The sequence below is a fragment of the Desulfobacter curvatus DSM 3379 genome (assembly GCF_000373985.1).
GTDB classification, from domain to species: domain Bacteria; phylum Desulfobacterota; class Desulfobacteria; order Desulfobacterales; family Desulfobacteraceae; genus Desulfobacter; species Desulfobacter curvatus.
The window spans coordinates 1-57671 of sequence record NZ_KB893001.1; the positions used below are offsets into that span (position 1 = coordinate 1).

The following is a 57671-nucleotide window of genomic DNA, read 5'->3' on the forward strand; positions in this document are numbered from 1 at the left end:
ATTCCACATTGATCAAAATAATGTCTCAAGATTGGTGCAAATCCAACAGGTTGCGTTTGAACATTTTTTATAACTGGCAGTCGCAATGATAGAGCCCTCCTTAACTTAACTGGAAAGACTCTACTTTTTTGTGAAAAAAATCTAGTTTAATTTCAAGTAGTTACGATTGATTATGGTGAATTATATTAAAAAATTGGGTGTATGCTCTAAAAATTAGACTTTTTCGACCGATTTTATTGATTTTTAAATTTATAAAATTCAAAATGGGAACAAGCGAAATCCAAGCTTGAAACCCAGGACATAAAAAATACGGTTGATATAATTCTCCGTCTCCACCCGGATACAAGGGAAATTGTGTGTATCAGCGATACGACGGTCAGCGGCCTTTCTGCACGAAAGGCAATGGAAGCTGTTGTCGCGGAGTACGCCGGCAGGGTGACCTTCCGCTTTCCGCCGCCGGGTACCTTTGAGGAGACGCGGGCATCGGTCGCCGCACTTTCAGGCCATTCAGTCATTCTCTTAAACACGTATACAACTGATAGCTCCGGCAGGGCGCTTCCCACCAAAGACAGTACCCGCCTGATTCTGTCGAGTACGAGGGTTCCGGTCTACGGGGTTCACCAAAATAGGTTCGGAGAGGGCATTGTCGGCGGCTTTCTTCTCAGCGGCCGCGAGCAGGGCAGACAGGCGGCCGAAATGGGCCTTGGTATCCTTGCCGGTGAAAATCCCGACACGATTCCAATTCGGAAAACCGGAACCTCAATACCCATGTTCGATTACAGGCAGATGGAACGTTTCGGCATCCCATTGGCGGAACTTCCAAAGGGAAGCTTTGTAATCCACAAACCGGGATCCGTATTCACGACCCATCGAAACTTCGCCTTCACCATCACAGGGATTCTCATCCTGCTTGTCATTGTCCTCTTGCTGCTCCTGCTATTTACGACCAGGCTGATCAGGGCAAAAACGGCGCTGCAGAAGAGCGAAGCCAAAACGCGAAGTATTTTGGATAACATCGGCATTGGTGTGAGCCTGATCAGCCCGGAGATGAGTATTCTGGAACTTAACAAGCAAATGCGGCAATGGTTCCCGGATGTCGATCCCGTACAGTATCCCGCCTGTTTCAGGTCCTTCAATTATCCGCCCCGGGAAGAGGCATGCGATGGGTGTCCGGTGGTCAAGTCGTTTCGGGACGGCAAGGTCCACCAGGCCACAACCCAAACCTCCAGGCCCGAAGGCATACGCAACTTTCGAATCGTATCGTCTCCCGTATTTAGCCGGTCCGGCGAGATCTGGGCCGTCATTGAACTGGTCGATGATATCACGGAACAACTCTCCCTGGAGGCCCAGTTGCGCCAGGCCCAGAAAATGGAATCAGTGGGCCGGCTGGCCGGGGGGGGGCGGCCCACGATTTTAACAACATGATCGGCGTGATTCTGGGATATGGAGAGCTGGCTCTGGCAAAAATAGGACAGGATCATGGGGCACATGCCTATATTGAACAGATCATAAAGGCTGCCCGCCGCTCCACCACCATCATCCGTCAACTTCTGGCCTTTGCTATAAAACAAACCATTTCCCCGGCTTTCTACCCGGGGAATATGTGCGCCTGGCAGTCAGCGATACGGGATGCGGCATGGATGCCGAAATCCTGAACAATATTTTTGAACCCTTTTTTACCACCAAAGACGCAGGCAAAGGGACCGGCCTGGGTCTGGCCACGGTGTACGGGATCATCAAGCAGAACAACGGATTTATCAATGTGTACAGCGAATCGGGACGGGGAACCACATTTAAGATCTACCTGCCCAGGCAAAAGAGCGTACCTGATGCCCTTCCCAAAATAAAAAAGGACGCCCCTGCCCAACACGGACAGGAAACCATCCTGCTGGTGGAGGATAACCCGTCCTTTCTTGAACTGACCAAACTTATGCTCCAAGAACTTGGATACCGCGTGCTGGAGTCCAGAACTCCGGGCGAAGCCCTTGATCTGGCCCGGGACCATCAACAAGAGATCCACCTGCTTTTAACGGATGTGATTATGCCGGAAATGAACGGGCGGGAACTTCTCAACAGTCTCCAGGCTGTTTATCCTAAACTCCGCCATCTATTCATGTCCGGATACACCGCCAACATCATCGCCCATCACGGGGTCCTGGATGAAAGCGTAAATTTTGTTGCAAAACCATTTTCGAAAAAAAAACTTGCGGCCAAAGTGCGGGAAGCCCTGGACAAGGAGATGGTATAGGAATGTCCGGGTATGGAATGTCATCAGCCCGTTGATCTGCTTACGGGAAAAACCTGCAAGCACCAGGCAAAGAATGGGTTTGGCCCTTGCAGGTTTTCCGGTTGACCGCTTCAAAACGTCGTGGCGGGCTGAAGGGTTACTTCAGCATTCGGATGAATTCACAGCTTTTGGGCGGTCCACCCAAAGGGATGATTTGACCACCACGTGAGGCCTGAAAGCCGGTTGAGTGTCCAGGTATGCACGTAGCCGACAAATTTCTGATTGTTTGACGTGCCGAAATTAATTTTAAATTCCACTTTATGGTCGCTTCGTTTCGACCCTGTGCCCAATTGATTCGGATCGAAACCACCCAGCGTTCCTGAAAAAGGATAGCTTTTGTTGGCGCTCGACACATAAGTCCCCGAAATGTTCCACACCGGCGCTTTATAACCGTTGGATGTCTCAATGTGATAGTTCCAGATTCGGGTAACTTTAAGTGTTCCCTTCCATCCGTCATGATCCATTGCCCAGTCGCCTCGCAGCCATTCTGCATTGCTTGCAACATCCGCGGTGGGGTCACCGAACAAGTTGTACATGACGGTGTTGTCCAGATGATAGCTCGAGGTCCCATGATTTTGTACCATCTTGGTTTTGGCGTAACGGATGATCGCTGCAGGCGTCTGGCATTTGCCGCTCATTACGGCATCGAACATGTATTTGGCGAAATCGTTGTTGGGATATGTCCACGAGTTTCGCGACGAAGCAAAGACGGCAACGGCTTTGCGTTTACGAACAAATGCCTCGACAATCGTCTCCAGGCTGTTATCGTCCACCCAGCCATTCTGGCAGCAGATATTCAGAACAAAGGGCGGCCGGGAGCCGTTGGTCAGACCGGCGACATCGGTGCTGTTAATCCCATTGCTGGCTGACCAGGCTGTCTTTGACCCATGTCCGCGGTAGAGGGCCATCACGACGCCGTCATTTATCGTCTTTACAACGTCGCTTTTGGATGTGTTTTTTGCGTATCGTTTGACTGTCGAATATCGATTTTTGATTTGGTTATATATCTGATCACAAGTGGTTTCATACGTAGAGGACTGGTAAGCGGACAGCATGACGCGGTTTTGCCATCCGCCCCAATCTCCGCGCCTCACGCTCTCGTAGCGCACCAAATGCTCGCATACGCTTTTCATTTCTGTGGCATTAGAGGTGGGGATGCGGGAAACTGTCAGCTCGGGAATGAGATTCCCGGCAATGTCGGCGTAAAAATGATCCGAAGCGTATGTTCTTCCTCCCCGGCTGTAAGTATGCATAGGGATGATGTCACTGTCGCCGGCGAGTACGATAAATCGTGGCGGAACACGCCAATTGTCGGTCGCCCAGGTAATGAAGGCTTTGATCGACGTTTTCAGGTTGGCACTTGGAAACTCGGTTTGGATATCCTCGGTTAAAGCCACCTTGGCATAAAACGGCCAGCCTGTCTTTGCATTCAGCAACGGTTCAACCGCGTCTTTAAGTGCCCGGGGCGTAACGATCACATATTCCGCAATAAGACCGGATACCTTCAGCGTGGGGCGCAAAAGGACGGGAACCGTTATCGGAGAAATGGAGATTGGTGTTGATGTCCTGGGCACGAGAGTAGCGGCCGGGTCGGAGACGTCATCTTCATTCTGCTCTAACAATGAAATTCCCCGGGGGGCCGACAGTGATGATTCCGCATCCACCTCCAACTCTTCGACGAGTTCACGATCCAGCCCGGCAAAATCCTCAATTATTGAGGAGTAATCAGTTTGATCGTCAAGCAGGTCCAGCCCGAGGATCAGGTCCGCCTCGGGCATCTCACGCGGTTTACGGCCGGGTTTACGGTCAGCAGCCGGAGGCGTTTGGTAGGATACTTCAATGACCATTGACTCGATGAGTTCCATCTGCTTTGATACGGGACGATACTGTCCTAAATAGGCGAGGATATGGGCCACCTTCACACCGGAGATGGTTTTGAGCCCTAGAAAGTCAACATCGAGACCGGGATAAAATTCATCCGATCCATAGATCTTTGGGTCTGCATCATATACTTCCTGAAATTCTTCTTCTATGAACTGCTTTGGAGCCGGTGCAATACTGAGTTCATGCTCTACGGTCATGGAAGATTTATCAACCACACGAACCTCCACCGCATCAGCGTCCATTGGGACGGCAACAAAGATACCGGCCTTGGGCACCGCCGGCGCACCTTCTGTTTCAAGCAGTGTCGTTTCGGGAATTTCAATCTGCTGAAATTCATTGACCGTGCCTTCCCATGCACCGGATGTCGAGTACCGGACCGTCAGCACCGTCCGGGTACCCGCGTCACACATGTCCCTTGTTACAATATTTTTGGACGACTTACTGACCTCAACTTTCGGAGGTACATTTTCTTCCGGGGCATCTGTAAAACTGATCCATTTGTTTTCGTTCATGGCTTGCTCTCCTTTTTCGTTTATAATTTGGATTCAATTTTGATGGTTCTACTGTTTTAGTCTGCTAAATCCTCTCTCAATATCATCGACTCAAATTGAAGGTATTCCTCTTCAGAGATTCCCCCTTGAATCACCGCTGGTATGGGATCCGCTTGCGAACGCGGTATTGGCTGGGGTATCGGCTCAGGAATAATTTGAGGTATCGGAGGTCTTAAAATACAACGAAACCGAGCGATTAACGTTGCTCTATATGCATCCGCCAACCCATACCCGGTTGCCAGATCAGGCCCGGAAGTCGCAGGATTTGCTCCTGTGCTTGGACTACAATTACCGACGGTAACATCTCTGGCTGTTCGTTTAAGAATGCTTCGTACTTGTGACGGTGACAACCTCTTGCATACCTGTTTAATTAATGCGCAAATGCCTGCAACCTGTGGTGCGGCTGCTGAAGTCCCGCTAAAAGCGGCCCAACCGTCATTCCTTGCGGTCTCATCGCCATTTGGATGATTTCCTCCGCAAAGACTGGTATCTATATTATCTCCAGGTTCCACCGGCAACATAATAGACTGTGCTCCAGGACGCATGCCAACCAACCCTGAGACATCGGGTACATTCCGTCCTTTGTAGATCTTGCTTGCAAATCCACTGGCATAATTACTTGCACGCATACTTCCGTCCGGTTCCATATGCACACCACCAGCAGAAATAACATCAGGGTGTTGACCCGGAAATCCCCAATGGCCATTGCCGGCAGAGAAAATGACCACGATACCTCTGCGCACGGCATTTGCTATAGCCGCCGCGAGCGCTTGATTGCTGGCGGATAAAGGAGGGTCAGGTTGAGAAGACCCCCAGCTGCATGAAATAATATCGGGGTTCAAAGCAACGGCTGCGTTAAAAGCGCCTACGGAGTTGACAAAGTTAATCTTTACCATCTGGAAATCAACATCCGGCGCAACGGCAAATATATTTGCTGATTCTCCTGTGCCATGGCCACTTTCATCCCGGGTAGGATTTGCAGCAGCTGGGCCGAGAACAACAGATCCGGCGCGATAACCTCTTTGCGTGAAAAAGGAGTGACGATACCATCCGGAATCAACCATTACCACCTTAATCCCTTTTCCTGTATAACCTAGGCGATGGGCCTTATCTGCATTCATCCCAAGAGATATTCCTGAGGGAACATCCATATGCCAGTACTCTTTCGTCGGTGCAAAAGCATTTGCGAAAAAATAAACCGGTTCGCTTATTGCGACGCCCTCAAGAAGGTCGGAAAATATAGTATTTTTTGTTTCAATAAGACCTGGGACATCAGTATCCGGACACTCAATAAAGGTGGCCGTGTCTTCTACGCCTAATTCCTTGATAGCAGGCCTTTCCTCGGCAACAAGTTTCGTATTAAAGGCTTTTTCGTATACTGCTTGCGGGGCGGAAATAGTAATGGTTGTTTCACCCACACTTAATATGTTAAAGCCTTCTGTTTTTAATTTGTCTATTGCGGCCTGAACCAATTGAGATTCTGAAGCGTATTGATCTACAGAGCCACTGGTGACAATAAGATCTTTGTCAAAAAGCGATTTTCCGCCTATTGAACGAACTGATGCCTCAGCAAAAATCAATTCAGGCATCTGTGGTTGGTTTGATTTTGAGGATTTTGTAGTCATTTTTCTTTCTTCTCCCTAAAACGTATGAATTAATAATTTAATGACATATTGCCGTGTTTCTTGATCCACAAACCACCTCCTTCTGAGGGGCAATAAATAGGCATTCAAATGCCTAACCTTAAATTCTCACGCCGAGTATACGAGGCTGGGAGAAATACTTTTTGTATCTTCCCTTTTTTTCGAACTCTTAAATAAGACGTCTTTCGTGCAATAATATATGCTTGACCCGGCAGGTTCTTACATAAAAAAATATTGGCCGAAATTTGGGAAACCTGAATTGAATCTATAGCTGTAAAGCCCTTTGTTATTAAACTGTTGGGCCTGTAGTGAACCCAATAGCCCTTTGATTTTTTCGGATTGACTTGACAAAGAACAAATGCCTATTTTATTCATGTAAAATGAAGAAAAAGAAATCATATCGGCTTGTCATTCGGAGCGTTACAACCATGACATCCTTTGTGCTTTTACTTTGGGGGTGCACAGGCCCTTCACCTTGCCCAACCTTTAAAAAGAATCATGTTTCCTATGGATGGCGGGGGGGCAACTTTCTGGGTGAATGGGATGATTATTATGCCTGCGCGCTTTCCTATATTGACGGCGAGTTTTATTTAAAAGCATTGGATTGCCTTGATCAGGCAATAAAGCAAAGATCTGCGGATCAACGAATGGCCCGAACCTACGGTATGCATTTCATAGATGATTATTTCCCAAACCGGGAAATCGGCATCATCCATTTTCTCATGGGTCAGTACAGGTTTGCTGAAAAAAGTCTTTTACTGTCCCTGGAACAGGAACCATCGGCAAAAGCCTATTATTACCTGGACGAAGTTAGAAAAGCGCTGATGGAAGAAAATCAATCAGCCGCTTCAAGACCCGACATATCAATCACTTCACCGTCAGAATTTAACGATGAGGATGGTTTCTACAAAAGCAACCGGTTCCCGATGCTGATGACAGGGGCCGTGAGTGACAGCCGATATGTCTCCTGGATAACCATTGATGGTAAAACCGTATTCATGGAGGGCTCCCGGAAAAAAATGCAATTCAGCGAAGCGCTTTATTTTGAGGAAGGTGCCCACACCATTGAGATCGCAGCCGGCAATCTCATGGGAGGAACCTCCCGAAAAAGAATAAAGTTTCTGATGGACAAATCCGGGCCTTTTATCAGCATTACCCGGATAAGACCAGGACAAGATATCTTTGGGTATCTTCATGACGCGTCCGGCATTGCCCGCTTCACCATGAACGGAAGGGACATCGCCGTTTCAAACCATGACGGCAGTTTTCATGCAGAGCTTTACCCTGGGGAGCACAGTGTAACCTTTCTGGCAGAAGACACACTTGGCAACAGAACCCAAAAAGAGATGAACAGCGCCGGCCGAAAAATCGAACTGGCGGCATTGAACCTTTCGGGCATAACAGAGGCCGGCGCTGTGCTCTCTTTAAAAAACAGTGATCAACCCGAAATCAGGCTGTCAAAACCTCTTTCAAATGAAATTTTTACGAATGCCACGCCCTTGGAATTTACCATTGCATCCGAAAGCACCATTCTTGCTTTAGACATCAATGGGAAATCTCTGCTGAAAACCCCCGGCCTTTGGATAACCTGCAGTATTTTTGTCCCCTTGGAACAAGGCTTGAATCGATTTACCATAAAAGCGGCCACCGAAACGGGCAAGGCCGTTGAAAAAACGATTGTGTTAAACAGAAAAATTCCTGAGCATCTTAAATTAGCCCACCGCTACGGCATCAGCATGTATACGTTTGATAACAATGAAAAGGCTGATAACTGGAAAAATTTTTTGCGCAGTTTTGAAAATGATTTTGCCGCCAACAGGCGTTTCCGCTTAATATCAAAAGGCTTAAACAATGTCATGGCCGAATCACCCGGCGCATCATGCGCATCTGCTTTGTTTGGAAGCGTCTATAAAACCGGACATGGAACTGAAGTCGTCGCCCGCCTTATCGATAAAAAAACATCCGAAATCATTACTGTCCAGGATGCCTTCAGCCTGGTGTCCGACATGACCTATATCGGCAATAGGCTATCGGAAAAATTTCATAGAAAATTTCCCCTGACAACAGGTACCATTACAACGGCAGGTGGTTTTTTCTCCTTCGGCGGTTTCAAGGTCTCCATGGATAGAAATATTTCCCGGGAGAACCCGGAGACGAGAATAAAGTCAGGCTGGCCCCTTCTTGTCTATCGCGGAACGCGTGGGGGGCCTACAGAAATCATTGCTGCCAACTGCATTAAAGGTAAATGTGCTGAATTTTATAATAAAGGCAATAAACCCGGCATCGGAGACAAAGTAATTACCCAATGAAACGATTAAGTAGGGATGAAGAGCGTATACTGTTGTATGACTGCCTTTTTTGCTGTCAAAGGGAAGCGTTGATCATGCATTACTGGCGACTGGTGGAATCTGCGGTCATCAAAGTGTTTGCCTTGAAGGGAATACCTTATACCCAGGATGGTATAGAAGATATGCGCAATGAAATCTTTTTAAAGCTGCTGGAAAAAAATTGTAAAAAACTCTGGCAATACCAAGACGGCCGGGGACGCAGCCTTGCCGGATGGATCATCATGATCGCCAACCAAACCGTGCTGGCGGATTTCCGAAGCAAAGGCATTCTGAATATTGCAAATTGCTATAAACTGATCCCTCTGGATGAAACGTTCGGTCTGGCAGCACCGGAGAATCACCTATATGACCGGAAGGAGCAGGAGCATATCCTGCGCTCCGCCATGGATGAACTGCCGGCAAAAAGCCGTCTCATCCTTAAAATGCATTACGACCACGGACTCTCTTTTGAGACCATAGCCAGGTATCTGAAAATGAAAAAAGGTGCCGTTTATACCGCAAAATCAAGAGCGTTAGATCAATTAAGGGATAAAGTTCAACAAAAAAGCGCCAGTCGTTAATATATTGTAAGATAGGCGTATTTCTTTCATACTTATATTAGAAATAGAAGTTTTTATCAGGAAATAGGCTATGAACCCAGGATGTATTGAAACCGTAAAACTGTATGACTATATAACCGGTCAGCTTTCGGAACAGGAAGCCCGCAATGTGGAAGATCACCTGGCAGACTGCGACACCTGTCTTGAGCAATTTGTCACGGCCCAAGCCCTGCTGGAAGACACGGACCTCATGGAAAACAGCGTTCGGACTAAAGAGGTTGGGGCACCGATCATCAAAGCGTTGCTCGCCGGGGCAAAACGGTTTCTGGAATGGACGGTTGAGCCGTTGGCACAGCCTGCTTTTGCCATAAGAGACAGCGCCGCTGAAAGCACCTTTGAAGGAAATCCCCCATCAAATTATTTAAAGATCGTCAAGCGCTTTGGCCGGCTGTCAGGAGAAATGGCTTTTAAAAAAATAAAACAGAACGCTTTTGATCTGCAATTTAAACTCGTTGGAACTTTTGAGAAGAATGAACGATTCTGCCTGATCCTTGAAAGGGAGAACGATAAATTCGATGCGCGGATTCTGGAGGACACAAGGGCTGAATTCACCAATCTTTCTTTTGACCGCTATCATCTTGTTTTGGAACAGAATGAGAAACCCTGTGGGAAATTTTTCTTTGAAATAACCCGGGATGGCATTTATGAACAGCCGGACGATTCATCTTGAAATAACAAAAAGCACCGGATCATTACAGGACAATACCATAAAGCTTCAAATAAGCTTGCGGGAGCCCCCTGTCTGGAAATCCTTGCACGAGGAGACAACCGTATCCCTTGGCTGCATTGACCGCTTTTGCTCACAAGCCTCCAGGGCCATTAATCAAAGCCTTCCTACGGGTAAGCTCGGCCGGACCGAAAGCGGTCTTTTAAAAGACCTGGGCGTCCTCATGTGCAACGAGTTGCTTCCCCCCACCATCAAAAAACGGTTGAGGGAAACTGAGAAAAAAACCTTAATCCTGACCCTTGACGAGAATCTGGTCCACATACCTTGGGAGCTGATCTATCTGAATAAACAGTTCCTTTGCCTCAAATTCTGTATGGGGCGCTGGGTAAAGACCCAGTGGGATCTGAACAGGATCGCAAGACAGGTCCCGACGGATGATTGTAAACTGTGGATCATTGCCAATCCTGATGGGGATCTGCCCCGTGCCGGAAAAGAGGGATTGAACATTTTTCGGAAATGTTCTTGTCTGGAAAATTGTGTTAAAACAGCACCCTTGTCCTCTGAAATCAGCCGGGACGAGTTGTTTTTAAAGCTGACGGATTTCGACATCATTCATTTTGCGGGCCATGTCCACTATGATCATGAGCATCCGTCTTCCAGCGCAATCAAGCTCAAAGACAGTGTGTTTAAGGCAGAGGAATTTGCAAAACTGGAGGGCGGGTCTGCCATGCCGTCCCTGGTTTTTCTCAATGCTTGCCAGTCAGCTTACAACAAGAATACGGACACCCGGAACAAAGATGCAGCATTCGGCCTGACCGATGCTTTGATACGATCCGGGGTACAGCACTATATCGGTACGTTATGGAAAGTGTCAGATATCCACAGCAGTAATTTTGCTTTGAATTTTTATGACTATTTTTTCAACGGCTATAGCGTGGGAGAAGCCGTAAACCTTGCCCGGAAAAAATCGGCTGAAACTAAGAATGATCTTTCCTGGGCAAGCTATGTGCTCTATGGCGATCCCCAGGCAACCTATTTTTCTCAAACCGCTTTTTCGCCCCGGTCAACGAATGAAGAAAACAGCCCGTTACCCGGGGAAAAAGAAAAAATCAGAAACCGGTCCGATGAGGAGCCTTCTATCTCTGCAACCGCCGGCAAACCCTCGGCAAAAAACAAAAAGCGCCGTATGGCGATTGTTGCTCTGGTATGCATCATCACAGCCGGACTTTTAACCGTGGGCCGAAGTTATCTTCAAAAAGCCCCGGACCATTGGAGCATGCCTGTGACGATGTCCGTGTCCGTCATGGAACCCTCTGATGAAACGGCTAAATTTGCGGCCCATGTCCTGGAAAGTCAATTGCATGAAAAATGCCCCCATATACAGCTTTTAGAACGAACCGACTGGCAGGTGCTGAAACAGGAATATGACATCATGTCGTCACGGCTGGTTCCCCGGCGTAATAAAATTACCCCCGAGCTTTTAACTGCAGAACTTTTTCTAATCATTGATGTCAACAATGCATCAAATCCGCCGACACTTCTCATGCGCCTGGCAGAGACCAGAACAGGCAGCATCAAACACAATTTCAATGAACCCCTGTACGACACGCTTTTCACGGAACAAAAAAAGCGCCTTTGTGAAACGGTTATAAAGACCCTTGAAAAAGAATATCCCCTGAAAGGCCGCATTGTAAAGCTTGATGGCGGTAACATCATCTTAAACATCGGCCATGATCAAGGTGTCCGGCCGGGGCAGCGTTTTGAAGTGGTTGAAAATGGAACGATTCTAAAAATAGAGAAAAGCGATGATATAAAGGCCCGTACAAGCCTTGCCAGGCAGGAACAGGCAGGCAATGCCCCATTAACAGATGGCCGGCGTGTCCGCAGGGTATACCCCTGACCCCTTTTTTCTATTCTATTTCTTTTAGAAATGTCTTGAAATATTATTATCGGCATTTTATATTGCGGCAGCATATGATCGCTACGCACATGATATAACTTATTGATTTTGTAGTCTGTTTTTCTATTATCAACTTCATGTTCTGATTGTGGACAGAACATGGGAGGTTACCCCTCAGGAGCCAAATGATTTTTAGAACACAGGTTTTTTTCTTACTTTCCCTGGTTTGGGGATTAATGATTTTTAGACCTGTGTCTGCCAACTCCCAAAATGCCACACCGGCTGACAGCAATATTAACTTTGCATTTTCACCTAATCCTGTGGGATCAGGAGCAAGGGCGTTGGGTTTTGGAGCTTTTATCGCAGTGGCGGATGATGCCACGGCAGCCTCGTGGAACCCCGGGGGACTTATCCAGCTGAAAACAGCGGAGATATCCCTGGTGGGAAACTATAGCTGCCAAAAGGAAGATTACACCTTTTTAGATCATCCTGAAGCAAACGGTTCGCATTCTACGTCTTCAACAGACCTTAATTATCTGAGTTTTACTTATCCTTTCACGCTTTGGAACCGCAACATGGTCGTATCAATCAATTACCAGCGACTTTATGATTTTACGCTCGAAGAACGTTATCAATATAAATCCCAGGGCCTTGATCCGGACACTTTGACACCCATTGATGGCTTATATCTTGATAATCAGGGACGTTATCATCAATCAGGCAGTCTTTCAGCCGTAGGCATTGCCTTCGGGTTTGAAATCATTCCCCGGCATCTTTCTGTTGGCATTACGGTCAATATCTGGGATGATGATCTCTGTGACAATAGCTGGGAACAAACCGAAGTAGAGTCATCTGTGGTTTCCTATTCCTATTTTAATTATGTTTCTATGCTTGACACTGTGATACGTCATAATTTTGTTTTTCAAGGATTAAACTATAATTTAGGGTTGCTGTGGCGCAGCAGGAGTAGAAAATTTTCCCTGGGTGCCGTCTATAAATCGCCGTTTACGGCCGACCTGAAACATACATTTGATAGCCAAGTGACTACTACAGACAACGGCCAAGTTGCCCGTGAGTCTACGCATATAGTCTTGGAAGAAAAGCTGGAGATGCCCATGTCTTATGGCCTAGGCGCAGCCTACCGTTTTTCCGACAGATTCACGATTTCAGCAGATGTTTACAGGACCCATTGGGAAAAATTTCTTTTAAATCAGGAAGACGGAACAAAGATTTCAGCCGTAACTGCCAAGCCCGAGGGGCAATCTGATGTTGATCCCACCTGCCAGGTCAGATTAGGCGCTGAATATCTTTGGATCAACAGGAATAAACATTTTGTAATTCCATTAAGAATGGGGCTTTTTTATGATCCCTCTCCTGCAGATAAAAAACCGGATGATTATTACGGATTCAGCCTGGGGACAGGATTTGCCAAGGGAAGATTTGTTTTTGACATTGCTGCGCAATATCGTTTTGGCAGGAATGTGGGTGACTCGGTTTTTCCAGACCACAACTTTTCCCAGGATGTGGATGAATTAAACGTTTATTCATCCATTATCGTCCATTGGGATTAACAAAAAATTGTGTAAGAAGCACCGGGATTACGCATATATTTTCATATCACCGTAATTTAACCGCATAAAGGAGGATGAAAGAAAATGAGAAAACATGATTCTGCAAGCAAATTTTTGTCAACACTGCTATGCCTGATTGCCTGCATCGTTTTTATTCTGCAGGGATGTGGAAAAGTTCCTGACCCCGGTAGTAAACCAACCATTGAAGAGATGGCTTCTGCCATTCACAGTAAAACCCAGGCCAATTTGATGCAAGCAGCAGACAAGATGGGCCAGACTATTGAAGAGAGAATTAACAAAATTAAAATCGGGGCAGACAAGGACACCTTTATCAGTTTTGTGCTCTCCGACTCCTTCCCTGGTAAATCCATGGATGGACAAATCGTTGGTTTTGTTGATGCGTCAGGATATGGTGAAAGATTGCCTGACGGGCAATACGGTATTAGAATTTCTTTTGGTGAAAAGAATTTCAATAGGCAAAGTGAATTCATCAAAAAGCAAAGTGAATTCATTAACGTAAAAAATGGAGAAAGCTATTTTTTTGACACGAAGATTGAAATAATAGAAGATCCTGATGGAGGATATGTCAGTGAATTCAGTGTAGAAAAAGGCTGCACAAAGCTTTCGTTTATTAAGAAAACCTTTCATGGTGACCTTGTGAGGTGTACGATCTGTCTGGATTGCCCGTCGTGTTAAAATTAATCTTGTAAATTGTCTAATCAAATGTAATCGGTTTTAGATTGATGATTCTTGGATTAATGAATAAAACCAACAGCGGCTGCAAGGAGATTTCCATGCAGCCGCCAACGGTTAAAGCGTTTTATTGATTAATAATCGCAAATGGACTGGTCAACACTGGTGGGGACACCTTCATACGGGGTCCATTTGTTGACGTTGAAACTTGACGAATCCCTCATATTTTTTAATACTTCTATGCTGGTTTTGTACCCTTTGTACATCCGGCACATATCCATGGCCATACCACAGATCAGTGCAACCGCCTGGGTCACGGTGACATCCTCCTGGGAAAATTCCCATGGCTCGGCTGTGTAAACCCGTAATGCACCGATAATTTTGTTATGGCTGATAATGGGTACACCCAGCAACGAGGCGATCCCTTCTTTTTTCGCTGCTTCAGGATACTCAATCCGGGGATCATCCATGACATCGTAAATGGCAATGGGAACTGCATCCTTGGCTTCTTTGATTGCCTGTTTAAAATGGGTCGGCCCTTTTTCAAGATATTCCTGGCTCAGACCGGAAGATCCTACCAGGCCCAACTCTCCGGTATCCCTGTTGACCAGAAAGACACAGCAGCCCTTGGCATTGAACACGCTTTTCACACTTTCGGCGGTAATCATGGCAACTTCTTCCTGATCTTTGCACTGGGAAATCGCCGTGGTCAAACGGGTAAGGGTTTCGTAATGAAGTTCGTGGGTCTCCATAGCTTTCTCCTTTTCTTTTAAAGTTAAAAGGTTGCACTATAATCAACTGGTTTCAGAGCGTTTTAAAATGATTTCAGCGGTACCTGATGATCACACGAAATGCGGTGCAAGAGAAATGAAATGACCAAAAAAACCAGTAGTGTAGCAATAAGCAGGATAACGATCAAAGTAGAACTTAGTATGGATCTAATATATCTGATTCATTCAAGAAGGTCAAAGGGAATCTTGTCTTGTTTGCCCAACCCGAATACCTAAAAAGAGATAGTTGATATGGAATAATAAAATAACCGGTGTCCAAAAGCAGATCGCCCCGCCTACTGAATAGGGCGATCTGTTTTTTTAAGAGTTATCTTACGGGGATTATCTGAATTTTGATCGTGCCGTCTTTATCTTTAAGCTCTGCCCCTGGCTTGAGTATCCGGCTTTCAATCCTTTCGGCCAGAGCCTGAACCATGAGCCAATCCTTGTGGGCGGCAAAGCTGTCGCTGTAATCTCCACCCACTTCGATGCAAAGAACGATTCTTTGGTCATAGGGCAGGCCCATCTGCTTTCTTAAATCCTGGATGATCCTATTGAGATTACGGGCCAGCCCTTCCAATTTCATCTCCCTGGAAATTTCCAGATTAAGGGATAATACAAGCCCCTGGCCGGACCAGACCGTTTCCTTTTTATCCAGCGCCGAGAATTCCTCAACATAATCCGCCCGGTCAATCCTGTGGCCGTCCACCATGAGGCCGTCTTCACCGTCTTTGGTAAACTCTCCACGGTCAACCCGAAGCATCACTGTTTTGAAGTTTGCCCTGAATACCGGTCCGAGCGTCTTGGTGTTTAGACGGATCTTTTTTTGAGCAAAACTTCCAATATCCTGTTCAAACCGGATGGCTTTTACGTTAAGCTGGTGCTTGATCAAGGATGAAAAACGCTCAAGATCATCGTGTGCCAATCCTGCCACCCGAATGAAGGGCAGGGGCTGTCTCAGATTGATCCGGGCTTTTTCCCTGAGGCTTCTGCCGCCTTCGATCAGCGCTCTGACCTGACCCACGGCCTGGTTTAGTTTCGTATCCAGCCGCCCGGTAACAGGCGTTGGCCAGTCCGCCAAATGGACGGATTCCCCGGTCAAATGACGATGGATGTACTCAGTGGTAAAGGGAATAAAAGGTGCACAAATGCAAGCGGCCTCCACCAACACAGTGTAAAGGGTGTTAAAGGCTGCGGCCGAGTCCGGGTTAATTTCGTCCACCCAGAACCGTTCCCGGTTATTGCGGATGTACCACCCGGACAAAGTTTCAATGAAATCCAGAATCGTTGCATAGCACCGGGGAAGCGCATATGCCTCTGTTGCCCGGGCCACTTCCTGCTTCAGGGTCTCAAGCACACTCAGAATATGGCGGTCTGCCATATTGGCGTCCGGGTCGTCGGGCAATTGAATCTTCTCCGGTGCATATCCTTTGGCCAGATCCGCATAGGAGGTGAAAAAATGGAAGCTGTTCCACAGCGGAATCAAGTATCGCCGCACCGCGTCCTTTACCCCTTTTTCCGAAAACCGGATATCCGCCCCTTTGACAACCGCCGAAGAGAGTAGATAGATCCTCAGACCGTCACTGCCATGGGCCTCAACCACCTTCATGGGATCGGGGAAATTTTTCAGGCTCTTGGACATCTTTCTGCCGTCGTCGGCCAGGATAACCCCATGGCAGATGGCGTTTTCAAAGGGATGCTTTTCCATGATTGCGGCGGACTCCACCATGAGGGTGTAAAACCATCCCCGTGTCTGAGCCACGTACTCCACGATGAAGGACGCCGGAAAGTTTTGTTCGAATCCCTTGCGGTTCTCAAAGGGGAAATGCACCTGGGCATAGGGCATGGCTCCGGACTCAAACCAGCAGTCCAGCACCTCGGGCACCCGGGTCATCAGGCCTTCACAGCCCGATTTCGTGCAGCCAAAACGGATATTGTCGCAGTTAGGGCGGTGCAGGTCCGTAACATTTTGGCCTGATACCCTTGAAAGTTCTCCAAGACTTCCCGGCACAAATTCGGCCTTGCAGATATCACACTGCCATACCGGGATGGGGCTGCCCCAGAACCTGTTCCGGCTGATGGCCCAGTCCCTGGCCCCTTCCAGCCATCTGCCGAACCGCCCCTCTTTGATATGGCCGGGAATCCAATTAATATTCAGGTTCTGTTCAGACATGATCTTTTTGAATGCCGTGACCTTTACATACCAGGAGCTGATGGTCCTGTAGATCAATGGATGGTCGCAGCGCCAGCAATGGGGATAGGAATGGCGATAGCTTTCATGTGAGAACACCTGCCCCTTCTCCTTGAGATGCTTGATGATCAGGGCGTTGGACTGGAACACATCTGTCCCGGCCAACTCTCCGGCAGCCCGGGTAAAGCATCCGTCCGGTCCCACAGGGTCAAAGCTTTCGATTCCTGCACCCCGGCAGAGGTTAAAGTCCTCTTCCCCAAAGGCCGGGGCTGTATGGACGATGCCTGTGCCGGAGCCTGCTTCCACGTATTCTGCAGCCAGGATGGAGAACCTCTTTTCCTCCCCGGATGGGTTCTCAGGCGCTTTATCTGCAAAATCAAAGAGCGGGACGTAGGATCGGCTCACAAGCTCCTTGCCCTTGAAGCGTTTGACGATTTCTGCGCCTTTGAGATGCCGGGCATAGCTGTCAAGCCGTGCCTCGGCCAGGACAAGCTTACCCAAATTTTCTTTTTCCACCAGGCAGTAATCAAGGTCCGGGTTCACGGCCAGCGCCAGGTTGGCCGGCAGGGTCCAGGGCGTGGTGGTCCAGGCCAGATAAAAAAGTTCAGGATCTTTGCTGTCCCTAAAGGCCACTGTCACCGCAGGGGCATCTCGCAGACGGAAAGAGTCATCCAGGCCGGTCTCAAAGTTGGACAGAGGGGTCTGACACCGGTTGCAATAAGGAACCACTTTGAGACTCTCATAGATCAGTCCCTTGTCGTAAAGGCGTTTGAAGACCCACATCACGCTTTCCATATAGGGGAGATCCATGGTCCGGTACTGGCGGCCAAAATCCACCCACCGGCCGATCCGGTCTATAACGGCCTCCCAACTGTCGGCGTATTTCAGAACAATATCTGCGCAGGCCTGGTTGAACCGGTCAATGCCGTAGTCTTCAATGGCCTGTTTTCCGCTGATGCCCAATTTTTTTTCAATTTCGTATTCAATGGGCAGCCCGTGGCAGTCCCAGCCCCACCTTCGATCCACAAAGCGTCCCTGCATGGTGAAAAATCTTGGAATGGTGTCCTTGATATAGGAGGTCAGGATATGGCCATAGTGGGGCATGCCCGTGGCAAACGGTGGACCGTCGTAAAAGATATAAGGCGTTTTGTCTTTGTTTTTCTCAAGGGATTTTTTAAAAATCCCTTGTTTTTTCCAAAAATCGAGGATTTCTTCCTCCATCTTTGGAAAAGAGATGGATGAGGGTACGGGTACCATCTATTATTGCTCCTTTTCAGTTTTACGGACGAAGCAAAAAAAACCTTTTGTTCTTCGTCCTTTCATCAATTCAATGTAAGGACGAAAAACAAAAGGCTTTCCGCGGTACCACCTTACTTCGGTCATGGAAGATCAGATTCCATGCCGCACTCATCAGGGGACCATCATCCCCCTTACCCTTTACGCAGGCAACACGGCCCGGATTACTTTTGCCCTCTGCACAGACAGGTTCATCCAAGCTGCTCAGGAGTGATTTTCAAACAGACTTATGTCAGCCGCCTTCCAGCCCATGGGCAGCTTTCTCTGTTGACACAGCCCCTGTTTTACTCTTCTCCGTCATCGCAATTAAATTTATAATGGGGAACAAATTGGGGGTTGTCAATAATTTTTAAAGGCCGTCAGCGTGAAAAGGATGTCAAGGCGAGGAAGGCACGGCAGCACCGGAACAGTGCGCCGTGCAAAAAGAAAAAAACAAGGAAGGGTCAGGGCAAGGAGAGAAAGTAAGGAAGGATTAAGTCAACTGCCGGGCGCTTAATTGGTGGCGAAGATCCGTGTCCGGAGTGACCTTCGGACAACCTCGTGTCAGCCAGCTGGAGTGGTGAGGGGTAATCAAAGCATAGGGTTTGATCCAGGTCAGGGCGATGAAAAAGAAAAACCCGTAGACAAATGCGAGCATTGAGGAAATCTTGCCGAATTTCCACGCATATATTGTTCCGGACAGACTGGAACCTAACACAATGCCGATAATGGTCTTGCTTCCGAAGATGGCCGGATGCCACAGAATCAGCCCCCAGGAAATCAAAAAAACAATCTGGGCCACGGTCAGTTTAAGCACGTCGGAAACCAGGTTGATCCGCGCCCCAAGCATTGAGCCTTGGCGAAACCGCGTAAAGATAAAGGTCGTCATGGCAATGGTCTCACGCACATTGCTTCTGGCCCATCTTAAATACATTTTGCATAGCTGGTTATAACCCACCGGGACTTCGGTAAAGACCCTGGCGTTCTGCTGAAATACCACATCATATCCCTGGCGAAGAATCATGTTTGTCATTGCGCGGTCTTCACCGATATTGGCGGGCCGCCCAAGGAAAGTCTGATTCCGCCACTTATCAAGCACTTTCATGACAACGGATTTACGGTATGAAGACAGGGCACCGGGCGTACAGGTCACTGTGCGGACCATGCTCTGGCTGGCACGCATGAAATCAAAGCTGAACACAAAAGCAATGTCCACCATCCGGGGGATAATGCCCTGGGCCTGGTTGAGCACCCGGACATTGCCGGCAACAGCGCCGACGCGGGGGTTTAATGCAAAAGGCGTCACCAGATTTCTAAGGGTGTCGGGTTCCACCATGGAGTCGCTGTCCACGGTTACCAGGACCGTGCCTGTACTTTTCTTAAACCCGTCATAAAGGGCTTGGCGCTTGCCCTGGTTCTGGGGCTGGCGTATGGTCAGGACCGGTATTGTAAGCGTTCTTTTGGCCCGTTTAATCCATTTCCAGGTATCATCCGCGCTGCCGTCATCCACGGCAATCAGCTGAATTTTTTTTCTGGGATAATTGCTGCCGGCAAGGCTTTTAAGGGTATCAAATACCTGACGGCCTTCATTGTAGGCCGGCACTACGATTGTACAGGTCGGCAGTTGATCATCGGACACGCTTGGAATGGGCCTGTATCTTAGTACCAGGATGATTCTCCATATCAGCTCTGCCAGGGCCAGGGAGCCAAGAACGGAGAATGACATAATCAACGCATTGCCCCAAGGCATCCCTCTAAGAAATTGAGAGCCGGATAAACCGCCGGCGCCATATCGGCAGACCACTGCCACAACCGTCAGAATGCAGGCAAGGGCTGCAAATTTCTTTTTATTTTCGATTATTTTTTTGGACGGTACCATAAATTTACATCTCCTTTTACTTAAAAATTCATCAGCAGCAGAGCAAAATTCATGCTGTGATGTAGCCCACAATAGAGCAAAGGGTGTGCCAAGGTGTAACTATTTGAAATTAAGTATGATTTATAATAAAATGGGAAATTAGATACAATCGGGTTACTAAAATTTCACCCCCGGGAACGAAATTTTCATTCTGGAGCCTTCTAAAATAGACGTGTAAACATCCTGCCTGAGCAGGAGAACTCAAATGTCCGAAGAGAACTCAAATGCCCGGTGAATTCTTAATTCACCGGGCATTTGAGTTTGAATCGGTCTGGCAAACAGGATATGAAGCCTGCCTGATCACAATTCTTTTCCTTTTTTAAATCACCATTTATTTAATGGTGAGGCCCTGTGTCGGAATGTGTTGCACCGACACAGGGAGGTGATGATGGTGGTGGTGAGACAAGGACAGGTGGAGTATGCAGTGGTTTCAGGGGTGATTATACCCTTTGTTGTCATACGTGTCCTTAATATTTATCTATAGCAAAGGGTGTACCATGTATATAACGTTTTGTTTTTAAAGGCTTTTTAAAAGCAGCGGCATTTTGATAATAAAAATGAGTTACAAAATTTTCATTTCTATCCCCTAAAAAGGTGCAAAATGCGTAATTTGTTAAGCCGGATTGTAACCTCCGGGGGTAAGGATGGGGATTAAATACCTGCCGGTGTAGCTGCCGGGGTCTTTAATCACATCTTCCGGCGGACCGGATGCCACAATCCGGCCCCCGCCGCTGCCTCCTTCGGGACCAATGTCCATAATCCAGTCTGCCGTCTTAATCACATCCAGGTTATGTTCAATGATCACTACGGTGTTGCCGGCATGGGTGAGGCGCTGGAGCACCTGCAGCAGCATGCGGATATCCTGGAAGTGCAGTCCGGTGGTGGGCTCGTCCAGGATATAAAGTGTGTCGCCGGTGTCTTTTCTGGCAAGCTCCCGGGCCAGTTTAATCCGCTGGGCCTCACCGCCGGACAGGGTGGTGGCGGCCTGGCCCAGTTTGATATAAGAGAGCCCCACATCCACCAGCGTATCCAGGATTCGGGTGATCTTGGGATGTGCGTCAAACAGCTCCCGGGCCTGCACTACGGAAAGATCCAGCACATCGGCAATGGAGTGATCCTTGTACTTGATTTCCAGGGTGGATTTATTGAACCGTTTGCCGTGGCATACGTCACAGGGCACAAACACGTCGGCCAGAAAGTGCATTTCCACCTTAATGTATCCGTCCCCATGGCAGGCCTCGCACCGGCCGCCCTTAACATTAAAAGAGTACCGCCCTTTTTTATACCCCCGGGACTGGGATTCGGGCAGCATGGCAAACAGGTCCCGGATGGGGTCAAACAGTTTGGTATATGTGGCCGGATTACTGCGTGGCGTCCGCCCGATGGGTTTCTGGTCGATGTTGATGACCTTATTGATGTGGGACAGACCGGTAATTTTTTTATGTTTTCCCACGCTCATCTGGGAATTGTGCAGTTTTACCGCCAAGGCCGGGTAGAGAATCTGGTTGATCAGGGTGGATTTACCCGCCCCGGACACCCCGGTAACAGCTGTTAACAGCCCCACAGGAATTTTGGCCGTGATGTCGGCCAGGTTGTTTTCACACGCCCCGTGGATGGTGAGCCATTTATTGCCCATGGATTGGGGTGTTCTGCGCTCTTCAGGTATGGCAATGGTCTCACGTCCGCTTAAAAATTGGCCGGTGAGGGAGACCGGGTTTTCCCGGATCTGTTCGGGGGTGCCCTGGGCCACAATTTCTCCGCCCAGATGGCCTGCACCCGGTCCGATGTCCACAATCCAGTCCGAGGCCTCCATGGTCTCCTGGTCATGCTCCACGATGAGCAGGGTGTTTCCGATGTCCCGCAGATGTTTCAAGGTGGAGAGCAACTTGATGTTGTCCCGCTGGTGAAGGCCGATGGAAGGCTCGTCCAGAATATAAAGCACCCCGGTCAGTTCAGACCCCACCTGGGAGGCCAGGCGGATGCGCTGGGACTCCCCGCCGGACAGGGTGGGGCCGGACCGGTCCAGGGAGAGATAATCCAGGCCGACATTTACCAAAAACCCCAGACGATCCCGGATCTCCTTGAGCAGTTCGGCGGCAATAAGCTTTTTGCTGCCGGTCAGCTCAAGGGAAGAGATAAAATTATAGGCCTCTTTTACTGTCATCTCAGTGACATCTATAATGGATTTTTCATTAATCCTGACATGCAAAATCTCATCCCGAAGCCGCCGCCCCTTACATGCCGGACAAATAGCCGCGGTCATAAAATTGGTATAATACTTTTTCTGGTGTTCGGACTGGGTGTTCCTGTACCGGCGCATCAGGGTGTGGATCAGGCCTTCATGGGTGCGGGAAAAACTGCCCTGGATCTTTGACGAGTTCCAGTTCACGGTCATCTGTTTACTGTCGGAGCCGTAGAGCAGCAGGTCCCGGTCTTTTTTAGGCAGCTTTTTCCAGGGGATATCGAAATCAATACCCCACTGCGCCTCCATGGCCAGAAGCTGGCCCTTGCCCCAGGAATTTTCGTTGTTGAACCGTGGGCTCTTGATGAAATAATTCTTCCAGGGGACCACCGCACCCTCACGGATGGAGAGATTGGGATCCGGCACCACCTTATCCGGATCAATGGCCAAAAGGGTGCCGATGCCGTTGCAGTCTGGACACATGCCCAAAGGCGAGTTAAAAGAGAAAATCTGGGGCGTCAGTTCAGGATAGGCAATGCCGCAACAGGAACGGGCCTCGCTCATTTTCAGATCTTCTCTGCCGACCATGTGGACAATGAGCTGGCCTGCCCCTAGTTTCAGGGCCGCTTCCACGGAGTCGGTGAGGCGTTTTTCAAATACACTGTCCGACTTCACCACCAGCCGGTCAATGACCACCTCAATGTGGTGTTTTTTGTTGCGGGCCAGGGTCTGGACATTTTCAAGATCCTGGACCACCCCATCCACCCGGACCCTTGCATAGCCTTCGCGTTTGAGCTCTTCGAGGCGATCCCGGTGTTCCCCTTTCCGGTTTTCCACAATGGGCGCCAGAATCAAGATCTTAGATCCGTCAGGCAGATCCATAATCTGGGAGACCATGGCCTGGGCATGGCCCCGGCCTACCTTTTTTCCGCATTTATAGCAGTACTGGGTCCCCACCCGGGCAAAGAGCACCCGCAGGTAGTCGTAAATTTCGGTGATGGTCCCCACGGTGGACCTTGGATTTTTAGATGCGGCTTTCTGTTCAATGGCAATGGTGGGGGAGAGCCCCCGGATGGTCTCGTAGCGCGGTTTTTCCATCTGCCCGATGAACTGCCGGGCATAGGAGGACAAGGATTCCACATACCGGCGCTGCCCTTCGGCAAAAATGGTATCAAAGGCCAGACTGGACTTGCCCGACCCGGAAACCCCCGTCACCACCACCAGCTTTTTTTTGGGGATCTCTACATCAATATTTTTAAGATTGTGTTCCTTGGCCCCCCGGACAATGATCCGGTCCAGTTCCTTGGACCGGGAATCATCTTCCGGGGAGGGCAGGGGTGTCAGATTGTCAGCCGTATAGTTATCAGCTTTCTGGGTCACAGCGGCAGCAATATTCTTTTTCATAGGTCACCAGGTTTGTTTTTGGTTACCTTGGAAACGATAATCACCCGCAACGAAAAGTAAAGTCCGGGGAACAGGATCTTAACAACAGCCATGGGCTGATCCGGTCTATCGACATCCAGACTCAACCCACAACAAAAGTTGAAAGATCTGTATAGCTTACACAGACTTGTTTATAAAAATGGCGGAACGTTTTATTTCTGCGTTAAATTCAACAACCTGGACAACTTTCCTCTGTCCTGGAACATTTTGTTAAAAATTGAAATGTGAAGTTTCGCAAAAATAAAACCAACCAAGGCACCGAGAATTTTTAAAATAATACTGCGGGCAGCTTTTTCAGGACGAAGCCATTTGATCATAGGGAAAAAAATCGATCCCAGTAACAGAGAAAAAACGATTGTAAAAGATCCCACACTCAATGACACGTAAATAAAATCGTCTCCCCAATGGGACTTAAGGTAAAAGAACAAACCTGCTGCAATGACTAAAGCAGCCGCTAAAGCTGATATCTTCAGGGGTTGATTGAGTTTCCATATTTTGAAAAATTTTGAACTGCCGGTTTCAATTTGTTTTTGTAGATCTTTACCAGCTTTGCCTGAATTTTTTGATGTCTGAAGCAGTGATTCAAATTGCTTGTCAAGAAATTCCCAGTTGCCCCTTGGCGCATTCACCTGGAATCCGCCCCATGTCCCTTTTTGGCCATCTTTTAGGTGTTGTTCCTGAAGGGTTTTGAATTGTTGTTCGGTCATCACATAGCCTGAATACATCAGCGCATAGGCCTCCACTTCACTGAAAGAGTCCAAGTCTGTACGGATCCCGGCGATCAGCCTTTGAAGTTTCGGGTCAATACCGTACGGAAGGGGCGTGTCGGTATCTTTTGATTCAGGGGTCGGATCTTGACATTTTATCCAGTCCTGGGGACAGACGTGAAGATCTTTTTGCAAGTGAATAAAAAATAATCCCTGGAGAGCCCGGTTGTCCAGCCTTGCCCTCAGATCCTGGTATTGTGCCTCCCGGATTCGGTCCATCATTATTGAATTTGTACGGAGTAAAACAGATGGAAGGCCGTCTGAAGGTTTGTTTATATCCTGCATCTGTCCGGAAGCATCACTGCATAAAATAAACGAGCAATTTTCATCCAGTAATCCTTGAACCCCCTGGTTGTCATGCACGCCGCCGTCAACCAAGCGTACCACACGGTCAGGATAAAGATCTTTAAGCATCAGGGGGGCGAACAACCCCGGCACACAAGCCGATGCAGCCACTGCATAGCCAAGCGGGTAATCTCTGAGTTCTTCGTCCGGCGCCTGCCCATACCAGAGACGCCGGTAACGTGAGTTCTTATCCACTTCATTGCCTAACAGTCCCGGAGGCTCACCCATGGAACGGGCAGTAAAATGCCAGCTGTGACCCGTGTTCAAGCAAGTGGCATTCAGCAGCATGGTCGGCACTTTGGCCCGACGCTTCCAGTTGGAGAATCTTGGGTGAAAGCTCTTTTTTTCCTTTTCACAGGGCTGGATTAACAAGTCCGCCATAGTGATCGGGTTGTCTTTGGTTACGCCGGGTTTGAATTCTGAGTAGAAGTTCTGGTCGAAGAGCTCTCCCAACCGATGGGACCGGCTGTATTTTTTTGTAAAAATCATTTTCAGATTTTTTTTAAAATCCGCTAAAGCAAGAGTTCGGATATTATTTTTTACCCCGTTAAAGAAATTCTCCTGAACATTACGAACAATTTCAATATAATCTTCCCGGGTGATATCGTTGTCTTCTTTGGTCTCCAGGTGATGTTTTACGGCCAGATAATATTGGGCGCCGACAATACTTCCGCCGGAAACCGTGGAAAGTGTTTCCACACTGCGCAAGACATCCATTTCTGCAAGGCGGGCCAAAACACCCAGGTGATAGAAAGATGCCCGGAAGCCCCCTCCCGACAATGCAAGGCCGACTTTTCCCCGGTAACAGGAAAGCGCTGCTTCCGTATCCGTTTCCAGTAAATTGGAGAGCGCCTGCCAGGCACCATGCCATGTTGCCTGGTTTGATCCCTCTTCAGGCAGTTCGATACCCTGGTACCTGGCAATGGATACAAGCTGACGAAAAGTGGTTTGCTGCTTCCATTCTGATATTTCCAAATTTTTTGATCTGGCAAGCCATTTTCCGGCCTGTTCATAATTTTTCAGGCCATACAGGGCTTCTGCCAGAGTAACAACCAGCCAGTTGTTTTTTGTCAGAGATTCATCATTTTGAAAAAGAGATTCAAGTTGAGCGGCAATTTTTTTTCTCAGATCATCCGCGTCAGTTTCAAATTTTTCACATTCTTTTGCACGGGTACCGCTTCGATTCTGTGCAGCTCTTGCCCTTGAGGCTAAAATTTGGAGAATAAAGGCCGCATTAATACCGCCATAACCCTGATCCTCGTCAGGGGCACGTTCATAAGCTGCACGGTACATAAACAGAGCATCATAAAGATGTTCGAGTTGTCCGTTGTATTCCCACATGCGTTTGAAGACAGCTCCACCTAAGGACAGCGTTTCCGGGTCCTTGGTCTCTATATTTCTCAGGCCGATACTTTCTAAAATCTTCAAAGCTTGTGCAAATCTTTTAGCCGGTACAAGTTCTTCGTCTTTGTAAGTGCAAAGCGATAGCTGTTGTAAAGACCATGTATGAAAAGGATCTTTTTTCTTCGACTCATTACTGATTTTGGTCAGCAGCTTGCGGCAAAGACCGAAATTGAAATTTTCTTTCAGTTTTTTGACGATCTCTTTTATCTCATCAGGTTTGGCTGCTGAGCCTGCCACGATCTGTTTTGCCCGTTTATTGACATCATTTTGCATTTCTATCTCCTCAAAATCAGAATTCATGTGTTATCTTTTAAGCGGAAAATCCGCTCTAAAGCGTGTCTGAAATTAAATACGACGGAGCCAGAGAGCTTACTGATTGTTTTTTTGCTGCCCATTCAGAACGGTTCTTTTGTTTCAAAAATATTTTGTAAAGACGAATATTATGGTAATCAACTGTCGATATAAGGTCAAGTAAATGTCCATTTCAAAAAACGATTAAGTCAGGTTCAACAAGGCGCGCAGTTTTTGAACCTGCTTATCCATTGATCCCTTCATCCATGACTCTTTGGAGGCTTTTTCAGCTTCAGCATACCACTTAGCCGCTTCATCATTTTCGCCTGTTCCGACACAGGCTTCGTAAAGGGTGGCCAGAATCCAGAATTCCTCATTGTCCCTAACATGTTCATCAGCAATTGCCTGTTTGCATATTTGTTTGACTTTACGGCGTATATAGCGCGCCATACAATGCAGTTCTCCTTTTTCAGGTTCCTGGCTTTTAGATGCTTTAACATCCATCATATAGGCGAGGTTGATACCGTTATAATAATCCTTTTTGATAAAAAAGCCGCGCTCAAGAGCAAAAACAGCTTCTCTGAGATTTTCGTGATATTCGTTAATCTCGAACAAGCGTTTATGCACGGCAGCCCATAATCCCAATGTCTCAGGATCGAAGCTGCCATGTGGTTTTAAGTACCCTAAAATTGATTTTGCTTTATTGAGCGCAGTTTCTTCGTCTGGCTGCTTACTTTTGTAGGTGGATAGTGCAAGTTGCTGAACGATATAATCGTCTTTTCCCGATATGCTGCGGGCCTGCATCCAATAGTCAGCGGCACTGGCAAATTTTTCATTCCGCATGGCACTTTTTGCCTTGTCAGTCAAATAACGTAGCGGAGCGGATTCTGCGTGAGCCGATCGCTGGACCTGTTCCGCTTTTGTTTTCTTGGTCACCTCCACATAGCCTTTAGAAGGCAGTTGCGGCAGAAACTTATATACCGGGCTGTCTACCTCTTCTTGTTCAACAACCTTTTCAGCAAGTTCTTTCAACGCTTCCTGGAATCTTTTTGCTTCCTTGAATCCAATATCTTCGCCCAGATGCTTATAAGTATGGATGCAGATATGGTTGATATCAAATGGAAAATTCATTCCCTCTTCACCCACCACAATTGTTGCATATGGCCGCAGGGCATACCGCACACCAAGCTCAAAGGCTGCGTTGAAATTAAGTGTTGTAATGTCAGCAACGACCAGGTCTGCATCCAGCAGTTGATCATACATCACTTGGTCAATGATCTTACTTGTCAGCAGTTCGTCCGCTCTATGACATTCCAGACCAGCACCTTGAACAGCCTCTTTAATCACATCATAGGAGGCATCCAGGTCAAACAGTTTTCCTTGTTCATAATCCTGTTTTTTTCCGAACCCCTGTATGACAAAACAGTTTTTAGGCATATCCATATCCTCTTTATTTTTTTCATATGAAAGTCTGTGTAACCCACACAGATATTTCAACATTCGTTGTGGGCTGGGCCTGGGTGCTGATAGACCAGGTCAGCCCATGGCCGTTATTGAGCCATTTCAGTCATGAATCATTCCGATTTGTTTTCAAATAAATGATTTTAAATGAGATCTGCACAAGTTTAAAGCCTTGTCGGCAAAAAGCTATCAGGACCTCTATTGTTTTTACCCATTTGCTACAGCATTCCATCGCCATGGGTTGACTTCCGGAACATGATTAACATTCTATAATAGACGACAATAAAAATGAGGATGTAATGATGAGCCGAGACTATCCATTTGAAACCGGTATATACCGCCCCCCCAGTGAAGGGGGCAGCGCCTCCCTGCTGGTTCGCTTTACCCGGAACTGCCCATGGAATCACTGCACCTTTTGTACGATGTATAAGGGAAAAAAATTTAACCTGAGAACCCTGGCGGAAATTAAAGCCGACATTAATGCCATGGCAAACCTTGTGGTTGATCTTCAGGCCGAATCAAAAGCTCTGGGGCACGGCGGCCGGGTTACCCGGGAGGCCATTCTGGCATTGCTTGAGAAAGCCCCGAGCTTAAACCACCATCCGGGTGCGGACATGCTGATCCAATGGATGGCAATGGGCGGGAAAACCGCATTCATACAGGACGGCAACTCGATGATTATGCCGCCCCAGGATCTGATTGCAGCATTGACTCATCTTAAAGAAACCTTTCCTTCCATTGAGAGAATCACCACCTATGCCAGGGCCCGGACCCTGGCCCAGCGCTCCCTTGAGGATTTAAAGGCCATACGCGAAGCGGGTCTTGACCGCCTCCACCTGGGCCTTGAAACCGGGGATGATGCCCTGCTCAAGCAGATCAAAAAAGGGGTAACGGCTGACGGACATATTGAGGGGGGTAAAAAGGCCATGGCAGCCGGCTTTCAGGTCTCGGAATACTGGATGCCCGGCCTAGGCGGTAAGGAGATGACAGACCAGCACGCCGAAAATACCGCCCGGGTGCTCAGTGAGGTCAATCCCCACTATATCCGGTCCCGGCCCTTCAGGCCCGCCCCCGGCTCCCCGATGTTTGACCAGGTCGACCAGGGGAAGATCACCCTGCTGGATCCCAGAGAACAGTTACTTGAACTACGGCGGATGATCCGGAACCTGGATGTAACATCCAAGGTTTGCTTTGACCATATGGGCAACTACTGGCGAACAGCATCAGGAGATTTGGTCCTCCACCATGAATATGAAGGGTACCAGTTTCCAAATGAAAAACAGACCGTCCTGGACCGCATTGAACTGGGTCTTGCCTTTAAGCAGAAACCTGCCCGGTTTTTTCTATAGTACTTGATGGTAAATTTGAACTGGGCCTTGCCTTATTTTTCGGGTTCAGGGCCAGCCATTCAAATGCCGGAAAGTTGCCAGATGCAAATTTTTATGCAATCTTAGATCTTCGCGTAAAATAAGTCGATGGTATTTATCATGAGCTTGCTTTTCAAATTAAGAACCCAAATTTGCCTGGTGAACAGCCATATCAAAAAAGGCGGATTTACCCTCATCGAATTAATGATTGTCGTTGCCATTATCGGAACACTGGCCGCCATTGCCACACCAATATATCTTAACCTTAAAGACAAGGTCCGTGTGACCATTGCCATTTCAGATATTAAAGCCATTGAAAAAAATATACTGGTTTATTACGTTGAATTTGACGTTTTTCCCCCTGACCTTGCGGCAATCGGCATGGCGAATTTGACGGATCCCTGGGGTAACCCATATCGATACCTTCCCGTGGCCGGGACCCCCAGCGGCCAATTGCGAAAGGATCATTTCATGGTGCCTGTAAATTCAGATTATGACCTGTACAGCATGGGGCCGGATGGAAGGAGTACCGGCCCGTTTACTGCCGAAGCCAGCCGGGATGATATTGTCAGAGCCAATGACGGCGGGTTTGTCGGGTTGGTTTCAAATTATTAAAGGAGAACAACGTAGATGCGAATAGGACGATCCCTGTTTCAAAGCAAAGTGGGCAGAAGAATTTTTCTTTTATTTGTGACGTGTGCGCTTATTCCCATTCTGTTTCTTTCCGTGATTTCCTATATCCAGGTGTCAGTCCAACTTGAAAAACAGAACGCCAGACATCTCCAGGATGCGGCCAAATCCCATGGCATGGCCATTTATGAGCGACTGCTGTACCTGGAAAAAAATATGCAGCTAAGTCTGGTAAAATCTGCCCGCTCAGAGGCCGTTACCCAAAAATTTTTTCAACATTTCAATGCCATGGGCCGGATTGACAGTGCAGGCCGAACTGAACCCTTGTTCGGCCGGTTTCAAGCTTTTTCAGATGCGTTTCTCAAGAAAGCCACCCGTGTCTCCCAGGATAAAACCACATTGATTTTTGAAGAAAACGATAAGGAAAAGGCGGCTCCGGCCAAAGCTTATATGATAATGAAGGCTGACAAAACAAGTACCCTGATCGGAGAAATCAATACGCTGTATCTGTGGGGAATCGGACATGAAAATATCCTGCCGCCCATGACAGATCTATGCATAACGGATCAATACCGAAAGGTTTTGGTTTCATCGTTCCCCCTGACCGGAGACCTGCGCCGCCACCTGGCCAGGGATACCGGAAACGCCCAATTCCGGATATTAGAGTACAATGATAAAGGAGAAGATTATTTTGTCAGCTACTGGCCCCTGTTTTTAAAATCAAACTTTGATGCACCGGTATTGAACGTGATTTTAAGAAACCCGCAGAAAGAAGCACTCAGGGCATTGGCCCAATTTGAAATTATTTTTCCCTTGGTCATTCTGCTTACGGTATGGATCGTTCTCCTGTTGAGTATTATCCATATACGCAAGAGTCTGGATCCCCTTGAAAAAATTAAAGAAGGAACTCAGCGGGTGGCCCGGCAGGATTTCAAAACCCCTGTTGAGGTGGCAAGCAATGACGAATTTGAAGAAGTCGCCCAATCGTTTAATACCATGGCAGAACAACTCGAACGGCAATTTGAAGATTTGAATACACGGTCTAAAATTGATCGGGAAATTTTATCTTCACTGAATACCCGGCAGATCATCAACATAGCATTAAAACGAATGTTTCTTTTTTTTGAATGTCATTCCGTAACCCTCTGCCTGGCTGCTGAAAAAAAACCGGAGACTTTTCACGGATTCATCCTCACGGATTTAAAGAGGCGAAAACCACATGAAATATTTTTCGATCTGTCTAAAATTGATCTGGAAAAACTGGCAAGAATAGAGGAGCATTTCATTGTTTCCGATCAGGGTTTAGGCAAGCGAATAGCCGCCAAAGTAGGTATTTCCATTGATGATTGCCTACTAATACTTCCCATGATGATTGACGAAAAGCTCAAGGGGATCATCACACTTGGGTATCAACAACAAAAATTTTTTTTAAACAATGAACTCAAACACGCCCGCCAAATTGCCAATCAGATCACTGTGGCTTTGTCTAATTCGTTCCTGGTGGAAGAAATGGAACGGCTGAATGTGGGGACCCTGGAAGCGTTGGCAAGAACTGTAGACGCGAAATCCGCCTGGACGGCCGGTCACTCGGAACGTGTCACAACCCTTGCCATGAAGATCGCCAATGCCATGAATATGGAACAGCAGGAAATGGACACCCTGCGCCGGGCAGCCTACCTTCATGATATCGGCAAAATAGGCATCCCTTTGTCCATTTTGGATAAACCCGGCCGCCTTACCGACGATGAGTACGATACCATCAAAGATCATCCATCCATAGGGGGAAAAATTTTGGAACCAATTCACGCATATGCCGACGTTGTTCCTATTGTCCACCAGCACCATGAAAAATTCGACGGTACCGGATATCCGCTGATGCTTGCCGGTGAAGAAATCTGTATCGGCGCCAGAATCCTGGCCGTTGCCGACGTATATGACGCAGTCGTCTCCGACCGGCCATATCGAAACGGCTGGCTCAAGGAAAAATCCATAAAAATGATTACAGACAATTCCGGCACCCATTTTGATCCCAAAGTAGTGGATGCCTTTCTGGCAGTCATTTGAAATCTCTTTTTTATAAGAAGGTCTCCAGCAACTAACTGGATTCTTTCTATCTTTGTTGTGGGCCGAAGCCTGGGTGTAGATAGACCAAGGACGGCCAATGGTCGTTATAATAATTTATTCATTTGACTTATTCAATCGATTGAATTAATCTTTAAAAGATGTTGAAACCTAAAATGGGAGATATGGTGGTGAAAAAGGATAACGCACCTGATACCAGAGAGCGGTTGCTTGAAGCCGCCATAGACGTATTCGGCAGGCATGGTTTTGATTCGGCCACCACCCGGATGATTGCCAAAACGGCCAACGTGAATATTGCTGCCATTCCCTATTATTTCGGGGGCAAAGGCGGACTTTACCAGGCCGTTATCGACTATATTGTTGACCGGATCAAAGAAGAAGCCGGAGGGCTGCTGGGACAAATTAGCGAAGCAAATTTTACCGGAGATACCGGCCGGCAGCAGGCCCGGGAATTGATCCGGGCCGTCATGGAACGATTTATTAATTTCATTGCCGGTTCTGAACAAGGCCCGCGGTTTTCCAGAATCATCTTGCGGGAGCAGATGTTCCCAAGTTCTGCCTATGACTCTATTTTTAGGGGTTTTCTGCAACCTGTGCTCAATGCATTATCCAAATTGATCATGGCGGTATCCGGCGAATCTGATCCCAGGCAGGCAACATTCACAGCCATGACGCTCATGGGCCAGGTGATCATTTTCCGGGTTGCCCGGGAGACCATTGTCCGGGGGCTTGACCTTGAAGGGTATTCCCCTGAAGAAATAGAAGAAATCCGCAGGGTGGTTGTGTCCAATGCCCTGGCAATCACTGAAACACCAAGCGAACAGCTCATAAGGAAATAGTCATGAAAAAAAAAGTATTCCCCGTCATCATACTGATCCTTGCGGCAGCCGGTGCTTACATGTATTGGCAGGATCAGAATAAAAAACAAGATGAAAATGCCGGTATCTTCAAAATTTACGGCACCATCGATATTCGTGACGCATCCCTTGCGTTCGCCGAACAGGAACGGATCGAAGCGGTTTTGGTCGAAGAGGGCATGCGTGTAAAAAAAGGCCAGGTGTTGGCAAAACTTCGCACGGCAAAGCTTGATGCCACCATCAAGGAACTGCAGGCCCGGATCGCGGCCCAACAAGAAACCGTGGCCAAGCTGGAAGCGGGCAGCCGTTTCCAAGAGATAGACCAGGCCCGGGCTGAGGTACTTGCCGCCAAGGCCCGGGTGGCAAATAACTTACGCACCGTAAAGCGACTCAAGGCTACCTCCAGATCCGGGGCCACCAGTATTCAGAACTATGATGATGCAAGAGCACAGCTAAAGGTTGAACAGGCCCAGTTATCGGCCAGCCAAAAAGCCTTGGATCTGCTCATCGAAGGTCCGCGTAAAGAGGATATCGCTGCGGCCCGCTACCAGCTTAATGCCCTTGTGGCAAGCCTTGATCAGCTTCATGTGCGCCTCTCCGACATGACCCTGACCGCCCCTGCCGACGGTACCATCCAGTCCAGAATCCTGGAACAGGGGGAACTTGCCGGGCCTTCCAAGCCCGCTTTTGTCCTGGCGCTTTGTGACCCCAAATGGGTGCGGGCATATATCCCGGAACCCATGCTGGGAAAAATTAATCTGGGCATGACCGCCCAAATTTTTACGGATACATTACCCGGGCAGCCTTTGGACGGATGGGTGGGCTTTATTTCATCCGTGGCGGAATTTACCCCCAGGGCTGTGGCCACTGAAGACCTGCGCACCCAGCTGGTATATGAAACACGGGTGTTTGTAAAAGATCCAAAGGATATTCTGCGTCTGGGCACCCCCGTGACCGTGGCCATTAATGAAAATCAGTCCCCGGCCCGGCCTGCGGACTGATTGGAGAAACGTTGGAATACGGTATGAACAGCCGCGTGGCATTGCCAATAAAGGACACGGGAGTCGAAAACACCCCACTGATGCATGCAGACCGCATATGCAAGGCTTTTGACACTCCAAACGGTAAAAAGATCCAAGCCCTGGATGGGATCAGCCTCAAAATTTTCCAGGGCCGGGTGACCGGCCTTGTGGGCGCGGATGGTGCGGGGAAAACCACCCTTATCCGCATTGCCGCAGGGCTTTTGGTGCCCACGGCCGGCCAGATGACCCTGCTGGGCCTGGACACTGTGGACCACAGTTTGGAAATTCAGAGCCGTGTGGGGTATATGCCCCAGAAATTTGGTTTATACCAGGACCTGACCGTCATCGAAAATTTAAGACTTTATGCGGATCTCCAGGGGGTTGCATTAAAAGCGCGGCACGACCGTTTTGGCAAACTGCTGGCCATGACCGATCTTGCCCCGTATATCAAAAGAAGGGCAGGGGACCTTTCCGGTGGCATGAAGCAGAAATTGGGCCTGGCCTGTGCCTTGGTAAAATCACCTGAATTACTTCTTCTGGACGAACCCACCGTGGGGGTGGACCCGGTGTCCCGGCGGGAGCTTTGGAAGATCGTCTATGAACTGGTGGAAAAGGAACGGATCGGGGTTTTGGTCTCCACAGCGTATCTGGATGAAGCGCAACGTTGTGACCAGGTTAAGGTGCTTCACCAGGGACGGCTTCTGGCCCAGGGCAGTCCGGACAAATTTACAGCCGGCATGCAGGACCGGGTCTTTCTGGCCACCCCGGATGAACAGATGCGGGCCAGACAGATTTATACCCGCCTGGCCGGCCAGGAAGGCATTGCAGACGCCACCATCCGGTCCGGGCGGGTGCGGGTGGTCGTTGACAGCACGTCATCCCCGGAAAACGGCAATACCCAGGACATTGGAACGCAGAAAATTGCAACTCTGCTGAATCGCGCGACAAACACAATAACAGCAGCAGTCCCGTCTTTTGAAGATGCGTTTATGGCCCTGATTCCAAGAGGAGATGCCCAGCTTCACACCCCTTCTACGGATACGACAAAGCCATGGGTGCCAAAAACGTCATCCGGGAATGATGCGGCAGTAATAACAAACAATCTATGTAAAAAATTTGGTGATTTTAAGGCTGTTTCCAATCTCACCCTTGATGTCCGCCGGGGTGAAATTTTCGGATTGCTGGGCCCCAATGGCGCCGGTAAAAGTACCACATTTCGCATGTTGTGCGGGCTGTTACCGGCCACATCCGGGGAGATCCGGGTGGCGGGCCGCAATCTGCGGCGATCCCGTGCCAAAGCCAGGGCCCGCCTGGGATATATGGCCCAGCAGTTTTCACTTTACGGCCAGCTTAGTGTGACGGACAATTTTAAATTTTTCGGCAGGGCATACGGCCTTTCCGGCACACAGCTCAAAGAGAGAATAGCCTGGGCCTTTGACGAATTCGGGTTGGATGACTGGCAGGACAAACCGGCCGGCCAGCTTCCAGGCGGGTACAAACAGCGTCTTTCCATGGCCACGGCCCTGCTCCACGAACCGGACATTCTGTTTCTGGATGAGCCCACTTCCGGTGTGGATCCCTTTGCCCGGCGGGAGTTCTGGCTGCGCATCAACGGATTTGCCGAACAGGGAGTGACCGTCATCGTCACCACCCATTTTATGGAAGAGGCGGAATACTGCGACCGCATGGTGATCATCAGCCGGGGTAAAACCCTGGCCATGGGTACACCGGGGGAGATCCGCAGCCTGGCCCGGACACCGGAAAACCCGGATCCCACCATGGAGGATGCCTTTATCGTTCTTTCCCAAGGAGACCAGCCATGACCCGATTTTTCATGCGCCTTTTCGGTGTGCTGCGCAAGGAGACCCTCCAGATTTTAAGGGACCCCAGCTCCATTATCCTGGCCCTGGTCATGCCCATAGCATTGCTGATCATTTTCGGATATGGCGTGAGCCTGGATGCCGAACATGTGCCCATGGTGCTTGTCAATCATGACAAAGGGCCCATGTCCCGGGAACTTGCGGCACGCTTTGCCAGTTCTGCCAATTTCAAAATAACGGCTGCCGAGAGCATGGCCCAGGCGCAATCCCTTGTTCTGGCACGCAAAGCCGAAGGCATTATTCTTTTGCAGAATAATTTTACATCAATTCTTGAAGGTGCAGCGGCAGGAAGCGAAACAGATTACAGGGCCCCGGTCCAATTGATCATCAACGGCACCGACGCCAACCGTGCCCGGCTCATTGAAGGCTATATGAAAACCATTGGTGCCAAATGGGCATCCATGCGGGTGGCCCGGGGGCAAGCTACCATGGTTCCCCTGGTGTCCATATCCCAGCGCATCTGGTTCAATGAGGCTGCCATCAGCCGGTATTTTCTGATTCCGGGTCTGATTACCTTGATCATGACGCTCATCGGCATCCTGCTCACGGCCCTGGTCATTGCCCGGGAGTGGGAGCGCGGTACCATGGAAGCCATGCTGGTAACCCCCCTGCGCAAGGTCGATATCCTGTTGGGAAAAACCCTGCCTTACTATTTTCTGGGCATGTTAGGCATGGGTCTGTCCGTAGTGGTGGGCACCACCCTGTTCGGGGTGCCGTTCCGGGGGTCTGTGGGCGCGCTCGTCGGCTTGAGTTCCCTGTTCATGTTCACCTGCCTTGGGTTCGGGCTTTTTCTTTCCGCAGCCATCCGCATCCAGTTTGTGGCGGCCCAAACCTCCATTATGGCGGGTTATTTACCGGCATTTTTTCTCTCCGGCCTGATATTTGATCTTGAGTCCACACCGAAATTTATCCAGATCATCAGCTATCTTTTCCCGGCCCGGTATTTTGTCACCATCGCCCATACCCTGTTTGCCGCCGGGGATGTCTGGCCTGTGCTGCTGCCCAATGCCCTGGTGCTGGCATTCATGGCACTTTTGTTCCTGGGACTGGCATTTCGCAAAATGTCAAAACGACTGGAGTAACCATGCAGACCCTAAGACGCCTGACCGCCCTGATATTAAAGGAACTTCTCACCATCATGAAGGACCCCAAAAGCCGGTTTGTGGTGATTGGCCCGCCCATTATTCAATTCTTCGTCTTCAGCTATGCTGCCACCTTTGACCTGGAAAATATCCGGTATGCCGTGTTTGACGAAAGCCGGTCTGTGCTGTCCAGGGTTTTTCTGGCCGATGTTGAAGGCACAGGACGATTCAGGCTCACAGGGTATCTTGAAGATGACGGGCAGGTGAAAGAGAATATTGATCATAAAAAAGCCCGATTGGTGATTCATATCGGGTCTCAATTTGAAGAAAATCTGCGATCCGGCCGGTCTGTAGATATTCAGGTCATTGCCGACGGCACAAGCCCCAATGTGGCCATGATTGCCATTGGATATCTCGGCACCATTGTGGAAAATTTTAATAAAACGCTTTTGGAGCAGGGCATAGCCCAGGAGAACGGGCCTGGCCTGGCCCTGGTGGAACGGGCCTGGTTCAATGAAAACCTGAGCAGCCGGTGGTTTATGGTCTCTGCCCTTGGCGGGGTGATCAGCACGGTGGTGGTGATGATTCTCACCAGCCTCTCCGTTGCCAGGGAGCGAGAGTTCGGCACCTTTGACCAACTTCTGGTGGCCCCGTTCAGTCCGGTGGAAATCCTGGTGGGCAAATCCATACCCGGCATTGTCTTTGGTATGCTGGACGCCCTGATCTTTGCCGGCGGCGCGGTGCACTGGTTTCACATCCCCTTCCGGGGGACGGTTAGTGCTCTTGTGGTTTCCCTGTTGTGCTTTATTTTCACCATTGTGGGCATCGGATTGCTGGTGTCGTCCCTGTCCACCACTATGCAGCAGGGGCTTTTAGGCGCGTTTCTATTCTTGATGCCTGCGATCACGTTGTCAGGGCTTGCCACGCCCGTGGAAAACATGCCCATGTGGCTTCAACAGGCAGACATGCTCAATCCGGTACGTCACATCATCACAGCCCTTCGCAGGATTTTTCTTGAGGGAGCAGATCTTGCCACGATCTGGCCCCAGATCTGGCCGCTGCTGATCATGGCGGGCGTCACCCTGCCCCTGGCCGCCTGGTTGTTCAGGCGTCGGTCGGTGTAAATAGTGCCCGACCGAAAACCGTAAATTTTGCCGATTACGGCGTTGGTCTAAAATTTTAATCCTCGAAATACGCCTTGTATTCCTCCGGTTAAAATTTCAGCCCGCCTTGTACTCAACAAAATTTCCAGGTTTTCGCTCAGACACTAAATAGTATTTGAACGGCTCGCTACTGATGATGAGTAGCGGCTTACACTCCTGAATGCGGCTGTGCTTTTACCCCGGCCAATACAAGAACCGGCGGACGTCTCAAATGATCTAAAAGATCGGGCCGTTCCGCGACGGCATCGGGGGCCGGCCCGGGTTCAAGGAGTCTTTGAATCGAAAAACCGGCGTCGATCAGTGTGTTGATGTACGTTTCAACGGTCCGGTGGTATTTTTTTACACCGTCAACAAACCAGCGGGACACCCGCAGGGTTTCTTTTTTATAGTCATCAACGGGCCAATGCCTCTTGGTCCCGTCATCCAGACTGCACCATCCCTTGAGCAACGAAGTGCAGATCGGGTGCTCCACAGAAAAAATAAAATGTCCGCCTTCTTTGAGAGACAGAGCAACGGTCTCAAATACCGGCCGGATATTTTTTACGTAATGAAAACACATTGAAGAGACTGCCAAATCAAATGATCCCTGGGCCACATCAAGATCCTCGGCGGCAATCTGTACAAAATCAGCCCTTGGGTCCTTTATACGGTTTTTTGCTTCCGAAACCATATTCGCGGATATGTCTGTGCCCAGAATAGATGCGGCGTTTTTTCCAAGACAATAGGAGGCAAACTTTCCGAAACCGCAGCCGATATCCAGGATGCGAAGCCCGTCGAGTGGGGGCAAAAGGCTGTAAATCGCCGGTTCTTCAATTGCGGCATTGAGACCGCTTTCGTTTGCCCGAAGCGCCATGTAATGTTCATAAAACTCCGGATTGTCATAAATGTTTTGTTTCATAGTACGGTTCCTCTTTCAGTAATCCGTAAACCACATGATCCAGGTACTTTCCATATACGTTTTCAGCATTACGGATAATTCCTTCTTTTTGAAAGCCAAGGCTTTCCGGAATGGCGCGGCTTTTATAATTGTCCACCGCACAACGGATTTCGATGCGGTTAAGTGCATAGGATGTAAACCCGATTTTAACGGCCTCCCTGACACTTTTGCGCATCATCCCCCGGCCATTGTATTCCCTGGCCAACCAATATCCGAGATGACCGATACAGTTAACCGGGTCGATCTGATTATAACCCAATACGCCGGCAATTCTGTCTTTGCAGAAGATTGTCATGTGCAATGCCTTGCCCTGCTGAAAATTTAATAACTGCGCGTCTATGAATTTTTTGGTATCCAGGGGCGTTGTAATTGAATCAAGCCATGGCAGCCATTGTTTCAGAAATTCCCTGTTTTTGTCGGTCAGTTCAAACAGTTCATCGGCATACTGGGGTATGGTCAAACCAAGTTTGATGTCTTTATCAAGATATCTGAAAAACATATTTAAACTATCCGCTCCTCTTTATGTGCCTGTTTTATTTTTCCGGTACCTTTTTTGCGCCATCATGTCCGGCCGCCACAGATGATACCAAAATACGTACCTGGGTGGGTAACTTTTTATTCAGATTTGAATAAAGCGTTAACACCACTGTATTATTTCCGGCCCGCACCATTCCACCTGTGTATTTCTTGAACTAAAGACTCGTTTCGATTTTTATGATATTTAATGTAGCGCAGTAAAATTTTATTGTTTATCGATAATTTTTTATTGCTTTTCGGTTTTTAGAGTAGTAGAAAGGAACGACTGCGGACTAAATATAAAAAGGGAGACAATCACCATGAAAACGAATCACACCACCGACACAAATAAGAACATAGACTTAATCCGGAAATCCAGCCGGAGAATTATATGGACCCTTTACATCTGGCGCGGGGTGATTCCCCTGGCCACTTGTTTGATCTGGCTGTTCATAAACAAGCTGCCTTGGATGACTCAGGAGATCTTGCCCGATTTTGTCCAACTTCCTTTGCCGCTTCCCATTCGGCTGGCCGGCCTGGCCGTCACCATGATCCCGGTCAGCATAATGATTTACGGCATTACAACACTGATTCAATTATTCCGGCTGTATCAGTGCGGCAAAATTTTTCAATCTGAAAACGTCGCCTGCCTCAAACGTCTGTCCGGAACGATTCTTGTGCTTGGCGTGACAGGTATCATCACCAATAGCCTCTTAAGTGTTGTCTTGACCCTTCATCATCCCCCAGGGAAACATATGATTACCTTTGGCATAACCGATAAGGATATCACGTTGTTTATCCTGGGATATATTCTGATGACCATCGCCAGGGTGATGCAGGAAGGGTGCCGGTTACAGCAAGAACAAAGTCTTACGGTATAGAGGGGGAATTGATTTGACTATTCGTATCAATTTGGATGTTATGATGGCCCGGCGTAAAATCAACTCCAATACCCTGGCCGAAAAGATAGGCATCACAGCGCAAAATCTGTCCATCCTGAAAACAGGTAAAGCCAAAGCCATTAGATTCTCTACCCTTGACGCAATATGCCGTCATTTGGATTGTCAACCCGGTGACATTCTGGAATATTCTAACGACTCGTAACCAATAATTGATGAACCCGTAAAAAGGCCAACCGATGGCTAAGTAAAAATCTTCGTCTACAAGGCATAGGGTCCGGCCAGGGGCAAAGGCATACATGTAGTATATCGAGCATCTGGTCGGGTACCATAACGCAGTAGACGGAGACTTTTTACGACGCCATCAAATTTAAATAAGACCTTTTTCTTCCAAGAACTTTATTAATCTGGATGATTCTCCTTCAGCCATGGTTCCGCCAAGGCTAACAGCAACCCCTACACATTCCAATATTTCATTTACGGTGGCGCCAAGTCTCAAGGCTTCGTCAGCTTGATAAAGAATACACGCTTTGCATCCATGCACAGTAGCTGCAGTCATTGCGATTAATCTTTTTGTTTTGCCGTCAATGGCACCATCTTTTCCTCGAAACCCTGCCGGTACTGCCGTATGTCTGCATCACGCTTTATTCCGGCAACGGCCCGGACGATAAGGCAAAATCCTGCCTGTTCCAGCACATTGCCGGGTCCTTTGATATGCCTGCGAAATCCAGGATGTGAAAACACAAGGCCGCTGAACGCGTTATCATCCAAGGTGTCTCACAGTCCGGAACAAGGTCATTGCCGGGCGTTATTGTGGCGGAGAAATCAGCCTCTGGAAATCCGCCAGTTGCTCGGCATTGCCCATGACGGCAATTAATTCACTCGCTTTCAACTGATAATCCGCACCCGGGTTGGGTTGCAACTCGCCGTCATGCATCACGCCAACTATTGATATCCCGGTCTTGGTGCGAAGATCCAACTCTTTGATTGTCTGGCCGATCACAGGACTGTCGGCCACTATTTTTATCCAGTTAAACTCCAAGAGGTCACATGCTTTTTGGAGTTGTGACAGGGTTTGACTCCTCTTGGAAATTTTGAAAAGCGGGGCATACAACTCCCTGCGAAAGGCATCGGTATATTTTTGGATATCCGTGGCCGGGATATTTAAATAGAGCAGGGCCTGGCGAGTGAATTGCAGGCCGGCTTCAAATTCCGGCTGAACCACTTCCTGTATGTCCTGGTCATGCAGGGCCTGCATCTGCTCTACGCCTTCGGCCCTTGCCACAATATTCACCGTGGGGTTTAAAAGGCGAATCTGGTGACAGGCGGCGCCGGTTACATCAATCCTGGGTGTGGTAATGAGTACAAGATTGGCCTCTTGTACCTTACCGGCCTCCAGAACGACATCCCGGGTGACATCCCCGTAAATCACCGGAAATCCCTTGCTTTTGACCTGGCTCACCCGCCGGTAATCAAGCTCAATAATGACAAAGGCCTGGTCCAGGCGCTGGAGTACTTGACCTATTTGAAATCCGATCCGCCCCCCGCCTGCAATGACCACATGGTTGTGTAAGCCTGTGTCTGGTAAATTGATGGTCTGTACCGGTTCTTTTTTAAACATTCGCTTTCGCAATCCGTACAATGGTGCGGTCAGTCCCGAAATAAGCGGTGTCAATAGCATGGTTACAATTGCGGTTGCCAGTGTCAGGGAATAGAGATCGTTGGATATGGATTGGGTGCTGATACCGACCCGGGCCAAAACAAATGAAAACTCTCCCACCTGGAACATGCTCAACCCCAATGCCAGCGGTATGACGTTGCCATAACCGAATACGCGGCTTAATGCGCTGAAAATAAGCCCCTTGCCTGCGGATACAAATAAAACAACAATCAGGATTGTTTTCCAGTTTTTAATCAAAAAGACCGGATCCAGAAGCATGCCCACCGACACAAAGAAAAGCAAACCAAAGATATCCCTCAGCGGAATAATATCGCTTAATGCCTGGTGTCCATAATCGGATTCGCTGAGCACCATGCCGGCAACAAACGCACCAAACGCAAAGGACAACCCAAATAAATAGGTACCATATCCCACGCCCAGGCCAATTGCGGTGATTGCCAGCAGGAACAGCTCCCTTGAATTGTGTCTGGCAATATAGGCCAGCAGTTTTGGAATGAGTCGTGTGCCGATAAAAATCATCAGAAACAGAAATGTCACCGCCTTGACCGCAGCCCAGCCAAGCGCGGGTAAACCTGCTTCCAGCTGATTCAATTTCGGCAGGATAATCATTAAGGGAACAACCGCCAGATCCTGAACAATCAACATGCCGATCATGACCCTGCTTGAAAGGGTACCCATTCGTCCCTGGCTCATCAGTGTTTTTAGAATCACCATGGTACTGGACAGGGCAATAAGCCCCCCAAACCAAAGCGAATCATTAAATGGCCAGTTAAATATTTTACCGATGCCAAAGCCCAGGAAAATTGAAAGCAGCATCTGTATCGGGGTACCGATCAAAGCAATCCGGGCCACAGGCTTCAGCTCTTTGAGTGAAAATTCCAGTCCCAGAGCAAACAGCAAAAGCGCAACACCAATTTCTGCCAACAACTCGATATCGTGGATATTGGAAATTGTAACACCACCGGTAAACGGGCCCACCATGACGCCGACCAGAATGTACCCCAGGATTAAAGGCTGCTTTAACCGCTGGGCAATAAGCCCGCCAATTAAACCGGCCACAACAATAATTGCAATATCAGAAGCTATACCCATTCGTATTTATACCTGAAATTAATTTATAACGCTCCACTCCCAATCGACTATAAAAAACATCCCTTAAACATGAACGGTCAATTGGGCTCTTGACAAGATATAAAATATAAAATACTTTTTGTAAATCTTAATTTACACAGTGGGCCGGTATTTACTATACGTAATGATGCCATTAATACTTTAACAGGAATAAATTCAAATGGGTAAATTTGACTTTTCGGTAATACGTACCCTGCGCATGAAACTTGGCATTACGGCTGACGAGCTTGCCAAGCGTGCCAACTTGACCCGTGTGACGGTTGCAAATCTTGAAACCGGTGGCGGTAACCCGACCATTGAGACAATAGACGCCTTAAGCAAGGCCTTTCAACTCCCCGCAAATGAGCTTGTAAGACTGGCAGAAGTGACTAAATGTGAGATTGGTCATACGGAAAAATTCAAAAAGAAAGAGGCTGCCGGAACCCATATTTGGTTCCCTAATTTTGAAATTTATCACATGAAAGCACCACAAGGTGCCAGAAAGGAAGCCGATCCTAAACATCACGAAAATACGGCCGAAATTTGCGTGGTTCTCTCCGGCAAGTTAAAAGCGATGGTGGGAGGCCAGGTCTTTGAGTTAGGTCCGGGAGAGGCTTTGCGTTTCAAGGCACTGCACGACCATTATTTTGATGTCATTAATGACGCTGAATTTCTTTTGATTCATCACAATATCGTTTAACTTCACAGGAACAGGAGTAATATCATGGATATATGTTCTTTTTATCTAATGTGTTTTTGGTTTTCACTGCGTGATGCATTTACACCGCCAATAAAAAAGTTAAAGGGTGCAGGCTTAAAAAGGGGGATGTCTGTATTGGATTACGGATGCGGTCCGGGTAGTTTCAGCATTGCAGCATCCCTTCAGGTCGGCGAAACGGGAACAGTCTATGCGGTTGACCAATTTCCGGTAGCCATTGAGATGACCCGGCGCAAAGCAGCCAAGCGGAAATTGAAAAACGTTACACCTATATTAACCGACTGTTACACCGGCCTCCCGGACAAGATTATTGACATTGTTATTCTGCATGACGTGTTCCATGAACTCATAAATGCTCAAAAAGTAATGGATGAATTATACCGTGTGATGAAACCGGATGCTATTTTATGGTTCAATGACCACCACATGGACATACCAACCGTTGAACATGCGATTCAGGCAAATCATCGGTTCAAACTGGAACGACATGATCGTTCATCTTTAATATTTAAAAAAATGTGACCCGGGAAAAACACCAGTATAATGAAAGGTAGTGCCAAATTGCAGGGGATAGTCTTTATCTATGAAGAAAGTCGTTCGGTGAAAAACAACGCATTAACCGTGCGGATTGAGGAACGGCGAAAAGAAGGAAACTCCTGGATGCCTGCAGGTCCGCAAAAAGTGTATACGGCCCGGGACCTTCACCGCCCGGGACTTAAGATTTTGGACAACACACTTTTTTCCATGGCCTTTAAATCCGAAACCGATTTCCGACAAATGGAAGCACGGTTCTTTTCCCCGGATCAGGAATATACCCTTTTCAGAATTTCACCATACGATCTTAAGGCCTTCCTGGACCGGTGCAATGCCAAAAATCTGTTGTGCAGCAAAGACGGACGGCTGCTCCGGTTTCAGTATGTTAAAAAAATGATCCCTGAAATTGTATTCAAGGACTCGGGAAAGGCCTTTGATGCTGTTCTTACCCTGGAGGGACATAAAATACCTGCACCGTGTTATGGAACCCCATCGAATCCTGTCAGAATCATATCCGGTACCCGGGTCTATGAATTACCCAAGGGCTTGCCGGTAGGCGTGATCAAAGATCTGGTCCGGGGAAAAACCATTCCCTATGATGAACTGGACGAAACTTTGGCAGGGTTGAGCCGCTATGCCGGCAAACTTTCCTTAAATATTCCGGGCAGGACTAAAAAAATGGACCGCCATGCCGAGTTCACGCCGGTATTGGATTTTGATCCAGATTTAAAACATGCGGATTTGGGGTTTGAATACAAAGGCATCGGCCTTTTATCCATGACAGACACACGGCAGGTTTTGCTGAACCATAAAACCAACCTTGAACTGCACAGAGATTTTGACGAAGAAATAAAATACCGTGACATGCTTAAACGCCATGGCGCGGTATTCGAATCCCATGCCCCCAAAGATTGTTTCATTCCGGAAAGAAACAGGGAAAAGATCCTTCTCCATGCCCAAAAGCAGGGGGGTGTTCTCAAAGTAGCAGGCTGCAGCCTGGTACTGGACATTAAGGTCGCCTGGGATATCAGAACAAAGGAGGCGGAGATCCTTGTGGGAGGCAACGTCTGTTACCAGGGAAAACAAACCGGTATGGAAAATATTCTGGACGCCTGTCTTTGTGGACAGCCCTGGTTTGACCTTCCCGGGGGATTAAAAGGGTTTATCCCAACGGGTCTGGCCCGGGATTTTGAACAGCTTGAGCTTCGCGGGGACTTCAGGGATGAGGACGTCCGGTTTGGCAAATATGATCTTTCCTTTATTGCCCGGTTTCTTGACAACAAGGAGAACGTGGTCCGGGATCAGGCCTTTAAGCGGTATCTTGCGTTTTTGAAAAACAGATGTGCCTCAGACCAGCCGGTAAAGGTGCCCAAAACCTTGAAAGCGGAACTTCGGCCCTACCAGAAGACCGGATTTGCCTGGCTTCGGGGGCTTGCCGGGTTTGGATTTTGCGGTATCCTTGCCGATGACATGGGACTGGGCAAAACCGTGCAGGTCTTAACCTTTCTCCTGGAGGTTAAAGAGCAGTCCGGGGGCACCCACACAAGCCTGGTGATTGTTCCTAAAATTTTAATGTGGAACTGGGAATCCGAGGCCAAACGGTTTGCCCCGGATTTAAGAGTGCTGGTGTATGCCGGTGCGTCCCGGGACAAATTGCTGTCCAACCTTTGCGATGCGGATCTTGTGATCACATCCTATGGCCTGGTCCGGCAGGATGAAGAACATTTAACCCGGATCTTATGGGATATGCTTGTCCTGGACGAGGCCCAAGCCATAAAGAACCCCAAGTCACAGATATCCAAATCCGTAAAAAGGTTAAAAGCGGCAAACAGATTATCTTTAACCGGCACGCCCATTGAAAATCGGCCCCTGGACCTATGGAGCCAGTTTGATTTTCTCATGCCCGGCTTTCTGGGGGATAAGACGGTATTTCAAAAAACCTATGCCGGACAGGATCAGGACGCCTTGAGCCGGCTGAAAATTCTTACGGCTCCCTTTATCCTGAGAAGAATGAAAAAACAGGTTTGCAAAGAGCTGCCGCCCAAAACCGAAATTACCCTTTACTGCGGTTTCAGCAAAGAACAAAAAGCCTGCTACGATGATATCCTCAATGCAGGGAAACGCAAGCTGACAGACAATCAGAAAAGGGGTGAGTCCCGGACCATGCAGATATTAACCCTGCTTCTCAGGCTGAGACAGGCGTCCTGCCATCCTGCACTGGTGACCGGAACAGATCCGGGGTCTGGGTTCCGACCGGAGAAATCAAGCCAAAAATTTGAACTGGTCCTGGAAACCGCCCGGGAAATTATTCAAAGCGGTTATAAAATACTGATTTTTTCACAATTTGTGGCCCTTCTGGACCTGGTGGATCAGATGTTTGGGGCCCACGGAATTAAACGCTTTACCCTGTATGGGCGCACAAAAAAGCGGCAGGATCAGATCCGGGGATTTAAGAAAAGTCCTGATTCCTGTGCCTTTCTCATTTCACTGAAAGCCGGAGGCCTGGGGCTGAACCTGACCGAGGCCGGATACGTTTTTCTTCTGGACCCCTGGTGGAACCCGGCCGTGGAAAACCAGGCCGTGGATAGAAGCCACAGAATTGGCCAGGAAAATCCGGTAACGGTGTACCGGTTCATCACCAGAAACTCGGTGGAGGAAAATATCGGCCGGCTTCAAGCCAAAAAACAGGCCATGGGAAAAGCGGTTCTCGGGCATAAAGGCCTTTCAGATGCCGGGATTTCCGAAAAAGAACTTTTGGAACTGATTAATTAAATTCGAGCAGAGGTTCCTTTCATTTTTCGTTGCTTCTCAATTCGCCGGAAACAGTGTAAATTCCACTGGGCAATCTCCTGTAAAATCAAAGTCCAGTTGTTGAAGTTCTCCCTTGCCATCCAGACAGCAAGCAGGTCAATTTCCAATAATCCTGATTTGGCAGGCTTTCAGAAAATCAATTTTATAATATATTATTCCCAATAGACAAAATTTATGGCTCATGTTGCATTTCAGGGCCTTTTTAGAAGTGGACAAGGCTAACTATCTGAAATATAAGGCAGAATATTCCAGTCTTGCGATATGAAGAAAACGTAAATATTGTTTATCATTTTAAATAGATATGGTTTATATTAAAAATAAGACCCCGAAACGCAACATGAGCCAAAAGCGATAGTTTAAAGTATCTTGCTATTTTCATGTTTCACCCTTATATTGACATCAGATGATATCCATGCTTTAACCGTCTCCTGATTATAATCGAAAGGTGACAAAATGATACCAAAGCCCGCCTCAAAATGTGCATCCATAGTAGAAGAATTAAATATTTTGGGCAGCTCTTACGATCCTGATATACATCAATTCAGGCTTGCACAGATTGAAAAAGAGGCCGAAAAACTTAAGCAGGAAACCCCAGAAGGGGCATATACTATCTTAGGTATCATTGCATGCATGAAAGGAAATATCGAAAACATGCATAGATATCATAAAAACGCCATTAAATGCTCAGGTGAAAGCTTTAGTTCGTTAAAGAATTATGGCTTTTCTTTATATCATCAAGGGCTTTTAAAAGATGCCTATGTATATTACCTTAAGGCACACGAACAAGAAAAAGCGAATCCAAGTGTATTAAAGGCGCTTTTGGATATATCATTTTTTCTTGGTCTTGATGAAAACTATGATAAATTCAAAGAAAAGCTTGATAGATTAAACGTTAAATACGACGATCCGAAAGACTTTTACGAAGACGATAGTTACTGGCTCGAAAAAACACTTACGGATGTCGAAGATATGCTTCACAAACACCCTGACCTGATTGTGAAGCCAGACCCTGAAACAGAGTCCCTTATCGACGACTTAATTGAAGGAGTTGCTATAGATTAATGTCTGATTCTTGGGAACTATTCTATTTTAAAGTTTTTGATGAACAAATAAAAGCGTTGGTCAAAGACGTTTCTCATCTTAGAGATATTGATCCAGACAACTATAAAGAGCATCCAAAAACGAAGCTTCTTGCCAAAGTAACCCATGCCATAAGAAATAGAGTTCTTTCAAACCCCTTAGACCCCCAGTTCAACCTTGGGAAAACTTTGGGTAAAAAATTTAGCCATTATAAAAGAATTAAAGAAGGGATGCCTGACAGATATAGAGCTTTTTTTAGATTTCAGAGTTCTGACAAATCCGTGATAATGATTTGGATGAATAATGAATTTACGCTAAGGAAAGCTGGGAGCAAAACAGATGTGTATAATGTTTTCCTGAAGATGCTTGAAAACCAAGAGGTCCCGTCCAAGTGGAAAGATCTTGTTGGGAAATCTGAAAAAAAGAAGCAATAATAAATTCCCCCTCCCTTTATTCCTCATCCTCCTTCCGTTCAGGGAGGATTATAGAACAGAAACATGATTTCGGCAGGATTTAAAAGCCTAAAAACGCAGCCGCATATCGAATTGCGGTAAAGAGAATAATACCTGTGAGCATCCATTTGATCAGGTTGGCAGAAACATATTTCTGGCAGTACGCGCCCAGGTACATCCCGCCCATTCCGCCAAACCCGAACAAGAGACCCAAGCCCCAGTCCGGGGCCACGGACATGTCCGGGAAAAATGGTGCGATCAGCTGGTAAAAGGCAACCCCGGCGATTGAGGTGACAAAGGTTCCCATGAGTGTGGCACCTGCCACGGTGTGAACCGGAAGCCTGAAAAATGTTACAAAAAACGGGGCAATGATGGAGCCCCCGCCGATACCATACACGCCTCCTATAATGCCCACGATGAAACTAAGGCTGAAGATACCCCAAAACGATATGTCAAACGCCTGGCCGTCAACGATGTAGCGGAGCCGTTTCACATTAAATCGGGAGGCAGTCGGATTCATTACACCGGTTGAAAAATAATCGTCCGAATCTGCCGGCCGGGAGAGATGGCCGCCATCCATGTCCTGAACTATCACTTTTCTGGTAGTGGGAAGCCGGGCATCTGGATTTCTTCTTTTCATTAAGTCCTTTATCATTTTAACCCCGATATAAAACAGAACAGTAGATGCAAACAGTTTAAACCGGGCCGGATCCGGCAGATATGCCACCCGCAGAAAAGCCCCTATAAATACACCCGGAAGGGTACCCAAAATCACTACCCAGGTCAGGGGCCATACCATTCGTCCCTCCCGGTAATACCGGTATACACCACTGGGGATAGCAACAATATTGAACAATTGATTGGTTGCACTGACCGAAGGATTGACATACCCCAGAAACGACATTTGAAACGGCAACAGGAGAAAGGCCCCGGAGATACCGCCCATGGAGGTGAAAAAGGAAATCCCGAACGCCACTAACGGCGGAATCCAGGGTTGTACTTCAATACCTGCAGTATGAAAAACCATTTTGCCCCCTTTTGATGACTTTTTATCCTTATCTTTAACACGATAAAAACTATTTTCGTGTTAGTTTATAAATATTGTAATCGCTTGTCAAGAAAAAACGCCCGTTTTTACACTCACCTGTGTTATAAAAAATGAGTTAGAATCAATAGTTGTGAATAAAAGAGAGTATAAATGAATCAAAAAAAAACGGCTGAGTCCCCGTTACCGCGCCCCATGCCGCCCTCCCAGGGCGGCATGGACCAGGGACGCATTGTTTCAATGCCGGAAACAGACCATTGCCTGGATTCGATCCAGCTCGACCGTCTGGAACAAGCTTTCAGGACATGGGCAACGGAATCGCCCCGGGCAGATATTCAATTATCCCGCCGCCGTATCCTGGTCATCTTTTTATTGATCCGGTACACAGGTGCAAAGTTAAATGAAGTTCTGGCCCTTGATCCGCTTAAACGGATTGATTTCGATCGGCAGTTGGTGGATCTGGGAAATGGTGATCCCGATACCCGGACAGAACCGAGAACCGTCAGGATCTCCACCACTCTTGCGTCTGAACTTGAACAAATGCTTAACGATCCGTCATTCAGGCGGTTTCTGGAAAAGCAATTTAATGTTGATCCCGGGTTTGTCCGGCGCAAATTTTACGAGCGGGCCCAGGCGTTAGGCTTTCCCAAGAAGCTTGGTGGCCCGGAAATGATCCGGAAGGCAAGAGCAGTAGAGTTGATGCAGCGCAACATGCCCATGCCGGCCGTACAGACCATGCTGGGCCATTCAACCATGAACCTGACCAGTGCTTATGTCTCTTTTTCCAAAGATGACATTGCCCAGGTCACAAAACTGTTCATCGAAAGGGAAGCATCGCGTAAAACCAGTGCCAGAAACTCATTTTTCGGTAAAATCCAGGCGCTTCAAAAAGGGGATATCCAGACCCGGGTTACATTGATAACCGCCGGAGGCGACACCATTGAGGCTATGATCACCAACAGCAGCGTGGAACGGCTTTCATTAAAAGAGTCAAGACTGATTATGGCAGAGGTCAAAGCCCCCATGGTGATTTTGTACCGCGGAGAAAAAGAGCCGGAATGCACTGCCGAGAACCGGTTTTCCGGCATGATCGAGCAGATCAATGCCGGCCTGATCAATACGGAATATATCGTGCGCATCAAAGACGGAACAACATTATGCGCCCTGGTGTCAACACAGGGCGCCCACTGGCTGGGTCTTGGCGTGGGTGATCCTGTCTGGGCCGCGTTCAGCTGTTTTTCCGTTGTGTTGAATGTGGATTGATAAACCAAAAGCAAGTGTATGGAATAAAAAAATTTTAATGACCAAAATTTGGAGGAGAAATTAATGGATCCTGATGTAATTATGACTGGTTTGACAAAAGAGCTGGCTGCTGAATTAAAAACAATGTCCAAAACAAAAGATCTCAATGAAAAGGAGGCCCATAGCCGGATTATAAAAAATTTATGTCAATCACTGGGGGTCTTTTTTGATTTAATGAACGAGATGATGCCTTTTGACCCTGATGATGATTTGGATGATGAAGGTATTCCATTCTAAAAAAAACAGATCTTTAATCCGTCATGCACGTAATAGATTGTCATTTTTTTATTGACTAAAGTTAATTTATATATAATAAATTAACTTTAATTAAAGTGAATAATTAATGATGAATTTTATTAGCCTACTACTAGTCCTATTTCTTATCGAGGAGGTGGTTCTTAACACCTCCGGGCGATGGGGTTCTTAGTGGCATAATATTCATAAGCGAAAGCAAAAGCCGTTATCAGCCCCTGCCGGGCAGATAGCGGCTTTTTTTATTTTATCCGAACATAATAAAGGGGAAGAACATGGCGATCAAAAAAAATGAAAGCGGTGCATGGGTACTGGAACAAACTCAGATTCCGGGCGAGATCAGGCAGGAAGTGGAAATATTCGACACCACCCTGCGGGATGGGGAGCAGGGCGGGGTAACCTTTAAAGGGGATTCAAAATTTAAAATTGCCCGGTTTCTCTCAGACACGGGGGTCAGCACCATAGAGGTGGGCTTTCCCAGTTCCACCCCCCTGGAATTCGATACGGTAAAACAGATTGCCGATACGGTGGAAGGTCCCCATATCTGCGGACTGACCACCATGGATCTTGAAAATATCAAGCGGACATGGCAGGCCCTGGAAAATAATTCCAACCCCACCATCCACGTGTTCACCCTGAACATCGATGAAGCATCCATCCGGGCATATAAGGCAGATCCCAATGAGCAGATTGAAAAAGCCTCCCGGGCAGTCGCCTATGCAAAGGAGTTGATGGGCGGTAAAGGCCGGGTGGAATTTTCGGCCCAGAACACCATCCTGGCCTTGTCCCAGTCCCTGAATCCGAAATATAATTTTCTGCAGGAGTATATCTCTAAAATTTATGGCCATGCGATTAAGGCTGGGGCAGACGTGATCAATATCCCCCATACCGTGGCCAAGGGAATTGAAATTGAAATCCAGGAAGCCATCCAATATTTTAAAATGCTTGTGGAGGGCACGGATGACGTAATCTTAAGTTTCCACGCCCACAATGATTTCGGCGTCAGTGTCGCAGATACCCTTGCTGCCGTTAAAGAGGGAATCCGGCAGGTGGAAGGCTCCTGGTACTCTTTGGGGGAAAGGGCGGGCAATACGCCGTTGGAGCAGGTGATCATGAATCTTTCATTGAAACCGTCTTACAACCGGAAGTTTTTTACCTCCTTTAAGCTTGAAAAAACCAATGCCGTGGCAAGGTTTATTGAAAGAGAAAGCTGCATTCCCATCCCCTACAATGCGCCGGGCGTCGGTCCTAATGCCCTGCGCCACGGATCAGGGGTCCATTCCGACGGAGATAAAAAGGGCAAGGCCATTGGAGAAAATATTTACCTGCCCTGCTCACCCGAGGATATCGGTTGGACAGGCAACACCCACCAGATCACCAAGCTGACCGGCGTAACCGGAGTTACGGCCAGGCTTGAAGAGCTGGGATTCGAATTTGAAAAGAGTTTTGTCCGGGAACATGTCATGCCCGTGATTAAGTCCCGGGATATTACATATGGGGATAAGGAGCTGCGTATGATCGGGGACGATTTCAGGTACACAGGCGAAGCCCATATCGAGTTTGTGGATTACGCGTTCAACAAATTTGCCAATTCCACTGTCCGTCAGGCCCAGGTGGTACTGGTCGTTGACGGTGAAAAAAAGATCGGCGAGGCATTCATGGGCAAGAACGGTCCCATCAATGCGGTCTTCAGTGCCATTGACGATGTCCTGGGACTTGGTGAAAGAAAACCCAAGCTTGTGGTTTACGAGCCCAGTAACCGTGGACGGACCCACTCTTCAACGGCGGAAGCATTGGTTGTACTCACCGGAAACGGCCATGAGCTCAGCTATAATCTGGCAGCTCCGGTCTGGGTGGGTAGGGCTGAGGATGACGATACCATCACAGCGTCCGCCAAATCCTATATCCAGGCTTTGAGCCGGTTTATGACGGACATGAAAGGAAAATAATGACATTTAAACCATCCCTAACGTTTAGAGCCAAGGCCAAAGCCGGGGAAGCCATGGTGGAGGCGTTTTATAAAAAAACCGGAAAGCGTCTGGGGGTGAATCTTCATTCTCACCAGGGCCCGCCACGTATGAGGTGGGCCAAAATCGAATCGGACACAAAGGAGACCCTGGTCCTGATCCATGGCTTCGGGGACAGAAAAGAGAGCTTTTATTTTATTTCAGAAGTTTTAAAAGAGAAGTTGAACCTTGTCATACCGGATTTGCCGGGATTTGGCGATTCCGGGATGGACCCGGACCTTGTTTATAGTTTGGATAATTATATTGATTGGCTGGACCGGTTTATTGAACAAACCGGTCTGGACAATTTCCACCTTGCCGGCTGTTCCATGGGGGGCGCCATTGCCGCAAAGCTTGCAGCCCAATTCCCTTCCAGAGTCAAAACCTTGTCTTTGGTGGGGTCGGCCGGTTTTTACCTGCCCGGTAAACACTCTATTTATGATGAAGTCCTGGCCGGGTCTAATATTTTCCATATACATTCTCCCGGGGATTTTGAAACGTTACAGTCCAGACTTTTCAAAAAAAGCCCGCCGCTTCCTGCCTGTGTCAAGGAGTATATGATTTTAAAGGGCATGGGGGACCGCAAGTGGCTTGCCAAAATATTTGATGAACTGGTGGACATGGATTCAATAAAGTCCGGCAAAATTTCTTTGGAACAGGCCTCTTTAAATCATCTTTGCAAAGATATCACCATGCCGGTCATGCTGTTTTGGGGGCGCCATGATTCACTTTTGCCTTGCGAAACCGCACCGTTTGTAAAAGAATTGCTTCCCAGTGCACGGGTTCATATTTATGAGGAATATGGCCATGTTCCCCATTTGGAAGGCCCCAGGAAACTGGCCGGGCACATGCTGGATTTCATATGCGGGGACGGGTCCAGGTCTTGATTGAGGTCGGACACTATTTAAGGCCTGGCCCGTAAAGCATACACTTATAAAGGATAAAAAATATGAAATCTTCACCTGACGGTAGCCCCAGGGAATATCCTGCCCACCCCGCTCTTGCGGTGGGCGCGGTTGTGTTCAAAGACAACAGGGTATTATTGGTCAAACGGGGCAATCCACCGGCCAGGGGCGTCTGGGCAATCCCGGGGGGCAGTGTGGAATTGGGAGAAACCCTTAAAGCAGCGGCTGAGAGAGAGGTTCTCGAGGAGACCGGAATTGTCGTCAAGGCCGGGGAACCCGTGTTTTCATTTGAATCCATTCATCGGGATGACGAGGATCGGGTCAGGTTTCATTATTATATTGTAGATCTTGCGGCAAGCTATATCCGTGGAGAGCCCATCCCCGGAGACGATGCCCTGGATGCCGGGTGGTTTTCCAGAGAAGAATTTGGCCGTCTTAACGTTAATCCCTTCACCCTCAAGCTTCTTCACAAAACCTTTAACTTCGGATAACAGCCACGGGCTGACCTGGTCCATCAATACCCAGGCTCAGCCCACAACGAAACATAAACGTTTTATGTTTCCCAGAGAGATAACAGTTCAGGTAAAAATTGACCCCCGGGCCCGTCAAGGACAATCCCCCGGTCGTGCCGGGCGGCAAATTGCCTGAAGGGATTATCGCTCGGGTTGATGTCCACAATGACCGCTTCTGGATTTCTGGCCACCATCGTGCCTATCTGCATGGGCAGGTTGGTGGCCCCGGCCGTACCCACCACCAGGAGAAGATCGGTGGAGGTCGCCCATGCCATGGCGGATTCGGCCTTGTACCAGGTTTCGTTGTAACATTCGTCAAACCAGAGGACATGGGGGCGGGTAAGGCTGCCGCACCGGGAGCAGGTCAGCAGTTCTTTTTCTTCTTCAGTGACCGGTTGGTCTTTTTGTTTGTCCGGTATGCCCTTTGGGAAATCAAAAAGTTTTGGGGTGCATTCTCCTGAACAGCGCATATAATTAAGATTCCCGTGGATTTGATAGGTTCGCTCAGGACTGTTACCGGCCCGCAAATGGAGACCGTCCACATTCTGGGTGACCAGGCAAAACCTGTCTTGGAACAGCTCTTCCATCCGGACAATGGCGTGGTGGCCTGAATTGGGTTCTGCATTTTTACATACGGTATGCCGGTAAAGGTACCAGGCCCAGACTTCCCAGGGGTTTTGGGTAAACATGCTGTGGGTGGCCATCTGTTCGGGCCGGTACTCTCTGGACCCCACAGTCCAATACCCTTCAGGCCCCCGAAATGTCGGAATTCCGCTTTCAGCGGAAATCCCGGCCCCGGTTAAAACGGTGATCCGTTTATTGTTATCCTTAAATGGTTCAAGCAATCCGGCTGTATCCATTTTCCTGCCTCCTTATTTTTGTTAATTGATAAGTGTGATGCAGTTTTGGGGTAAATATACAATCAGGTGGTGGATTGTAACTCATCCCGGATTTTCATTAATATTTTACCCGTGACATTGGCACCGATACCCCAGAAATCGTCAGCTGCCGAATGATCATATAGTGTGCCTTTACTACGCTTAAGTATGTCCGCCAGCTCGGGATGTTGATCAAATCGGGCACGTATGGCCCGCTCCATGACGGAAACTTTTATCTCTTCCCAATCATCTCGGATTTTGAACTCCCGGGTTTGGCCAATGGCAGCACATAGAAATGGATTTGAGCACTCTTTGATTTTCGTAATGATCGCTTCGTCAGTGAATTTTGATGCTTGAAAAAATTGTTCGGCAGAGTGCCAGGTAAATGAGTCAATTGTAATCGGAATGGTAGCTAAATTCGAATATAGATCTTCCTCAATCATTTTTATCCTCCATTTGTGCAGGTGCTGAAAACAGTGTTTGTTATAAATTTCTGATATAGGGCAGTTACAACGATAACGTATCCAGCATACCGCTTGCAACTTATTTCCATTCGCACCGCCACCGGGCATAGCGCCTGTCCGTCGCCACTTCGAGGGTGTAAGTGCCCGGACCAAGAGTCAGTGTACCCGACAGCCTCACCCGAATCTGTGCTGCAGGTTCTCCGTCGGCGAAAAAGGCCCGCACAAAATAGCGCTGCTTTCCTTTTTTGTATGGGTCTTTGAACTTCAGGACGACCCTTCGGGTTGCGGCAAGTTCCCATTTAGCGGGTTGACCGGGTTTGAGCGATCCATGGGCAAGCCCCCACTGACAGCCCATGCTGCCGGAGATTTTTTTAACCCGGTCGGTCCTGGGGATATCCGGCCTCTGGTCCGGAAAATCCATGCCATAGTCCGGACAGGCCGTGTAGGTCCGGCCATCCATGACAAAAAAGTCTTTGAGCCGGATAGCCTTGTCAATTTCTCCCCATGCATTGGTCCGGGTCAGCCGGTTTCTCTCCTGCCGCTGCCAGGTTTCCACAGCCCCATCGGCCCAGTGGATGGTGATCTGATCCCCCCGGCACTCCCAGTGAAACCGGTTTCGCCTTTTTCGGTAGAGATGATTGGGCATCAGGTGAACCCGCGTACCCCGGGATGCAAAATCCCACAGGCCGTAGTAGCTGCAACATACCCCTTCGGACGCTATGGCCTGCTGTTTAAGATCATTGTTCGAACGCTCTGTCCGGCTGTGCCGGTGGGGTGGGGGGTGAATCTGAAAATCCGTATCCCGGGCTGCGACCTGTCCGGTTAAAAGAAAGACGCCGCAGATGGTGACCGCAGCATGAACACGGCCTAAAGCATTCAACATGCCGTCAGGTCTGAATGGATAACAATACGGTCCCTGCCGGTGCTCTTGGCATGGTACATGGCTTCATCGGCCCGGGTGATCACCTCATTTCTGGTTTCGCCAAGTTTATACTGGGCAATCCCCATGGATGCCTTGATCTGCCCGATGTGCTTACCGGAATCCTTGATGGTCCACTCTTTTTTTAATAGAATATTTCTGATTTTTTCAGAAACGGCATACGCACCCTCAACATTTGTTTCCGGCAGGAGAATCAAAAACTCTTCTCCACCATATCGAGCCGCCAGATCATTGCGGCGCACCAGTCCGGAAAGTATATCGGCAAACCCTTTAAGCAGGCTGTCCCCCACAAGGTGGCCAAAGGTATCATTCACGGCTTTGAAATGGTCAATATCCAGCATGATCACGGAAAAAGG

47 protein-coding genes and 1 other annotated feature (1 of these 48 running past the window's edge) are annotated in these 57671 nt (G+C 48.2%); of the genes, 29 read left to right on the forward strand and 18 right to left on the reverse strand.

Annotated elements, in window-relative coordinates:
• The first annotated feature begins 354 nt into the window (after positions 1-354).
• The 3 genes from B147_RS32825 to B147_RS32835 are packed head-to-tail and all read left to right on the forward strand — an operon-like array spanning position 355 to position 2248.
• Complete coding sequence (locus B147_RS32825; RefSeq protein WP_020586687.1) at positions 355-1425, forward strand: PAS domain-containing protein; 1071 nt, start codon at positions 355-357, stop codon at positions 1423-1425.
• Positions 1422-1655, forward strand: coding sequence for a histidine kinase (locus tag B147_RS32830; RefSeq protein ID WP_020586688.1), 234 nt, complete (start codon positions 1422-1424; stop codon positions 1653-1655). The genes B147_RS32825 and B147_RS32830 overlap by 4 nt, the downstream gene beginning before the upstream one ends.
• The gene (locus tag B147_RS32835; RefSeq protein WP_020586689.1) at positions 1637-2248 is read left to right on the forward strand and encodes a response regulator; all 612 of its coding nucleotides are present in this window, start codon (positions 1637-1639) and stop codon (positions 2246-2248) included. Before B147_RS32830 ends, B147_RS32835 begins: the two co-directional genes overlap by 19 nt.
• A gap of 158 nt (positions 2249-2406) precedes the next feature.
• On the opposite strand, the gene B147_RS0108010 is transcribed toward B147_RS32835, so the two are convergent.
• A complete protein-coding gene (locus B147_RS0108010) occupies positions 2407-4683 on the reverse strand; it encodes a C25 family cysteine peptidase (protein WP_020586691.1) in 2277 nt (758 codons plus the stop codon).
• A gap of 56 nt (positions 4684-4739) precedes the next feature.
• A complete protein-coding gene (locus B147_RS0108015) occupies positions 4740-6347 on the reverse strand; it encodes a S8 family serine peptidase (protein ID WP_020586692.1) in 1608 nt (535 codons plus the stop codon).
• A 446-nt stretch (positions 6348-6793) separates the two neighbouring features.
• On the opposite strand from B147_RS0108015, the gene B147_RS0108025 reads away from it, so the two are divergent.
• From B147_RS0108025 to B147_RS0108050, 6 genes are all read left to right on the forward strand, one after another.
• Positions 6794-8674: a hypothetical protein gene (locus B147_RS0108025; RefSeq protein ID WP_020586694.1), complete on the forward strand. Its 1881-nt coding sequence runs from the start codon at positions 6794-6796 to the stop codon at positions 8672-8674.
• Entirely contained in the window at positions 8671-9273 is a 603-nt protein-coding gene (locus B147_RS0108030) for an RNA polymerase sigma factor (protein ID WP_083927852.1), read from the forward strand. Before B147_RS0108025 ends, B147_RS0108030 begins: the two co-directional genes overlap by 4 nt.
• 70 nt (positions 9274-9343) lie before the next feature.
• The gene (locus B147_RS0108035; RefSeq protein ID WP_020586696.1) at positions 9344-9982 is read left to right on the forward strand and encodes an anti-sigma factor family protein; all 639 of its coding nucleotides are present in this window, start codon (positions 9344-9346) and stop codon (positions 9980-9982) included.
• Positions 9957-11879: a CHAT domain-containing protein gene (locus tag B147_RS27870; protein ID WP_020586697.1), complete on the forward strand. Its 1923-nt coding sequence runs from the start codon at positions 9957-9959 to the stop codon at positions 11877-11879. The genes B147_RS0108035 and B147_RS27870 overlap by 26 nt, the downstream gene beginning before the upstream one ends.
• Before the next feature lie 236 nt (positions 11880-12115).
• The gene (locus B147_RS0108045; RefSeq protein WP_157237822.1) at positions 12116-13450 is read left to right on the forward strand and encodes an OmpP1/FadL family transporter; all 1335 of its coding nucleotides are present in this window, start codon (positions 12116-12118) and stop codon (positions 13448-13450) included.
• 84 nt (positions 13451-13534) lie between these two features.
• Positions 13535-14146: a hypothetical protein gene (locus B147_RS0108050; RefSeq protein ID WP_020586699.1), complete on the forward strand. Its 612-nt coding sequence runs from the start codon at positions 13535-13537 to the stop codon at positions 14144-14146.
• 131 nt (positions 14147-14277) lie between these two features.
• On the opposite strand, the gene B147_RS0108055 is transcribed toward B147_RS0108050, so the two are convergent.
• The 6 genes from B147_RS0108055 to B147_RS0108095 all read right to left on the reverse strand — a co-directional run bounded on the left by B147_RS0108055 (position 14278) and on the right by B147_RS0108095 (position 28172).
• Complete coding sequence (locus B147_RS0108055; RefSeq protein ID WP_020586700.1) at positions 14278-14895, reverse strand: GAF domain-containing protein; 618 nt, start codon at positions 14893-14895, stop codon at positions 14278-14280.
• A 346-nt stretch (positions 14896-15241) separates the two neighbouring features.
• Positions 15242-18361: an isoleucine--tRNA ligase gene (ileS, locus tag B147_RS0108060; protein ID WP_020586701.1), complete on the reverse strand. Its 3120-nt coding sequence runs from the start codon at positions 18359-18361 to the stop codon at positions 15242-15244.
• Positions 18362-18435: 74 nt separating this feature from the next.
• Positions 18436-18710, reverse strand: a binding site (T-box leader).
• A 162-nt stretch (positions 18711-18872) separates the two neighbouring features.
• Positions 18873-20258: a glycosyltransferase family 2 protein gene (locus B147_RS0108070; protein WP_020586703.1), complete on the reverse strand. Its 1386-nt coding sequence runs from the start codon at positions 20256-20258 to the stop codon at positions 18873-18875.
• Positions 20259-20910: 652 nt separating this feature from the next.
• Positions 20911-23883 (reverse strand): excinuclease ABC subunit UvrA, encoded by a 2973-nt coding sequence (gene uvrA / locus B147_RS0108080; RefSeq protein WP_020586705.1) that lies wholly within the window; start codon positions 23881-23883, stop codon positions 20911-20913.
• Between the two features lie 191 nt (positions 23884-24074).
• Positions 24075-26711 carry a patatin-like phospholipase family protein gene (locus B147_RS0108090; RefSeq protein ID WP_157237823.1) on the reverse strand — a complete coding sequence of 879 codons (2637 nt, stop codon included), beginning with the start codon at positions 26709-26711 and terminating at the stop codon, positions 24075-24077.
• 222 nt (positions 26712-26933) lie between these two features.
• Positions 26934-28172 carry a tetratricopeptide repeat-containing protein gene (locus tag B147_RS0108095; RefSeq protein WP_026259570.1) on the reverse strand — a complete coding sequence of 413 codons (1239 nt, stop codon included), beginning with the start codon at positions 28170-28172 and terminating at the stop codon, positions 26934-26936.
• 317 nt (positions 28173-28489) lie between these two features.
• Between B147_RS0108095 and B147_RS0108100 the strand changes: the two genes are divergently transcribed.
• The 8 genes from B147_RS0108100 to B147_RS0108135 all read left to right on the forward strand — a co-directional run bounded on the left by B147_RS0108100 (position 28490) and on the right by B147_RS0108135 (position 38234).
• Positions 28490-29539 (forward strand): radical SAM protein, encoded by a 1050-nt coding sequence (locus tag B147_RS0108100; protein WP_026259571.1) that lies wholly within the window; start codon positions 28490-28492, stop codon positions 29537-29539.
• A 138-nt stretch (positions 29540-29677) separates the two neighbouring features.
• Positions 29678-30172, forward strand: a complete 495-nt coding sequence (locus B147_RS33145) for a prepilin-type N-terminal cleavage/methylation domain-containing protein (protein ID WP_020586710.1) — start codon at positions 29678-29680, stop codon at positions 30170-30172.
• A 15-nt stretch (positions 30173-30187) separates the two neighbouring features.
• Entirely contained in the window at positions 30188-32251 is a 2064-nt protein-coding gene (locus B147_RS0108110) for an HD domain-containing phosphohydrolase (RefSeq protein WP_020586711.1), read from the forward strand.
• Positions 32252-32439: 188 nt separating this feature from the next.
• On the forward strand, positions 32440-33108 hold the full coding sequence (locus B147_RS31725; protein ID WP_211216926.1) for a CerR family C-terminal domain-containing protein: 669 nt from the start codon (positions 32440-32442) through the stop codon (positions 33106-33108).
• 2 nt (positions 33109-33110) lie between these two features.
• Positions 33111-34127, forward strand: coding sequence for an HlyD family secretion protein (locus B147_RS0108120; RefSeq protein ID WP_020586713.1), 1017 nt, complete (start codon positions 33111-33113; stop codon positions 34125-34127).
• A 23-nt stretch (positions 34128-34150) separates the two neighbouring features.
• A complete protein-coding gene (locus tag B147_RS0108125) occupies positions 34151-35971 on the forward strand; it encodes an ATP-binding cassette domain-containing protein (protein WP_020586714.1) in 1821 nt (606 codons plus the stop codon).
• Positions 35968-37110: an ABC transporter permease gene (locus B147_RS0108130; protein WP_020586715.1), complete on the forward strand. Its 1143-nt coding sequence runs from the start codon at positions 35968-35970 to the stop codon at positions 37108-37110. The genes B147_RS0108125 and B147_RS0108130 overlap by 4 nt, the downstream gene beginning before the upstream one ends.
• Positions 37111-37112: 2 nt before the next feature.
• Positions 37113-38234, forward strand: a complete 1122-nt coding sequence (locus B147_RS0108135; protein WP_020586716.1) for an ABC transporter permease — start codon at positions 37113-37115, stop codon at positions 38232-38234.
• 187 nt (positions 38235-38421) lie between these two features.
• On the opposite strand, the gene B147_RS0108140 is transcribed toward B147_RS0108135, so the two are convergent.
• A complete protein-coding gene (locus B147_RS0108140) occupies positions 38422-39171 on the reverse strand; it encodes a class I SAM-dependent methyltransferase (RefSeq protein ID WP_020586717.1) in 750 nt (249 codons plus the stop codon).
• Positions 39152-39709: a GNAT family N-acetyltransferase gene (locus tag B147_RS0108145; RefSeq protein ID WP_020586718.1), complete on the reverse strand. Its 558-nt coding sequence runs from the start codon at positions 39707-39709 to the stop codon at positions 39152-39154. The genes B147_RS0108140 and B147_RS0108145 overlap by 20 nt, the downstream gene beginning before the upstream one ends.
• 337 nt (positions 39710-40046) lie before the next feature.
• Here B147_RS0108145 and B147_RS0108155 point away from each other — a divergent pair, with 337 nt between their 5' ends.
• Together B147_RS0108155 and B147_RS0108160 are read left to right on the forward strand one after the other, a co-directional pair.
• Positions 40047-40607 carry a DUF2975 domain-containing protein gene (locus B147_RS0108155; RefSeq protein WP_020586720.1) on the forward strand — a complete coding sequence of 187 codons (561 nt, stop codon included), beginning with the start codon at positions 40047-40049 and terminating at the stop codon, positions 40605-40607.
• A 13-nt stretch (positions 40608-40620) separates the two neighbouring features.
• The gene (locus B147_RS0108160; protein WP_026259573.1) at positions 40621-40830 is read left to right on the forward strand and encodes a helix-turn-helix domain-containing protein; all 210 of its coding nucleotides are present in this window, start codon (positions 40621-40623) and stop codon (positions 40828-40830) included.
• Positions 40831-40995: 165 nt separating this feature from the next.
• Here the strand turns inward: B147_RS0108160 and B147_RS27875 are convergent, their stop codons facing one another.
• The 3 genes from B147_RS27875 to B147_RS0108175 are packed head-to-tail and all read right to left on the reverse strand — an operon-like array spanning position 40996 to position 43398.
• Complete coding sequence (locus B147_RS27875) at positions 40996-41184, reverse strand: carboxymuconolactone decarboxylase family protein (RefSeq protein WP_020586722.1); 189 nt, start codon at positions 41182-41184, stop codon at positions 40996-40998.
• Positions 41185-41189: 5 nt separating this feature from the next.
• Entirely contained in the window at positions 41190-41396 is a 207-nt protein-coding gene (locus B147_RS0108170; protein ID WP_020586723.1) for a hypothetical protein, read from the reverse strand.
• A 37-nt stretch (positions 41397-41433) separates the two neighbouring features.
• A complete protein-coding gene (locus tag B147_RS0108175) occupies positions 41434-43398 on the reverse strand; it encodes a monovalent cation:proton antiporter family protein (protein ID WP_020586724.1) in 1965 nt (654 codons plus the stop codon).
• A 199-nt stretch (positions 43399-43597) separates the two neighbouring features.
• On the opposite strand from B147_RS0108175, the gene B147_RS0108180 reads away from it, so the two are divergent.
• The 5 genes from B147_RS0108180 to B147_RS0108205 all read left to right on the forward strand — a co-directional run bounded on the left by B147_RS0108180 (position 43598) and on the right by B147_RS0108205 (position 48993).
• On the forward strand, positions 43598-44116 hold the full coding sequence (locus tag B147_RS0108180) for an XRE family transcriptional regulator (RefSeq protein WP_020586725.1): 519 nt from the start codon (positions 43598-43600) through the stop codon (positions 44114-44116).
• Positions 44117-44140: 24 nt separating this feature from the next.
• Entirely contained in the window at positions 44141-44656 is a 516-nt protein-coding gene (locus B147_RS27880) for a class I SAM-dependent methyltransferase (protein ID WP_020586726.1), read from the forward strand.
• A gap of 21 nt (positions 44657-44677) precedes the next feature.
• On the forward strand, positions 44678-47440 hold the full coding sequence (locus B147_RS30195; protein ID WP_020586727.1) for a DEAD/DEAH box helicase: 2763 nt from the start codon (positions 44678-44680) through the stop codon (positions 47438-47440).
• Between the two features lie 492 nt (positions 47441-47932).
• Positions 47933-48541 (forward strand): hypothetical protein, encoded by a 609-nt coding sequence (locus B147_RS0108200; protein WP_020586729.1) that lies wholly within the window; start codon positions 47933-47935, stop codon positions 48539-48541.
• Positions 48541-48993: a type II toxin-antitoxin system YhaV family toxin gene (locus tag B147_RS0108205; RefSeq protein ID WP_020586730.1), complete on the forward strand. Its 453-nt coding sequence runs from the start codon at positions 48541-48543 to the stop codon at positions 48991-48993. The genes B147_RS0108200 and B147_RS0108205 overlap by 1 nt, the downstream gene beginning before the upstream one ends.
• A 79-nt stretch (positions 48994-49072) precedes the next feature.
• Here B147_RS0108205 and B147_RS0108210 read toward each other — a convergent pair whose 3' ends face one another.
• Positions 49073-50038 (reverse strand): sulfite exporter TauE/SafE family protein, encoded by a 966-nt coding sequence (locus tag B147_RS0108210; protein WP_020586731.1) that lies wholly within the window; start codon positions 50036-50038, stop codon positions 49073-49075.
• A 171-nt stretch (positions 50039-50209) separates the two neighbouring features.
• Between B147_RS0108210 and B147_RS0108215 the strand changes: the two genes are divergently transcribed.
• The 5 genes from B147_RS0108215 (at position 50210) to B147_RS0108235 (ending at position 55012) form a co-directional block, all read left to right on the forward strand.
• Positions 50210-51319 carry a TOBE domain-containing protein gene (locus tag B147_RS0108215; RefSeq protein ID WP_020586732.1) on the forward strand — a complete coding sequence of 370 codons (1110 nt, stop codon included), beginning with the start codon at positions 50210-50212 and terminating at the stop codon, positions 51317-51319.
• A 63-nt stretch (positions 51320-51382) separates the two neighbouring features.
• Positions 51383-51595 (forward strand): hypothetical protein, encoded by a 213-nt coding sequence (locus B147_RS0108220; RefSeq protein ID WP_020586733.1) that lies wholly within the window; start codon positions 51383-51385, stop codon positions 51593-51595.
• Positions 51596-51885: 290 nt separating this feature from the next.
• Positions 51886-53559 carry an alpha-isopropylmalate synthase regulatory domain-containing protein gene (locus B147_RS0108225; protein WP_020586734.1) on the forward strand — a complete coding sequence of 558 codons (1674 nt, stop codon included), beginning with the start codon at positions 51886-51888 and terminating at the stop codon, positions 53557-53559.
• Positions 53559-54503 carry an alpha/beta fold hydrolase gene (locus tag B147_RS0108230; protein WP_020586735.1) on the forward strand — a complete coding sequence of 315 codons (945 nt, stop codon included), beginning with the start codon at positions 53559-53561 and terminating at the stop codon, positions 54501-54503. The genes B147_RS0108225 and B147_RS0108230 overlap by 1 nt, the downstream gene beginning before the upstream one ends.
• Positions 54504-54565: 62 nt before the next feature.
• Entirely contained in the window at positions 54566-55012 is a 447-nt protein-coding gene (locus B147_RS0108235; RefSeq protein WP_020586736.1) for an NUDIX hydrolase, read from the forward strand.
• 62 nt (positions 55013-55074) lie between these two features.
• Here B147_RS0108235 and B147_RS0108240 read toward each other — a convergent pair whose 3' ends face one another.
• From B147_RS0108240 to B147_RS0108255, 4 genes are all read right to left on the reverse strand, one after another.
• Positions 55075-55893, reverse strand: a complete 819-nt coding sequence (locus B147_RS0108240; protein WP_020586737.1) for an SIR2 family NAD-dependent protein deacylase — start codon at positions 55891-55893, stop codon at positions 55075-55077.
• A 62-nt stretch (positions 55894-55955) separates the two neighbouring features.
• Positions 55956-56354: a riboflavin biosynthesis intermediates N-glycosidase gene (locus tag B147_RS0108245; RefSeq protein WP_020586738.1), complete on the reverse strand. Its 399-nt coding sequence runs from the start codon at positions 56352-56354 to the stop codon at positions 55956-55958.
• Positions 56355-56454: 100 nt separating this feature from the next.
• Positions 56455-57258: a hypothetical protein gene (locus B147_RS0108250; protein ID WP_020586739.1), complete on the reverse strand. Its 804-nt coding sequence runs from the start codon at positions 57256-57258 to the stop codon at positions 56455-56457.
• Positions 57252-57671, reverse strand: partial view of a GGDEF domain-containing protein gene (locus B147_RS0108255; protein WP_020586740.1) — the end only. The gene runs 618 nt beyond the window's last position; the window shows 420 of its 1038 coding nt (coding positions 619-1038); the start codon falls outside the window, past its right edge — the gene reads right to left on this strand; its stop codon occupies positions 57252-57254. The genes B147_RS0108250 and B147_RS0108255 overlap by 7 nt, the downstream gene beginning before the upstream one ends.

What these genes read in the sequence shown, in the direction of transcription:
- B147_RS27870 (WP_020586697.1), top strand. Translation starts at nt 9,957, where the DNA reads ATGAACAGCCGGACGATTCATCTTGAAATAACAAAAAGCACCGGATCA.
- B147_RS0108090 (WP_157237823.1), bottom strand. Translation starts at nt 26,711, where the DNA reads ATGCAAAATGATGTCAATAAACGGGCAAAACAGATCGTGGCAGGCTCA.
- B147_RS0108095 (WP_026259570.1), bottom strand. Translation starts at nt 28,172, where the DNA reads ATGGATATGCCTAAAAACTGTTTTGTCATACAGGGGTTCGGAAAAAAA.
- B147_RS0108180 (WP_020586725.1), top strand. Translation starts at nt 43,598, where the DNA reads ATGGGTAAATTTGACTTTTCGGTAATACGTACCCTGCGCATGAAACTT.
- B147_RS0108125 (WP_020586714.1), top strand. Translation starts at nt 34,151, where the DNA reads ATGAACAGCCGCGTGGCATTGCCAATAAAGGACACGGGAGTCGAAAAC.
- B147_RS0108120 (WP_020586713.1), top strand. Translation starts at nt 33,111, where the DNA reads ATGAAAAAAAAAGTATTCCCCGTCATCATACTGATCCTTGCGGCAGCC.
- B147_RS0108235 (WP_020586736.1), top strand. Translation starts at nt 54,566, where the DNA reads ATGAAATCTTCACCTGACGGTAGCCCCAGGGAATATCCTGCCCACCCC.
- B147_RS0108025 (WP_020586694.1), top strand. Translation starts at nt 6,794, where the DNA reads ATGACATCCTTTGTGCTTTTACTTTGGGGGTGCACAGGCCCTTCACCT.
- B147_RS0108055 (WP_020586700.1), bottom strand. Translation starts at nt 14,895, where the DNA reads ATGGAGACCCACGAACTTCATTACGAAACCCTTACCCGTTTGACCACG.
- B147_RS0108010 (WP_020586691.1), bottom strand. Translation starts at nt 4,683, where the DNA reads ATGAACGAAAACAAATGGATCAGTTTTACAGATGCCCCGGAAGAAAAT.
- B147_RS0108045 (WP_157237822.1), top strand. Translation starts at nt 12,116, where the DNA reads ATGATTTTTAGACCTGTGTCTGCCAACTCCCAAAATGCCACACCGGCT.
- uvrA (WP_020586705.1), bottom strand. Translation starts at nt 23,883, where the DNA reads ATGAAAAAGAATATTGCTGCCGCTGTGACCCAGAAAGCTGATAACTAT.
- B147_RS0108100 (WP_026259571.1), top strand. Translation starts at nt 28,490, where the DNA reads ATGATGAGCCGAGACTATCCATTTGAAACCGGTATATACCGCCCCCCC.
- ileS (WP_020586701.1), bottom strand. Translation starts at nt 18,361, where the DNA reads ATGGTACCCGTACCCTCATCCATCTCTTTTCCAAAGATGGAGGAAGAA.
- B147_RS0108200 (WP_020586729.1), top strand. Translation starts at nt 47,933, where the DNA reads ATGATACCAAAGCCCGCCTCAAAATGTGCATCCATAGTAGAAGAATTA.
- B147_RS0108230 (WP_020586735.1), top strand. Translation starts at nt 53,559, where the DNA reads ATGACATTTAAACCATCCCTAACGTTTAGAGCCAAGGCCAAAGCCGGG.
- B147_RS0108130 (WP_020586715.1), top strand. Translation starts at nt 35,968, where the DNA reads ATGACCCGATTTTTCATGCGCCTTTTCGGTGTGCTGCGCAAGGAGACC.
- B147_RS0108135 (WP_020586716.1), top strand. Translation starts at nt 37,113, where the DNA reads ATGCAGACCCTAAGACGCCTGACCGCCCTGATATTAAAGGAACTTCTC.
- B147_RS0108140 (WP_020586717.1), bottom strand. Translation starts at nt 39,171, where the DNA reads ATGAAACAAAACATTTATGACAATCCGGAGTTTTATGAACATTACATG.
- B147_RS33145 (WP_020586710.1), top strand. Translation starts at nt 29,678, where the DNA reads ATGAGCTTGCTTTTCAAATTAAGAACCCAAATTTGCCTGGTGAACAGC.
- B147_RS0108110 (WP_020586711.1), top strand. Translation starts at nt 30,188, where the DNA reads ATGCGAATAGGACGATCCCTGTTTCAAAGCAAAGTGGGCAGAAGAATT.
- B147_RS27880 (WP_020586726.1), top strand. Translation starts at nt 44,141, where the DNA reads ATGGATATATGTTCTTTTTATCTAATGTGTTTTTGGTTTTCACTGCGT.
- B147_RS0108015 (WP_020586692.1), bottom strand. Translation starts at nt 6,347, where the DNA reads ATGACTACAAAATCCTCAAAATCAAACCAACCACAGATGCCTGAATTG.
- B147_RS30195 (WP_020586727.1), top strand. Translation starts at nt 44,678, where the DNA reads ATGAAAGGTAGTGCCAAATTGCAGGGGATAGTCTTTATCTATGAAGAA.
- B147_RS32830 (WP_020586688.1), top strand. Translation starts at nt 1,422, where the DNA reads ATGATCGGCGTGATTCTGGGATATGGAGAGCTGGCTCTGGCAAAAATA.
- B147_RS0108070 (WP_020586703.1), bottom strand. Translation starts at nt 20,258, where the DNA reads ATGGTACCGTCCAAAAAAATAATCGAAAATAAAAAGAAATTTGCAGCC.
- B147_RS0108225 (WP_020586734.1), top strand. Translation starts at nt 51,886, where the DNA reads ATGGCGATCAAAAAAAATGAAAGCGGTGCATGGGTACTGGAACAAACT.
- B147_RS27875 (WP_020586722.1), bottom strand. Translation starts at nt 41,184, where the DNA reads ATGACTGCAGCTACTGTGCATGGATGCAAAGCGTGTATTCTTTATCAA.
- B147_RS0108155 (WP_020586720.1), top strand. Translation starts at nt 40,047, where the DNA reads ATGAAAACGAATCACACCACCGACACAAATAAGAACATAGACTTAATC.
- B147_RS0108050 (WP_020586699.1), top strand. Translation starts at nt 13,535, where the DNA reads ATGAGAAAACATGATTCTGCAAGCAAATTTTTGTCAACACTGCTATGC.
- B147_RS0108035 (WP_020586696.1), top strand. Translation starts at nt 9,344, where the DNA reads ATGAACCCAGGATGTATTGAAACCGTAAAACTGTATGACTATATAACC.
- B147_RS0108245 (WP_020586738.1), bottom strand. Translation starts at nt 56,354, where the DNA reads ATGATTGAGGAAGATCTATATTCGAATTTAGCTACCATTCCGATTACA.
- B147_RS0108205 (WP_020586730.1), top strand. Translation starts at nt 48,541, where the DNA reads ATGTCTGATTCTTGGGAACTATTCTATTTTAAAGTTTTTGATGAACAA.
- B147_RS0108215 (WP_020586732.1), top strand. Translation starts at nt 50,210, where the DNA reads ATGAATCAAAAAAAAACGGCTGAGTCCCCGTTACCGCGCCCCATGCCG.
- B147_RS0108250 (WP_020586739.1), bottom strand. Translation starts at nt 57,258, where the DNA reads ATGTTGAATGCTTTAGGCCGTGTTCATGCTGCGGTCACCATCTGCGGC.
- B147_RS0108030 (WP_083927852.1), top strand. Translation starts at nt 8,671, where the DNA reads ATGAAACGATTAAGTAGGGATGAAGAGCGTATACTGTTGTATGACTGC.
- B147_RS0108220 (WP_020586733.1), top strand. Translation starts at nt 51,383, where the DNA reads ATGGATCCTGATGTAATTATGACTGGTTTGACAAAAGAGCTGGCTGCT.
- B147_RS0108240 (WP_020586737.1), bottom strand. Translation starts at nt 55,893, where the DNA reads ATGGATACAGCCGGATTGCTTGAACCATTTAAGGATAACAATAAACGG.
- B147_RS0108145 (WP_020586718.1), bottom strand. Translation starts at nt 39,709, where the DNA reads ATGTTTTTCAGATATCTTGATAAAGACATCAAACTTGGTTTGACCATA.
- B147_RS0108175 (WP_020586724.1), bottom strand. Translation starts at nt 43,398, where the DNA reads ATGGGTATAGCTTCTGATATTGCAATTATTGTTGTGGCCGGTTTAATT.
- B147_RS32835 (WP_020586689.1), top strand. Translation starts at nt 1,637, where the DNA reads ATGGATGCCGAAATCCTGAACAATATTTTTGAACCCTTTTTTACCACC.
- B147_RS0108210 (WP_020586731.1), bottom strand. Translation starts at nt 50,038, where the DNA reads ATGGTTTTTCATACTGCAGGTATTGAAGTACAACCCTGGATTCCGCCG.